The sequence below is a fragment of the Kribbella sp. NPDC054772 genome (assembly GCF_053611945.1).
This window is the reverse complement of record NZ_JBSHBJ010000032.1, coordinates 1-55,809: the sequence shown is the minus strand read 5'-3', so window position 1 is coordinate 55,809 and position 55,809 is coordinate 1. Positions and strand designations below refer to the sequence as shown.

57 protein-coding genes and 1 pseudogene (1 of these 58 only partly in view) are annotated in these 55,809 nt (G+C 69.4%); 31 read left to right on the top strand and 27 right to left on the bottom strand.

Annotated features, from left to right (window positions below; translation table 11 throughout):
• The 5 genes from ACWGID_RS33720 to ACWGID_RS33700 form a co-directional block, all read right to left on the bottom strand.
• Positions 1-516: the 5' portion of a response regulator gene (locus ACWGID_RS33720; protein ID WP_452203378.1), read on the bottom strand. It extends 132 nt beyond the left edge of the window; 516 of the gene's 648 nt are visible here — the first part of the coding sequence; it begins with the start codon at positions 514-516; its stop codon lies beyond the left edge, outside the window.
• Between the two features lie 7 nt (positions 517-523).
• A complete protein-coding gene (locus tag ACWGID_RS33715) occupies positions 524-1,756 on the bottom strand; it encodes a sensor histidine kinase (protein ID WP_452203377.1) in 1,233 nt (410 codons plus the stop codon).
• Between the two features lie 19 nt (positions 1,757-1,775).
• Positions 1,776-2,543 carry an ABC transporter permease gene (locus ACWGID_RS33710; RefSeq protein ID WP_452203376.1) on the bottom strand — a complete coding sequence of 256 codons (768 nt, stop codon included), beginning with the start codon at positions 2,541-2,543 and terminating at the stop codon, positions 1,776-1,778.
• Complete coding sequence (locus ACWGID_RS33705) at positions 2,540-3,454, bottom strand: ABC transporter ATP-binding protein (RefSeq protein ID WP_452203375.1); 915 nt, start codon at positions 3,452-3,454, stop codon at positions 2,540-2,542. Before ACWGID_RS33705 ends, ACWGID_RS33710 begins: the two co-directional genes overlap by 4 nt.
• A gap of 99 nt (positions 3,455-3,553) precedes the next feature.
• Entirely contained in the window at positions 3,554-5,341 is a 1,788-nt protein-coding gene (locus ACWGID_RS33700; RefSeq protein ID WP_452203374.1) for an AMP-dependent synthetase/ligase, read from the bottom strand.
• Between the two features lie 105 nt (positions 5,342-5,446).
• Here ACWGID_RS33700 and ACWGID_RS33695 point away from each other — a divergent pair, with 105 nt between their 5' ends.
• The 7 genes from ACWGID_RS33695 to ACWGID_RS33665 are packed head-to-tail and all read left to right on the top strand — an operon-like array spanning position 5,447 to position 10,984.
• On the top strand, positions 5,447-5,914 hold the full coding sequence (locus ACWGID_RS33695) for a hypothetical protein (protein ID WP_452203373.1): 468 nt from the start codon (positions 5,447-5,449) through the stop codon (positions 5,912-5,914).
• A gap of 4 nt (positions 5,915-5,918) precedes the next feature.
• Entirely contained in the window at positions 5,919-6,359 is a 441-nt protein-coding gene (locus ACWGID_RS33690) for an SRPBCC family protein (protein ID WP_452203372.1), read from the top strand.
• 4 nt (positions 6,360-6,363) lie between these two features.
• On the top strand, positions 6,364-7,716 hold the full coding sequence (locus tag ACWGID_RS33685; protein ID WP_452203371.1) for an ArsA family ATPase: 1,353 nt from the start codon (positions 6,364-6,366) through the stop codon (positions 7,714-7,716).
• Positions 7,713-8,141 (top strand): hypothetical protein, encoded by a 429-nt coding sequence (locus ACWGID_RS33680; RefSeq protein WP_452203370.1) that lies wholly within the window; start codon positions 7,713-7,715, stop codon positions 8,139-8,141. Before ACWGID_RS33685 ends, ACWGID_RS33680 begins: the two co-directional genes overlap by 4 nt.
• On the top strand, positions 8,132-9,103 hold the full coding sequence (locus tag ACWGID_RS33675; protein ID WP_452203369.1) for an ROK family glucokinase: 972 nt from the start codon (positions 8,132-8,134) through the stop codon (positions 9,101-9,103). Before ACWGID_RS33680 ends, ACWGID_RS33675 begins: the two co-directional genes overlap by 10 nt.
• A 58-nt stretch (positions 9,104-9,161) precedes the next feature.
• On the top strand, positions 9,162-10,304 hold the full coding sequence (locus ACWGID_RS33670; protein ID WP_452203368.1) for an ROK family glucokinase: 1,143 nt from the start codon (positions 9,162-9,164) through the stop codon (positions 10,302-10,304).
• A complete protein-coding gene (locus tag ACWGID_RS33665) occupies positions 10,301-10,984 on the top strand; it encodes an endonuclease/exonuclease/phosphatase family protein (RefSeq protein ID WP_452203367.1) in 684 nt (227 codons plus the stop codon). Before ACWGID_RS33670 ends, ACWGID_RS33665 begins: the two co-directional genes overlap by 4 nt.
• Here ACWGID_RS33665 and ACWGID_RS33660 read toward each other — a convergent pair.
• Positions 10,974-11,711, bottom strand: a complete 738-nt coding sequence (locus ACWGID_RS33660; RefSeq protein ID WP_452203366.1) for a phytanoyl-CoA dioxygenase family protein — start codon at positions 11,709-11,711, stop codon at positions 10,974-10,976. The genes ACWGID_RS33665 and ACWGID_RS33660 overlap by 11 nt on opposite strands.
• A gap of 40 nt (positions 11,712-11,751) precedes the next feature.
• Positions 11,752-12,501: an enoyl-CoA hydratase-related protein gene (locus tag ACWGID_RS33655; protein ID WP_452203365.1), complete on the bottom strand. Its 750-nt coding sequence runs from the start codon at positions 12,499-12,501 to the stop codon at positions 11,752-11,754.
• Positions 12,502-12,605: 104 nt separating this feature from the next.
• On the opposite strand from ACWGID_RS33655, the gene ACWGID_RS33650 reads away from it, so the two are divergent.
• Positions 12,606-13,595, top strand: a complete 990-nt coding sequence (locus ACWGID_RS33650) for a hypothetical protein (RefSeq protein WP_452203364.1) — start codon at positions 12,606-12,608, stop codon at positions 13,593-13,595.
• 41 nt (positions 13,596-13,636) lie between these two features.
• On the top strand, positions 13,637-14,185 hold the full coding sequence (locus tag ACWGID_RS33645) for a hypothetical protein (protein WP_452203363.1): 549 nt from the start codon (positions 13,637-13,639) through the stop codon (positions 14,183-14,185).
• Between the two features lie 37 nt (positions 14,186-14,222).
• Here ACWGID_RS33645 and ACWGID_RS33640 read toward each other — a convergent pair whose 3' ends face one another.
• Genes ACWGID_RS33640 through ACWGID_RS33625 form a run of 4 tightly spaced genes read right to left on the bottom strand, consistent with a single transcriptional unit; the run spans position 14,223 to position 17,468 of the window.
• On the bottom strand, positions 14,223-14,648 hold the full coding sequence (locus tag ACWGID_RS33640; protein ID WP_452203362.1) for a YybH family protein: 426 nt from the start codon (positions 14,646-14,648) through the stop codon (positions 14,223-14,225).
• 25 nt (positions 14,649-14,673) lie between these two features.
• Positions 14,674-15,903, bottom strand: a complete 1,230-nt coding sequence (locus tag ACWGID_RS33635) for an ornithine cyclodeaminase (RefSeq protein ID WP_452203361.1) — start codon at positions 15,901-15,903, stop codon at positions 14,674-14,676.
• A gap of 58 nt (positions 15,904-15,961) precedes the next feature.
• The gene (locus ACWGID_RS33630; protein ID WP_452203360.1) at positions 15,962-16,663 is read right to left on the bottom strand and encodes a hypothetical protein; all 702 of its coding nucleotides are present in this window, start codon (positions 16,661-16,663) and stop codon (positions 15,962-15,964) included.
• Positions 16,656-17,468: an alpha/beta hydrolase gene (locus ACWGID_RS33625; RefSeq protein ID WP_452203359.1), complete on the bottom strand. Its 813-nt coding sequence runs from the start codon at positions 17,466-17,468 to the stop codon at positions 16,656-16,658. Before ACWGID_RS33625 ends, ACWGID_RS33630 begins: the two co-directional genes overlap by 8 nt.
• 333 nt (positions 17,469-17,801) lie before the next feature.
• Here ACWGID_RS33625 and ACWGID_RS33620 point away from each other — a divergent pair, with 333 nt between their 5' ends.
• Positions 17,802-18,557, top strand: a complete 756-nt coding sequence (locus tag ACWGID_RS33620) for a lysophospholipid acyltransferase family protein (protein WP_452203358.1) — start codon at positions 17,802-17,804, stop codon at positions 18,555-18,557.
• Between the two features lie 36 nt (positions 18,558-18,593).
• Positions 18,594-18,986 (top strand): DUF2237 family protein, encoded by a 393-nt coding sequence (locus ACWGID_RS33615; RefSeq protein WP_452203357.1) that lies wholly within the window; start codon positions 18,594-18,596, stop codon positions 18,984-18,986.
• A 54-nt stretch (positions 18,987-19,040) separates the two neighbouring features.
• On the opposite strand, the gene ACWGID_RS33610 is transcribed toward ACWGID_RS33615, so the two are convergent.
• Positions 19,041-19,994: a type IV toxin-antitoxin system AbiEi family antitoxin domain-containing protein gene (locus tag ACWGID_RS33610; RefSeq protein ID WP_452203356.1), complete on the bottom strand. Its 954-nt coding sequence runs from the start codon at positions 19,992-19,994 to the stop codon at positions 19,041-19,043.
• 167 nt (positions 19,995-20,161) lie between these two features.
• Here ACWGID_RS33610 and ACWGID_RS33605 point away from each other — a divergent pair, with 167 nt between their 5' ends.
• Genes ACWGID_RS33605 through ACWGID_RS33595 form a run of 3 tightly spaced genes read left to right on the top strand, consistent with a single transcriptional unit; the run spans position 20,162 to position 23,581 of the window.
• A complete protein-coding gene (locus tag ACWGID_RS33605) occupies positions 20,162-21,535 on the top strand; it encodes a class II 3-deoxy-7-phosphoheptulonate synthase (RefSeq protein WP_452203355.1) in 1,374 nt (457 codons plus the stop codon).
• Complete coding sequence (locus tag ACWGID_RS33600; RefSeq protein ID WP_452203354.1) at positions 21,532-22,566, top strand: threonine aldolase family protein; 1,035 nt, start codon at positions 21,532-21,534, stop codon at positions 22,564-22,566. The genes ACWGID_RS33605 and ACWGID_RS33600 overlap by 4 nt, the downstream gene beginning before the upstream one ends.
• Positions 22,567-22,603: 37 nt before the next feature.
• Complete coding sequence (locus ACWGID_RS33595) at positions 22,604-23,581, top strand: ribose-phosphate diphosphokinase (protein WP_452203353.1); 978 nt, start codon at positions 22,604-22,606, stop codon at positions 23,579-23,581.
• Between the two features lie 57 nt (positions 23,582-23,638).
• Here ACWGID_RS33595 and ACWGID_RS33590 read toward each other — a convergent pair whose 3' ends face one another.
• On the bottom strand, positions 23,639-24,553 hold the full coding sequence (locus ACWGID_RS33590) for a TIGR03619 family F420-dependent LLM class oxidoreductase (protein ID WP_452203352.1): 915 nt from the start codon (positions 24,551-24,553) through the stop codon (positions 23,639-23,641).
• On the opposite strand from ACWGID_RS33590, the gene ACWGID_RS33585 reads away from it, so the two are divergent.
• The 3 genes from ACWGID_RS33585 to ACWGID_RS33575 all read left to right on the top strand — a co-directional run bounded on the left by ACWGID_RS33585 (position 24,476) and on the right by ACWGID_RS33575 (position 27,073).
• Positions 24,476-25,063: an HD domain-containing protein gene (locus ACWGID_RS33585; RefSeq protein ID WP_452203351.1), complete on the top strand. Its 588-nt coding sequence runs from the start codon at positions 24,476-24,478 to the stop codon at positions 25,061-25,063. The two genes, ACWGID_RS33590 and ACWGID_RS33585, sit on opposite strands and share 78 nt — an antisense overlap.
• A gap of 170 nt (positions 25,064-25,233) precedes the next feature.
• On the top strand, positions 25,234-25,893 hold the full coding sequence (locus ACWGID_RS33580) for an alpha/beta fold hydrolase (RefSeq protein ID WP_452203419.1): 660 nt from the start codon (positions 25,234-25,236) through the stop codon (positions 25,891-25,893).
• Between the two features lie 58 nt (positions 25,894-25,951).
• Entirely contained in the window at positions 25,952-27,073 is a 1,122-nt protein-coding gene (locus ACWGID_RS33575; protein ID WP_452203350.1) for a Gfo/Idh/MocA family protein, read from the top strand.
• Positions 27,074-27,185: 112 nt separating this feature from the next.
• Here ACWGID_RS33575 and ACWGID_RS33570 read toward each other — a convergent pair whose 3' ends face one another.
• Positions 27,186-30,311 (bottom strand): amidohydrolase family protein, encoded by a 3,126-nt coding sequence (locus ACWGID_RS33570; RefSeq protein ID WP_452203349.1) that lies wholly within the window; start codon positions 30,309-30,311, stop codon positions 27,186-27,188.
• A 174-nt stretch (positions 30,312-30,485) separates the two neighbouring features.
• Here ACWGID_RS33570 and ACWGID_RS33565 point away from each other — a divergent pair, with 174 nt between their 5' ends.
• The 5 genes from ACWGID_RS33565 to ACWGID_RS33545 all read left to right on the top strand — a co-directional run bounded on the left by ACWGID_RS33565 (position 30,486) and on the right by ACWGID_RS33545 (position 34,538).
• Complete coding sequence (locus ACWGID_RS33565; RefSeq protein ID WP_452203348.1) at positions 30,486-31,253, top strand: ABC transporter ATP-binding protein; 768 nt, start codon at positions 30,486-30,488, stop codon at positions 31,251-31,253.
• Complete coding sequence (locus ACWGID_RS33560) at positions 31,250-32,017, top strand: ABC transporter permease (protein WP_452203347.1); 768 nt, start codon at positions 31,250-31,252, stop codon at positions 32,015-32,017. The genes ACWGID_RS33565 and ACWGID_RS33560 overlap by 4 nt, the downstream gene beginning before the upstream one ends.
• Before the next feature lie 15 nt (positions 32,018-32,032).
• Positions 32,033-32,827 carry a MerR family transcriptional regulator gene (locus tag ACWGID_RS33555; protein ID WP_452203346.1) on the top strand — a complete coding sequence of 265 codons (795 nt, stop codon included), beginning with the start codon at positions 32,033-32,035 and terminating at the stop codon, positions 32,825-32,827.
• Positions 32,828-32,852: 25 nt separating this feature from the next.
• Positions 32,853-33,377, top strand: coding sequence for a hypothetical protein (locus tag ACWGID_RS33550; protein WP_452203345.1), 525 nt, complete (start codon positions 32,853-32,855; stop codon positions 33,375-33,377).
• A gap of 90 nt (positions 33,378-33,467) precedes the next feature.
• Positions 33,468-34,538 carry a glycoside hydrolase family 172 protein gene (locus ACWGID_RS33545; protein WP_452203344.1) on the top strand — a complete coding sequence of 357 codons (1,071 nt, stop codon included), beginning with the start codon at positions 33,468-33,470 and terminating at the stop codon, positions 34,536-34,538.
• 16 nt (positions 34,539-34,554) lie between these two features.
• On the opposite strand, the gene ACWGID_RS33540 is transcribed toward ACWGID_RS33545, so the two are convergent.
• From ACWGID_RS33540 to thiO, 6 genes and pseudogenes are all read right to left on the bottom strand, one after another.
• Complete coding sequence (locus tag ACWGID_RS33540) at positions 34,555-35,763, bottom strand: glucoamylase (protein WP_452203343.1); 1,209 nt, start codon at positions 35,761-35,763, stop codon at positions 34,555-34,557.
• Between the two features lie 8 nt (positions 35,764-35,771).
• Positions 35,772-36,653: a DMT family transporter gene (locus tag ACWGID_RS33535; RefSeq protein WP_452203342.1), complete on the bottom strand. Its 882-nt coding sequence runs from the start codon at positions 36,651-36,653 to the stop codon at positions 35,772-35,774.
• A 46-nt stretch (positions 36,654-36,699) separates the two neighbouring features.
• Positions 36,700-36,906: a PASTA domain-containing protein gene (locus ACWGID_RS33530; protein ID WP_452203418.1), complete on the bottom strand. Its 207-nt coding sequence runs from the start codon at positions 36,904-36,906 to the stop codon at positions 36,700-36,702.
• Positions 36,907-36,912: 6 nt separating this feature from the next.
• Positions 36,913-38,661: pseudogene (gene pknB / locus ACWGID_RS33525) on the bottom strand (Stk1 family PASTA domain-containing Ser/Thr kinase); the annotation flags it as partial.
• 93 nt (positions 38,662-38,754) lie between these two features.
• Positions 38,755-39,702, bottom strand: a complete 948-nt coding sequence (locus ACWGID_RS33520; protein ID WP_452203341.1) for a lytic transglycosylase — start codon at positions 39,700-39,702, stop codon at positions 38,755-38,757.
• A gap of 168 nt (positions 39,703-39,870) precedes the next feature.
• Complete coding sequence (gene thiO / locus ACWGID_RS33515; protein ID WP_452203340.1) at positions 39,871-41,010, bottom strand: glycine oxidase ThiO; 1,140 nt, start codon at positions 41,008-41,010, stop codon at positions 39,871-39,873.
• A 42-nt stretch (positions 41,011-41,052) separates the two neighbouring features.
• Between thiO and thiE the strand changes: the two genes are divergently transcribed.
• The 3 genes from thiE to ACWGID_RS33500 are packed head-to-tail and all read left to right on the top strand — an operon-like array spanning position 41,053 to position 42,547.
• A complete protein-coding gene (gene thiE / locus ACWGID_RS33510; protein ID WP_452203339.1) occupies positions 41,053-41,700 on the top strand; it encodes a thiamine phosphate synthase in 648 nt (215 codons plus the stop codon).
• The gene (locus tag ACWGID_RS33505; RefSeq protein WP_452203338.1) at positions 41,697-42,125 is read left to right on the top strand and encodes a ribonuclease domain-containing protein; all 429 of its coding nucleotides are present in this window, start codon (positions 41,697-41,699) and stop codon (positions 42,123-42,125) included. Before thiE ends, ACWGID_RS33505 begins: the two co-directional genes overlap by 4 nt.
• Positions 42,122-42,547, top strand: a complete 426-nt coding sequence (locus ACWGID_RS33500) for a barstar family protein (protein ID WP_452203337.1) — start codon at positions 42,122-42,124, stop codon at positions 42,545-42,547. Before ACWGID_RS33505 ends, ACWGID_RS33500 begins: the two co-directional genes overlap by 4 nt.
• On the opposite strand, the gene ACWGID_RS33495 is transcribed toward ACWGID_RS33500, so the two are convergent.
• Positions 42,530-42,883 (bottom strand): DUF4180 domain-containing protein, encoded by a 354-nt coding sequence (locus ACWGID_RS33495; protein ID WP_452203336.1) that lies wholly within the window; start codon positions 42,881-42,883, stop codon positions 42,530-42,532. The two genes, ACWGID_RS33500 and ACWGID_RS33495, sit on opposite strands and share 18 nt — an antisense overlap.
• Before the next feature lie 75 nt (positions 42,884-42,958).
• Between ACWGID_RS33495 and ACWGID_RS33490 the strand changes: the two genes are divergently transcribed.
• Positions 42,959-43,378, top strand: coding sequence for a helix-turn-helix domain-containing protein (locus tag ACWGID_RS33490; protein ID WP_452203335.1), 420 nt, complete (start codon positions 42,959-42,961; stop codon positions 43,376-43,378).
• Between the two features lie 3 nt (positions 43,379-43,381).
• On the opposite strand, the gene ACWGID_RS33485 is transcribed toward ACWGID_RS33490, so the two are convergent.
• Positions 43,382-44,452 (bottom strand): polyprenyl synthetase family protein, encoded by a 1,071-nt coding sequence (locus ACWGID_RS33485; RefSeq protein ID WP_452203334.1) that lies wholly within the window; start codon positions 44,450-44,452, stop codon positions 43,382-43,384.
• A gap of 57 nt (positions 44,453-44,509) precedes the next feature.
• Between ACWGID_RS33485 and metF the strand changes: the two genes are divergently transcribed.
• Positions 44,510-45,427: a methylenetetrahydrofolate reductase [NAD(P)H] gene (gene metF, locus ACWGID_RS33480; protein ID WP_452203333.1), complete on the top strand. Its 918-nt coding sequence runs from the start codon at positions 44,510-44,512 to the stop codon at positions 45,425-45,427.
• A gap of 4 nt (positions 45,428-45,431) precedes the next feature.
• Positions 45,432-45,962, top strand: coding sequence for a SixA phosphatase family protein (locus ACWGID_RS33475; RefSeq protein WP_452203332.1), 531 nt, complete (start codon positions 45,432-45,434; stop codon positions 45,960-45,962).
• Between the two features lie 19 nt (positions 45,963-45,981).
• Here ACWGID_RS33475 and ACWGID_RS33470 read toward each other — a convergent pair whose 3' ends face one another.
• The 4 genes from ACWGID_RS33470 to ACWGID_RS33455 form a co-directional block, all read right to left on the bottom strand.
• Positions 45,982-47,418, bottom strand: a complete 1,437-nt coding sequence (locus ACWGID_RS33470; RefSeq protein WP_452203331.1) for an alpha/beta hydrolase — start codon at positions 47,416-47,418, stop codon at positions 45,982-45,984.
• Between the two features lie 15 nt (positions 47,419-47,433).
• Complete coding sequence (locus ACWGID_RS33465) at positions 47,434-49,695, bottom strand: HelD family protein (protein ID WP_452203330.1); 2,262 nt, start codon at positions 49,693-49,695, stop codon at positions 47,434-47,436.
• A 90-nt stretch (positions 49,696-49,785) separates the two neighbouring features.
• Positions 49,786-51,093: a phytoene desaturase family protein gene (locus ACWGID_RS33460; protein WP_452203329.1), complete on the bottom strand. Its 1,308-nt coding sequence runs from the start codon at positions 51,091-51,093 to the stop codon at positions 49,786-49,788.
• The gene (locus tag ACWGID_RS33455; RefSeq protein ID WP_452203328.1) at positions 51,093-51,704 is read right to left on the bottom strand and encodes a DUF4126 domain-containing protein; all 612 of its coding nucleotides are present in this window, start codon (positions 51,702-51,704) and stop codon (positions 51,093-51,095) included. The genes ACWGID_RS33460 and ACWGID_RS33455 overlap by 1 nt, the downstream gene beginning before the upstream one ends.
• Before the next feature lie 172 nt (positions 51,705-51,876).
• Between ACWGID_RS33455 and ACWGID_RS33450 the strand changes: the two genes are divergently transcribed.
• A complete protein-coding gene (locus ACWGID_RS33450) occupies positions 51,877-53,796 on the top strand; it encodes an N-acetylmuramoyl-L-alanine amidase (RefSeq protein WP_452203327.1) in 1,920 nt (639 codons plus the stop codon).
• A 10-nt stretch (positions 53,797-53,806) separates the two neighbouring features.
• On the top strand, positions 53,807-54,541 hold the full coding sequence (locus ACWGID_RS33445) for a nucleotidyltransferase domain-containing protein (protein ID WP_452203326.1): 735 nt from the start codon (positions 53,807-53,809) through the stop codon (positions 54,539-54,541).
• A 36-nt stretch (positions 54,542-54,577) separates the two neighbouring features.
• Here the strand turns inward: ACWGID_RS33445 and ACWGID_RS33440 are convergent, their stop codons facing one another.
• Positions 54,578-55,048: a YbaK/EbsC family protein gene (locus tag ACWGID_RS33440; protein ID WP_452203325.1), complete on the bottom strand. Its 471-nt coding sequence runs from the start codon at positions 55,046-55,048 to the stop codon at positions 54,578-54,580.
• 390 nt (positions 55,049-55,438) lie between these two features.
• Here ACWGID_RS33440 and ACWGID_RS33435 point away from each other — a divergent pair.
• On the top strand, positions 55,439-55,809 hold a 371-nt coding region (locus ACWGID_RS33435; protein WP_452203324.1), incomplete at its 3' end, for a DUF6504 family protein.

The following is a 55,809-nucleotide window of genomic DNA, read 5'->3' as shown; positions in this document are numbered from 1 at the left end:
GATGTCGCGGTTCGACGTGCCTTTCGCGACCAGTTCGAGGACCTGGCGTTCGCGGGCGGCGAGCGGGGCCGGGGCCGGGAAACGGACCGCGGACACGAGCCGGGACGCGACGGCGGGGGAGAGGACGGTCCGGCCGGCGGCGGCCTGGCGGACCGCGTTGAACAGCTCGTCCTGCGGGGCGTCCTTCAACAGGTACCCGGTGGCGCCGGCCTCGATCGCGGGCAACGTGTCGGTGTCGGTGTCCCAGGTCGTGAGGACCAGCACCTTCGAGCGGATACCGCGGCGGGTCAGCTCGGTGATCGCGTCCAGCCCGCCGCCGCCCGGCATCCGCAGGTCCATCAGGATCACGTCGGGCTCGAGTTCGGCCGCGAGTTCGACCGCTCGGACGCCGTCCGGCGCCTCGGCGAGCACGGTGAACCCGTCGGCGGCCTCGAACATCCCGCGCAGGCCGTTGCGGACGACCGGGTGGTCGTCGACGAGCAGCAGGGTGATGTCAGGCATGGATGTGTCAGGCATGGATGTATCAGGCATGGATCACCAACGGTACGTGCGCCGAGATCGCCGTACCGAAACCCGGCTCGGACTCGATCGTGAGCGAGCCGGCGATCCGTTCGGCGCGGGCGCGCATGCCGTCCAACCCGAACCCGCCGGTGCCCGAACGGGCCGGCAGCGCCAGCGGGTCGAAGCCCTTGCCGTTGTCGCGGATGTCCACCGTCACCTCGTCATCCATGAAGCTGAGGGTCACGCCGACGCGGGTCGCGGCGGCGTGCTTCGACACGTTCGCGAGCGCCTCCTGCGTGATGCGCAGCAGGGTCGCGGAGAACTCGCCGTGCAGGTGCTGCGCCGCACCGGTCAGGGTGAACTCGGCGGGTACGCCGGTCCGCTCCGACCACTGGTCGACGGTCTTGCGCATCGCCTCGGGCAGACCGTCGTACGAGAGGCCGGCCGGCGCCAGGTTCTGCACCGAACGGCGGGCCTCGCCGAGGCTGTGCCGGGCCAGCTCGCTCGCACGGCCGACTCGGTCCTGGACCACGTCCGGGTCGGAGGTGTTCGCCGCCGCCTGGAGCTGGGCGATGATGCCGGTCAGGCCCTGCGCGATCGTGTCGTGGATCTCCGCGGCCAGCCGGCGGCGCTCGTCCGCGACCCCTGCTTCGCGCGCCTGGACGAGCAACTGCGCCTGCAGCGCGGCGTTCTCCTCGTGGGCGCGCTCGAGCTCCGCAATGGTGTCCGCCCGGGCCTGCGACCGGGCCTCCTGCTGCTCGGCGAAGTGCTTCACCACCGTGAGCAGCACGTTGTTCGCGATCACGAGCCCGAAGAACGCCAGCCACATCGGGCCGTGCGGCGGCCAGTGGCCGGTCTGGGCGCCGGCGATCGGGAGCGTGCACGCGAACAGCGCGAGCCGCTGCCGCTTCCGGCCCGGGATCATCGCGTCGGCGTCGTAGTACCCCGCCACGACGTAGAACGAGAAGAAGCCGTTCAGCGACGTCAGCAGGCAGGCGATCACCCAGCGGATCACGAAGAACGTCACCGAGACCGCGTTCGGCCCGCGGTGGCGGCGGCCGCTCCAGCTCCACCAGACCTCCATGACCAAGGCGGCCCCGAGCAGGGCGAGCCCGAACTCGAGCTCGCGGGTGACCGGAGTCAGACTGCCCGAGGTCGTGAGCGCCAGCAGGGTGCCGAGGCCGAGCAGGAAGTACGGCGCCCAGCGCTGGGCCGCCGCCTGGCGCCGATCGAGCGCGCTGTCGGCTGTCGTCACCAGCCCAGTCTGCACGAACCTACTCCCAGCGGAACCAGCGCGCCGCCGCCACCGACACCACGACCGTCCAGCCGGCCAGCACCCCGAGGTGCGACCACGCCGGCCAGTGTCCGGCCGCGGCCTGGTCGAGCGCCCGCGACGCGGCACCGAACGGCAGCAGTACGACGATCTGCCGCAGCGTGTGCGGCATCGACTGGACGGGGAGCCACAGCCCGGCCGAGAAGAGGCTCGGGAAAAACACCGCCATACCGAACGCCGTCGCGAGGCGCGCTGTCTTGGCCCGTGCCGACACGAGCGCGCCGAGCGCCAGCGCGGCGGCGGCCGTCAGCAGCAGGGCCAGCAGGTAGCCGGCGAGCTGACGCGGCAGCTGGACGTCGAACGCGAGCCGGCCGATCGTCAGGCAGATCAGCGCCGACACCAACCCGGTCGCGCCGTGCAGCGTCATCTGCGCGGCCAGCAACGCGGACGGCCGGACCGGCGTCGCCGACATCCGGCGCAGGATCCCGCGCTCGCGGTAGCCGGTGATGATCGGCGGCATCGCCTGCAGACCGACGACGATCTGCCCGACCATCACCAGCACCGGGACGTAGAGGTCGATCAGCCGGACGCCGAGCCCGTCGTCGACTCGCCGGAAGCTCGGGATCGACCCGAGGATCACCAGCAGCAACGGCGGGAACCCCAACACCCAGAACAAGGTGCCGAACTCCCGGAGATACAGCCGCGTCTCGGCCCGGAGTACGGCGATCCGCGGCGAAGGCCGCCGTACGGCGTCGATGGTGGTGGTCATCGGGTCGCTCCTGTCAGGTCGAGGAAGGCGTCGTCGAGGGTGGCGTCGGTGATGCGCAGCTGGTGGGCGGTGATCCGCTTGCGGGCGAGCAGCGACAGCAGCGCGGTCACGGTCTCGTCGGATCCGCCGAGGGTGAGCCGGCCGTCCTTGTTCTCGATCGAGGCGAGCGCCGGCAGCGCGGCCAGCTCCTCGTCGTCGAGTGGATCGGACGGCGTGAACGAGACGACCGTGGCGCCGGCCGTTCGGCTGATCAGGCCCCGCGGGGTGTCGAGCGCGGTGATCCGGCCCTTGTCGATCAGCGCGATCCGGTCGCAGAGCCGCTGCGCCTCCTCCATGAAATGCGTGACCAGCAGCACCGTGACACCGCGGGCGCGAATGTCCTCGACGACCTCCCAGGTGTCCCGCCGGGCCCGCGGGTCGAGACCGGTGGTCAGTTCGTCGAGTACGACGACCCGCGGGTTCCCGATCAACGCGAGCGCGATGAACAACCGCTGCTTCTGTCCACCACTGAGGACACCGAACCGCGTGTTCAACTGTCCGCTCAGCCCGAGCCGCTCCGCCAACGGCCGCCAGTCGGCCGGCTTTGGATACAAGGCGCCGTACAACTCGAGCGCCTCTCGCACCGTGAGCTTCGCCTGCAGCTCACTCTCCTGCAGTTGCGCGCCGAGCACCTCCGTCAGGGCCGCGTGGTCCCGCACCGGATCGAGCCCGGCGACCCGGACCTGTCCGCTGTCGGGAACCCGCAGCCCCTCGACACACTCGACGGTGGTGGTCTTGCCGGCACCGTTCGGTCCGAGGATGCCGAAGATCTCGCCCTCGTCGACACTGAACGACACCCGGTCGACAACGGTCCGCGCGCCGTACGCCTTACGCAGGTCGGAGACTTCGACAATCGAAGAAGCTTTGGTCATGCCCCGAGCCTGACGGACGGGGCGCACCGCTCACATCGCCCAACTGGCTCGTCCCGGGATCAGCCGATCGGCTGACGCCGGGACTACTACCTACTGCGCCTACTTGGCGTAGAGCGCCTCGACGTCGGTGCCGTGGTTCTTCATCACGATGTGCCGGCGGAGCGAGAGCTTCAGCGAGAGCTCGCCGGTCTCCTGGGTCCAGTCGATCGGGAGGATGGAGAACTTCTTGATCGCCTCGGCGTGCGACACCGAGGTGTTCGCGTCGTCGATCGCCTTCTGGACCTCGGCGATCAGGTCGGCGTCCTGGGTCAGCGCCGCGACGTCGGTGGGCTTGCCGCGCTCGGTGGCCCACGGCACGATCGTCTCCGGGTCGATGGTGATCAGCGCGGCGATGAACGGCTTGCCGTCGCCGACGACCATGCACTGGCTGACCAGCGGGTGCAGCCGGATCTGGTCCTCGAGCAGCGTCGGCGCGACGTTCTTGCCGCCGGCCGTCACCAGGATCTCCTTCTTCCGGCCGGTGATCTTGATGAACCCGTCGACGTCGAACTCGCCCAGGTCGCCGGTGTGGAACCAGCCGTCGGCGTCGATCGCGTTCGCGGTCGCCTCGTCGTTCTTCCAGTAGCCCTGCATCACCTGGCCGCCCTTGAACAGCAGCTCACCGTCGTCCGCGACGGCGACCGTGACACCGGGCAGCGGCCGGCCGACGGTCCCGATCCGGATGTCGTCGGGCAGGTTCACCGACACCGCCGCGGTGGTTTCGGTCAGGCCGTAACCCTCCAGGACCGGTACGCCGATGCCGCGGAAGAAGTGCCCGAGCCGGTCCCCGAGCGGTGCGCCACCGGAGACGGCGTACTGCACCTGGCCGCCGAGCACCGCGCGGAGCTTGCTGAACACGAGCCGGTCGAAGAGCAGGTGCTTGGCCTTCAGGCCGAACGACGCGCCGCCCTTGTCCTGCGCCTGCGAGTACGCGATCGCGGTCTCGGCGGCGGCGTCGAAGATCTTGCCCTTGCCGTCCGCGTGCGCCTTCTGCGCGGCCGAGTTGAACACCTTCTCGAACACCCGCGGCACGCTCAGGATGAACGTCGGCTTGAACGCGCCGAGGTCCTCGACGAGGTTCTTCACGTCGGCGCTGTGCCCGACCTTGACCCGCTTCATCACGCAGCCGACCTGGATGATCCGGGCGAACACGTGCGCCAGCGGGAGGAACAGCAACGTGCTCGCGCCGGTGGTGTCGAAGAGGTTGTCGAGGATCTTCACGGCCGGGCCGAGCTCGTCGAGGAAGTTCGAGTGGCTGATCTTGCAGCCCTTCGGGCGTCCCGTCGTACCGGAGGTGTAGATCAGCGTGGCCAGGTCGTCGGGGGTGACCGCGGAGCGGCGCTTGTCGAACTCGGCGTCGCTCACCTCCTGGCCCAGTGCGGTCAACTCGTCGACCGCGCCGGCCTCGATCTGCCAGACCTCCTGCAGGGCCGGCGCTTCGGCGCGGGCGTTCTCGACGACCGCGCCGTGGGTGGCGTTCTCGACGACCGCGACGACAGCTTCGGAGTCGGTCAGGATCCATTGGATCTGGGAGGTCGAGGAGGTCTCGTAGATCGGCACGGTGACCGCGCCGATGCTCCAGATCGCGTAGTCGACCAGGGTCCACTCGTACCGCGTCGGGCTGAGCAGGGCGACCCGCTCGCCGTGCTTCACGCCGGCCGCGATCAGGCCCTTGGCGACCGCGGCCACCTGCTGCGCGAACTCCGCCGCGGTGACGTCGGTCCAGGTCGACCCGCTCCGGCGGCTGAACACCGCGGTGTCAGGATGGGAGGACGCGTTCGCCCACACCGGGTCGCTCAGGCTCCCGGTGGGTGGCTCGGTCACAGCAGGAACGGTGTACTCACGCATCCGCGTCTCCTCAGTCGGTCACGAATTGTCGACTTCCGGCGCACGCTACAGTCACCTACCCACAAGTAGCCACCTTTATGTGACCCACGGAACTAGGTTCTAGCCATGCCACAGCTCGACATCAGTTGCGACGACCTGGTCGTTGCTGATCCAGCCTACGTCGCCGAGCGGCTCGGTTCGGACACCCTCTGGCGCGAGTGGTGGCCGGACCTCACGCTGACCGCTTCGGAGCGGCGCGGCCTGGAGGGGGTCCGCTGGACCGTCACCGGCGCCGCCATCGGTACGGCGGAGTGGTGGCTGGAAGCCGTTCGGGACGGGGTCGTCGTGCACTGGTACCTCCGCGTCGACCCGGCCCGTCCGGTCCGCGGCCGGGCCCTGCTCCGACTGAAGGAGCGGTACGTCGCGGCGTACCGGGAGCGGGTGTGGCGGTTCAAGGACGAAGTCGAGGCGGGCCGCGCGGCGGGCGAACGCCGTACCCTGGACGATCCCGCGATAGTCTCCGGGGAGGACACCGGCGCCGCGACCGCGCAGCCCGCCGGCCAGACGCACCAGAACCGACCGGCGAAGAGGTGAATCGATGGCGGATCAGACCACCTCGACCATCCAGATGAACGCGACCCCCAAAGAGATCATGGCGGTGATCGCGGACTTCGCGGCGTACCCGGAGTGGGCCGATTCGATGCGGGAGACCGAGGTGCTGTCCACCGACGAGGCCGGCCGGCCGAACAAGGTGCGCTTCAAGGTCGACGCCGGCGCGATCTCGGACGAGTACACGCTGGCCTACGTCTGGTCCCGCAACGAGGTGACCTGGTCGCTGGTCGAGGCGAAGATGGTGAAGGGGATGGACGGTGCCTATGTCCTGCGGGACCTGGGGCCACAGGGGGGAGTGGGGACCGAAGTGACGTACCGGCTGGCCGTCGACGTACCGATTCCGATGATCGGCATGCTCAAGCGCAAAGCGGAGAAGGTCATCATCGACACGGCCCTGAAGGGCTTGAAGAAGCGCGTCGAGTCGTAGGCCAGTGACTCGGGTTCTGCTCTACACAGGTAAGGGCGGCGTAGGCAAGACGACCTCCGCTGCCGGTACGGCGACGCTCGCCGCGCTCCGTGGACTACGCACGCTGGTGCTCTCGACGGACGCCGCGCACTCGCTGTCGGACGCCTTCGACTCCGAGGTCGGTCCGGAACCGACCGAGATCGACGACCTGCTGTTCGTCCAGCAGATCGATGCGCAGCGCAAGTTCGAGCGCTCCTGGGGCGACATCCAGGCCTATCTGCGCTCGGTGCTGCACATGGTCGGCGTCGACCCGATCGAGGCCGAGGAGCTGACCGTGCTGCCCGGCGCCGCCGAGGTACTGGCGCTGCTCGAGGTCCGCGATCACGTCCGGTCCGGCCGGTGGGACGTGATCGTCGTCGACTGCGCGCCGACCGCGGAGACGCTGCGGCTGCTGGCGTTGCCCGAGGCGCTGAACTGGTACCTGGACCGGATCTTCAACGCCGAGCGGAAGATGATGCGTACCTTCCGCCCGTTCCTCAATCGCGGCGCGAGCATCCCGATGCCGGACGACACCGTGTTCGACGCGCTCCGCCGGCTGCAGAACGACCTGGCGGACATCCGCACGCTGCTGGCCGGCCCGGACGCCTCGGTGCGGCTGGTGCTGACGCCGGAGGCGGTCGTGGTTGCCGAGGCCCGGCGCTCGCTGACCAGGCTGTCCCTGTACGGGTACCGCGTCGACGGCGTGGTCGCGAACCGGGTCTTCCCGGCGGCCGGCGCCGACACCTGGCGGCGGCAGTGGGTCGCCGCGCAGCGCGGCATCCTCGAGGAGGTCGCCGACTCTTTCCGGCCGTTGCCGATCTGGGAGTCGCCGTACCGGGTCTGTGAGCCGGTGGGCGTCGAGGAGTTGGCCGCGTTCGCGGTCGAGATGTACGGCGGGGACGACCCGTTCGCCCGCGCCACCGACGAGACGTCCCTGTGGGTCGACCGGCACATCGACACCGACGGCCGGACGTACACGCTGACGATGCCGTTGCCGTTGGCATCCGCCAACGAGCTGGAGCTCGCGCGGCACGGCGACGAGCTGATCATCACGGTCGGGTCGTACCGCCGGGTGCTGCCGTTGCCGGCGGCGCTGGCCCGTGGCGTCGTCGCGGGCGCGCGGCTGGACGACGGGCGGCTGCAGGTGCGGTTCGCGCCGCGCGAGGCGGCCCGGGAGACAGCGCGCGACGCCGGGCGGGAGCCGGGGCGTGCGGCCGGGGCAGAGGTGCCGAGCGGGTCGGGGCCGTTGGAGTCCGCGCAGGAGCTCGCGCAAGGGCTGACGGCGGAGTACCACGAGCAGCTGGCCCGGCGGGAAGCGGCGATCGGTGACCGGCCATGACCAAGGAGCCGATCGGATCGGTCGCCGAGGAGGCCGCGAAGCTGTTCGCCGTACTGCAGCACGCCGCGGCGACTCAGCCACCGCCTGCTCAGGACGCCGCTGACGACACCGCTGAGGATGTGGCTGCCGACGCAGCTGACGAGACCGCGGGCGAGAAGCACAAGCTCGGCCCGGACTGTGTGTGGTGCCCGGTGTGCCAGCTCATCCACCGGGTGCGGAACACCAGCCCGGAGACGATCGAGCAGCTGTCGACGGCGGCCGCGCACGTGCTGGGCTCGGTGAGATCTCTGCTGGAGGCCGCGGCGGACGCGGGCCGGCAGTCGCGGGAGGACGCAGCGTCGCGGGCCTCAGCACCCGAGGAGGAGACGACCCGGTCCCGGGTGGACCGGATCGACGTGAGTGAGGACCCCGAACCATGGGACTGACGATCGGTATCGATGTCGGCGGCACCAAGATCGCGGCCGGAGTGGTCGACGAACATGGCGCCATCGTGGCGCGGACGACGCGCGACACCCCGGCGGACTCGGTCGACGCGACCGCTGCGGCGATCTGTGACGCGGCCGCCGAGTTGATCGCCGGCAACGACGTGGAGGCAGTCGGCATCGGCGCTGCCGGATTCGTCTCGTCGGACCGTACGACGGTGCTCTTCGCGCCGAACCTGGCCTGGCGGGACGAGCCGCTCGGCGCGCGGGTCGCGAAGCAGTTGGACGTCCCGGTCGTGGTGGAGAACGACGCCAACGCGGCCGCCTGGGGCGAGTTCGCGGTCGGCGCCGCCAAGGACGTCGAGCACATGGTCTGCATCACGGTCGGCACCGGGATCGGTGGTGGTGTGGTGATCGGTGGCGAACTGGTCCGCGGTGCCCATGGTGTGGCGGCCGAGCTCGGCCACATGCGCGTCGTACCCGGTGGGCATCGGTGTGGTTGTGGAGCGCGCGGGTGCCTGGAGCAGTACGCGTCCGGACGGGCGCTGGTGCGCGAGGGCAAGGCGCGGGCCGAGTCGGGGTCGCTGGCCGCGGCGCAGATGCTGAGCCTGTGCGGGATCACCGACCCGGCGGAGCTGACCGGCCCGATGATCACCGAGGCGGCCATGCAGGGTGATCCGTGCGCCGTCGAGCTGCTGGAGGACCTCGGCCGCTGGCTCGGCGAGGGGCTGGCCAGCCTGGCGACCATGTTCGACCCGACACAGATCGTGATCGGCGGCGGCGTGAGCGCCGCGAAGGACCTGCTGATGCGGTCCGCGCAGCTGGCCTTCGAGAAGAACCTGCCGGCCCGGTCCAACCGGCCGCACGCGTCCTTCAGCCTCGCCGAACTGGGCAACGACGCCGGCCTGATCGGCGCCGCCGACCTGGCCCGCCGCCCCGCTCCGGCACCCGAGAAGTCCCGGTGATTGTCCTGACCTGGGATACTGGAGAGGTTGCGGCGGGGGCCACGAGGAAGGTCGAACCTTGGCTCTGACACAGGCTCTGACGATCGGGATCGACATCGGCGGCACCAAGGTGGCCGCCGGCGTGGTCGACCCCGAGGCCAACATCTTGGACCGGGTCCGCCGGGACACGCCGACGACCGATCCGAAGGAGACCGAGGACGCGATCGCGGAGATCGTCCACGACCTGGAGTCGCGGCACGACGTGATCGCGGTCGGAATCGGCGCCGCCGGGTTCGTCGACGGGACCCGCTCGTCGGTGCTGTTCGCGCCGCACCTCGCCTGGCGGCACGAGCCGCTGCGGGACGCGGTCGAGCGCCGGCTCGGCCTGCCGGTCGTGGTCGAGAACGACGCGAACGCGGCCGCCTGGTCGGAGTGGCGGTTCGGCGGCGGGCAGGGCGAGAGCCACCTGGTCTGCGTCACGCTCGGCACCGGCATCGGCGGCGCGATCCTGAACGACGGCTCGTTGCAGCGCGGGAAGTTCGGTATCGCCGGCGAGTTCGGCCACATGCAGGTGGTGCCGGGCGGTCATCGCTGCGAGTGCGGCAACCGTGGCTGCTGGGAGCAGTACGCCTCCGGTAACGCGCTGACCCGGGAGGCACGCGAGTTGGCGCTGTCCGGGTCGCCCGTCGCGCACAACCTGCTCCGCGCGGCCGGTGGCGATCCGCGCAAGATCAACGGCCCGATGGTGACCGAGCTGGCGAAGGATGGCGACCCGGTCGCGGTCGAGCTTCTCGAGGACGTCGGCCGCTGGCTCGGTATCGGGCTGGCGAATCTGGCCGCCGCGCTGGACCCGGGCACGTTCGTGATCGGTGGTGGCGTGTCGGATGCCGGCGAGCTGCTGCTGTCGCCGGCGCGGGAGGCGTTCAAACGGACGTTGACCGGGCGTGGGTTCCGGCCCGAGGCGCGGATCGTGCGCGCGGTGCTCGGCCCGGAGGCCGGCCTGGTCGGTGCCGCCGACCTGGCCCGCGAAGAGGCGACGTGGCTGCGTCGGGTCCGGGTGAAGACCACGGCGGTGACCGCGAAGACGGCCGCGGCGCGAGGCCGGTCGACCCGTTTGGATCGAGCGGCCCGCAAGTCCGCGGGACGCCGTACCGGAATGCGGGCGGCCGCGTCGGACGATGACTTCCAGCATGCCGACGTGAACGGCGACACCGACGCATGACCGCCGGCTCCCTGCGGGTGCTGTCCTACAACGTGCACCGCTGGGGAGACGACCGTACGGCGCTGGCTCGGGTGGTGCAGGCCTGCGCGCCGGATGTGCTGCTGGTGCAGGAGGCGCCGACCTGGTTCGGGACCCGTCGTAAGCGCCGGGCGATGGCCGCGACCTTCGGGATGCGGTACGTCGCGGCGTCCGCGCGGAACGCGATCCTGGTTGCCGACGGCATCGAACTCACCGGGATCCGGAGCCGCCGGATCTGGCGCCCGTTCTTCCGCCGCCGGTTGAACTTCATCGCCACCCAGCTGCCGGGCGGTGCGGTCGGCGGGCTTGTCGGAGGCGTGGCGGTGGTGGTGTGCCACCTGGGTTTGCATCCGCGCGGCCGGATTCACGAGCTGGCGCAGGTACTCGCACTGTGCCGCTCGTTCAACGCGCCGTACCTGCTTGCCGGCGACCTGAACGAGGAACCCGACGGCCCGATCTGGAAACGTCTCTCCGAGGAGGGCCTCGTCGACCTCGGCGCCGACGCGGGCCCGACCTTCAACTCGGCAAACCCCTACAAGCGCATCGACGGGGCCGAGCTGTCCGCCACCCTGAACGGCCGCGTCCGCCACCTGCCCGCCACCCGCGAGGACCTGGCCGCCGCGTCCGACCACCTCCCGCTCCTGATCGAGATCACGCTCTGAACTCGAGCAGGGGAGTCGTGACGATCTCCCGCCAGTTCGCCCGATGCGTCTCGGTGCGCAGCCGGAAGTAGAGCGTTTCCCGCCGTAGGTCGTCCGCGCTGCCGAAGTGACCGCCGATGTTATGCGCGAGCAGATAGTGCGCGAACAGCACGCTGCCCGCCGGGCCGGTCGCCTGGATCGGATCGCCGAGCGGGATGTCCGGATACGGGCCCGGGTTCAGCTCGTCGACCTTGGCGAGCGCGTCGGCGCCATGCTCTGCGAGGTACGCGCCGAAGCGGCGGTGCGTGCCCGGCCAGATGTAGAGGTTGCCGCGGTCGACCTCGTCGTGCGGCGTCAGCCAGAGACCGGCGAGCAGGGTGAAGGTGCCCGGCGTACCGTCCGGCAGGCAGGGCGTGATCCCGTCCACGTGCGGCCCGCCCGGCACGTGCGGCCACGGCGGGATCGTCGTCGCCACCTGCGCCTGATCCGGCTCCTGCAGTTGCAGGTCGTCGCGGATCAGCTCGCAGGCCAAGGCGTCGATCCCGGCCGTCCGGTAGATGGTGAGCAAGGGGTGGTCGGCAGTCAGTTGCGGCCAGAGGAAGTGTGCTCCGACTCCCTCCGGCGGCTTCCGCTCGAGCATTCGCGCGACGATCCGCCGGCCGGTGGCGATCTGTTCGTCGGACAGTACGCCGGGCACCACGACGTACCCCTGGTCCCGGAACTGCGTCCGCTGGGCGTCGGTGATCATGCGGCCAGTCCAGCAGCGGCGTGCGGGACCGGCAAACGAATTAGCTCTTCTTGCGGCTCAGGAACGCGAGCATGGCTTCCTGGGCGGCGGGGGAGTCGAAGAGGGACGCGGACAGCTCGGCGAGATCCTTGCCGCGGGCATCGATATCGGCGAGCAGCTCGCGGTTGAGGAGCTTCTTGGTTTCGCGGAGGCCTTGCGGGACGCCCTTCAGGAGCGAGATGAGCAGCGCCCCGATCGAGGCGTCCAGGTCGTCGTCGGGGACCGTCAGCGTGAGCAGGCCGAGGCGTGCGGCTTCCAGCGCGTCGAACGGGTTGCCGGACAGGAACGTGTACGCCGCGGCGCGGTCGGTCAGCCGGGGGAGCACAGTCAGCGAGATCGTCGCCGCCGCCAGCCCGAGCCGTACCTCGGTCAACGCGAACGACGCGCTCTCGCCGCCGATGCTGATGTCGGCCGCCGCGACGATCCCGATCCCGCCGGCGCGCACCGGTCCCGAAACCCGCGCCACCACCGGCTTCGGGTTCGCGACGATCGCTCGCTGCACATCGACCATCCGCTGCGCGCCGACCCCCATCCCGACCGTCGTCGCCTCGGACATGTCGGCACCGGAGCAGAACACGTCGAGCGCGGACCGAACCACGATCACCCGCACGGAGTCATCGGCCCCCGCCGACTGCAGGTGCTCGAGCAACTCACCCGTGAGCTGCTGCGACAACGCGTTCTTGTTGTGCGGCGAGTCAAGCGTGATCGTCGCCACGCCACCGTCCACTGTCAGATGCACGAGTTCGGTCATGCAGCCCATCCAACACCCATCGCCGCCCGCGCAGCAGTTCCGGCGGGTCCAGGACCCCCTCCGTCACTAGGATCAACGCCCGACGACGAGCTGCGAGGAGACGGATGATCGACCTCAGTCAGACCAGGGCCTGCCACGACGTGCGCTTCGACCCGGCGCGGACCGGCGCGGAGATCGTGGCCGCGGCCAAGGTCATCACCGAGCGGTCCGGCGACGTTCACCACGAGGACATGTACTACCGCAATGGCTACCTCGTGGAGGCCGGCCGCGCCTCGGAACACCTGGAGCGGGGCCTCGTCATCGCGCAGAACCTCGACCTGGCGTATCTGGATCCGACGGCGAAGTACAGCTCCGTGACGCTCGCGCACCACGACCTGCCGGATGCCGGAGCGGTGATCCGTCCACAGAATGCGACCCTCGAGAACACGGTGGGGTCCCTCAAGGAGTTCGGCGCGGATCTCCAGCGGGAGCTGGACGCTGTGCCGGCGCAGGCCGCGCACAGAGAGCGCGCACTCGCGGAGCACCGGTCTCCACGGGGCGCGGACGGTTCGGTGAAGCCGATCCAGCTGGACGTGACGGACACCCGGCAAGCGATCAAGTTCGATCGGCCCATCACCGGCAGGGAACTGATGGCCTCGGTCAAGGCGTGCAGCGTGCCGGACAGGCTGAACCACTCGCAGTACTACGAGGCGGCCGGACCGGACGGTTCGGGGTTCGTCGTCGGGCAGAGTTCCGGTCACCCGGACCACACCCTGGTGGTGGTCCCCACCAGCGGGGAGGGGTACATCGACCCGGAGCGGACCTACGCCGGGGTGCTCGTCGCGAACCATCATCTGGTGGTTCCGGGGCAGCATCGGCTTGCGGTGCCGGCCAGCGTCGACGGACAGTCCCGAGCGGTCGGCGAGTTCGCCGATCGCCTGGACCGGAGCGTCCGGACGCAGATCATGGCCAGCCGCGCCCTGGACCGCGGCAGCAACCTCGCGCGCGGCTCGGACACGGGCCGCCCAGGCGCGGGCGACGGCTCGATAACCCAGACGTACGACTACGCCCAACGCCCCTCCGGCACCCGCCTCGGCGACAACGGCCGCAGCTGACATGCACGCCGACCTGCAGCCAGTGACAGAAGGAGATTGCCTTGGTTGACCTCAGCGGCTCGCCTGCGATGAAGACCGTCGAGTTCGGTCGCCCGATCACCGGTCAGCAACTGATCGAGGCGGTGGAAAAGGCCTGCGAGCAGGCTGGTGGCCGACCGTACAAGGAGAAGGTCCTCAACGAGCAGGTCATGTACCTCGTGGGGCGCAGTGGCTGGAGCGACGGCGACAACTTGCTGGTGACCCCGGACAAGACGACCGCCGCTATCGCCCCGGACAGGAGCTACACCTTGGCAGTGGTCGTTCGGCACGACAAGCCGGTGGAAGGGCGGATGTACGACGACAGCGGGCCCTACACCCGCGACCAGGAGATCCAGTCCGTCATGACGTTCAGCGAGCACCTCGCGCAAGCTGTCGCGCAGCAACAAGAACCCGCACTGCAGAAGGGCCTCGACCCGAACGCCCTCACCGGCGTCGCGGGGCCGATCCAGGACCCCGTCGCAGGTTCGAGGTTGGAGACGTCGGCCTGGCCGCCGCAGCGCGACGGCAACCCGACTCGTCTCGGCCGCGGCGACGGCCCACAGGCACGCTGAGGTCAAGCACGGAGGACGCTGAACCTCCCCGGCCGGCTCACGGGCCGGACGGGGTGGACTTCGGGTTGAGGGGGTCGGCGTGGCGGTGGGTGATTTTCCACCTGCCGTCTTCGGTGCGGAAGACCATGGTGGTGCGGAGGAGGTGCGGGACCGGGTCCGGCTGGGTGACGTGGTGGACGGTGCCGCGTTCGATCGCCACCGTGTATGCCGTGTCCGCGCCGACGTGCTTGTCCAGGTACTCGAACCGGATCTCCGCGCCGCTGTCGCGGAACTGCTCCGACGCCCACTCGTAGCGGGGGCCGATCTCTGACCAGCCGACCTCCTGGCCGCCGAAGCCGCCGAAGATCGAGGTCTGTTCGCTGCGTGACACCAGCGGCAGCCACAACGACGGGTCCCCGTTGACGAACGCGGTGTTGGCCTCCTCGAACCTGCGCAGGAACGTCTCGAAGTCCTCAGTCACCATGACACCAGCCTGAACCGCGGCGGGGTCACTTGCTGTCGGCGTACGTGGGAGACAGCTCACGCGCGAGGTGCTCGACGAACAGCCCGACGTCGGTGACGATCCCGCGGGCGTGCGACGAACCCCGGTCGGCGAGTTTGGTCACGGTGGCCGGGTTGATGTCGACGCAGGTCAAGGGGATCGACGCCGGGAGAATGTTGCCCGTAGCAACGGAGTGCAGCATGGTCGCCGCCATCAGGCAGAACCCGACGCCGGGGAGTTCGGCGCGCATCGCGCGCTGCCCCTCGAGGACGTCGGTGTAGACGTCCGGCAGCGGCCCGTCGTCGCGGACCGACCCGACCAGGACGAACCGCTTCCCGTTCTTCACCAGCGCGTGCATCACACCGGAGGTGAGCACGCCCTGCTCCACCGCCGCCGCGATCGACCCGGCTTTCCGGATCGTGTTGATCGCGCGGATGTGGTGCTCGTGGCCGTGCTCGACGCCGCGGCCCCGGTCCAGGTCGACGCCGAGCGACGTCCCGTACAGCGACGACTCGATGTCGTGGGTGGCCAGCGCGTTGCCGGCGAACAGGACGTCGACGAAACCCGCGTTGACGAGCGCGACCATGGCCGGTGCGGCGCCGGTGTGCACGATGCCCGGTCCACCGACCCAGAGCACCTTCTGGCCGTTCGCCTTCGCCTCGCGCATCCCCTCGGCGACCTGGCGGACGAGCACCCGCTGCGGCTTCTCGCTGGACACGTCCGACTCCATGAAGCCGAACCCGCCTTCGGTCGCCTCGGTGATCGGCGGGATCACCCGGACACCCTGCGCGCTGGTGATGATCCGCATGCCGGCGCGCACGTCGGACATCGGGATGGTGCGCACCGTGCCACCCTCGACCAGTAGTCCGCAGTCCATCTCCGGGTTGTGGACCTCGACCCAATGGCCGCCGAGCCGCACATTGGTCGGCAGGTTGGTGGTCGAGTAGAAACCGTCGGGGAAGACGCCGTCCTGGACGACCTCGGAGATCTCCGGTTCACCGGGATTCACCAGGTTCGCGCCCTTGGTCTGGATCCGCATCAGCAGCCGCTGCAGCGACTCCTCGTCCTCGGCGCCGACCGTCATCCGGACCGTCGACGGGTCGTCCTTGTCGTACCCGAGGTCGAACTTGTCCAGCGTGTACTCACCGCCGTACCCGCGGATGTCGTCGAGGACCCGGGACAGCAGCCCGGAGTCCATCAGGTGGCCGGTGATCTCGACGGTCTCGGTGACCTGCACGGGTACCTCCCACAGAAGTGCACGGTATGTCGGATTGTCCGACGATCCGCATGCTAACTCAGACGACCGCCCCGTCGTCGCCGCCGTCACCGGGCGGCAGTCGGTCCTTCATCCGCAGCACCAGCGTGAGGAACCCGCCGATGAACCCCGCCACCGCGATCGTGGTGATCCGCCCGGTCCCGAAGTCGAGCACCGCGGCCGCGATCAGCAGCAGCGGCCCGCCGATCAGCCCGAGCCAGGCGGCCCGGCTGATCCAGTCCAGCCGGGGTCCGCGCGGCGGCTCCGGCGGCACGAAGTGGTCGTGCGGGTCGTCGGCCTTCTTGGCCGGCTTCTCGTCGTCCTCGTCCGGTGTCTCTTCCTTGATGGTCAGCCCGGTCGGTACGTCGATCAGTGGCTCGTACTTCTCGTCGACGTCCTCGCTCACCGGCCACCGCGGCGCCGGGTCGTCGCCGCCGTCGTGACCCGGCGCGGACGGTTTGCCGAACTGCTCGACGAGGGACTGCCACTCGGCGTCCTCGGTACTGCGGTCGATCACCGGGCGGGCCCGCTCGACCGCGTCGGCGTCGACGAAGATCTCGTCGTACCCGACCGGGATCCGGACCGGTTCCTCGGTCTCCTCCGGGGTGCGGGCCTCGTTCTGGTTCTCGCAGTACGCCGCGATGCCGGCCGTCTTGAGCGCGTCCAGGACCGGCTCGGCGACCAACGGATCGATGCCCCCGAGCGACGTGTACGACGCCGCCGTCAGTCCGTTGTCACGCATCGTCGTGCCCGCCCGCGGGCTCACTCAGCCGGGACTCGTCCAGGCTGGATGTACTCAGCCGACGGATGAAGGCCGCGGAGTCGGCGAAGATCCGCGGTGCGTCGTTGTCCAGGGTTGCCACGTGATAGCTGTCCTCGAGCAGGGTCTCGGTCACATCGCGGGACGAGATCGAGGACAGTACGGCGCGCCCCGAGCTCGGCTCCACCACATGATCGACAGTACTGCGGAACAACAGCACCGGCTGCGTGACCTTGGCCAGGTCCGCCCGGGTGAGCTTCCACAACTGCGACAGCGAGAGCAGCGCGCGCAGCGGCATCCGGTCGTACGCGCCCTCCTGGACACCACCCTTCTTGATGTCGTTGGAGATGCCCGGGAACGACGGCACAAGCCGCGCCAGCACCGGCAACAGCGCGAGCCGCTTGTCGTCGGTCCGCACCGACGGGTTGATCAGGACCAGACCAGAAATGTCGACACCGTGCTGCTCGGCCAGGCGCAGCACGAGGCAGCCGCCCATCGAGAGCCCGACGACGAACACCTGGTCGTGTTCCTTGCGTAACCGGGTGAGCTCGTTGTCCAGGACGGCGTACCAGTCCGGCCAGCCGGTCTTGTTCATCTCCTGCCAGCTGGTCCCGTGACCGGGCAGCCGCGGCACCGCCACGCCGTACCCCTCGGCGGCCAGGTGCTCCGCGAACGGCCGCATCGAGTGCGGCGAGCCGGTGAAACCGTGGCTCAGCAGGACTCCGACGGCGGCGTTCTCCCCGGACCCGGGGCTGCGAAACTCCTCCGCGTGGGCTTGCACTGGCACGCTCGACTCCTCGCCGGTCGGTCCTCACGGGCGCCCGGACCGGTCCCGGCAAGGGCGCGTGTCAATCGTCGCATCTGGGCCTCGTCCAGTCTGCATCCAGGTGACAACACGGTGAGCAACACTCGCATTCCTGGCGGTGACATTGCCTGAGAGGGAAGCTGGAACGTAGTGTCCGCACCGGAACGGTCCGCGCACCGGGGTTGTTGCGCGACCGCCACCGGCGGGCACTGGTGCCGGACGTGGGTACGAACGACGATGGCCTGGACGGTGTCGTCGGGTGTGTGTCGGGTGAGCGTGTCGGGCGAGTGACGGAGGTCGAGACGGATGCTGTACATGTTCCTCAGACGGTTCGTGGTCGCACCCTTGGTCAAACTGCTCTTCCGGCCGAAGGTGACCGGCCTGGAGCACGTGCCGACCGACGGTCCGGCGCTGCTGGTCAGCAACCACCTGGCGTTCTGCGACTCGATCTTCCTGCCGGTCTCGGTGCCGCGGCAGATCGTCTTCCCGGCGAAGTCGGAGTACTTCACCGGCCCCGGCGTGAAGGGCAAGCTGGTCGCCACCTTCTTCCGGTCGGTCGGCCAGATCCCGATCGACCGCTCCGGCGGCCGCGCCTCGCTGGCCGCGCTGAACACCGGCCTCGGCATCCTGGACAAGGGTGGCCTGTTCGGGATCTACCCCGAGGGCACCCGCTCGCCCGACGGCCGGCTGTACAAGGGCAAGACCGGCGTCGCCCGGATGGCGATCGTGGCCGGCGTCCCGGTGATCCCGGTCGCGATGATCGACACCGAGAAGCTGCAGCCGCCGGGCCGGATCTGGCCGCAGTGGTTCTACCGCGAGAAGGGCCGGCTGCTGCCGCGCCTGGTGCGTCCGGGTGTGGCGTTCGGCACGCCGCTGGACTTCTCCCGCTACGAGGGCATGGAGCGGGACCGCTTCGTGCTGCGCTCGGTCACCGACGAGATCATGTACGCGCTGATGGACCTGTCCGGCCAGGAGTACGTCGACATGTACGCCGACAAGGCCAAGGAACTGATCAAGGCCGGTGAATCCGTCGACGAGCACATCCGGCTCGGCGACACGAAGGCCAGCTGACCCCGTTCCGGCCGGCGTCCGGCGAGGATTGTCGCCATGGACAGCGACTTGAACGTCCTCGGCGAGCCGCTGGAGGAGTGTGGGACCGACCCGGTCACCGGGTTCTACCGGGACGGGTGCTGCACGACCGGCCCCGAGGATCTCGGCAGCCACACGATCTGCGCGGTGATGACAGCGGAGTTCCTGGCCCACCAGGCGTCGATCGGGAACGACCTGATCACACCCCGCCCCGAGTACGACTTCCGCGGCCTCGAACCGGGTGACCGCTGGTGCGTCGTCGCGGCCCGCTGGCTGCAGGCGTACCACGACGGCACCGCAGCCCCCGTCGTCCTCGCCTCCACCCACGCCCGCGCCCTCGAAACAGTCCCCCTCACCGTCCTCCGAGCCCACGCCGTCGACGTACCCCCAGACCTCAGCTCCCTGACCTGACCCGGGGAGGATTGTGTGCCCGATCCGGGTACACGATCCTCCCCAGGGTCTCGGTCAGAGCCGACAAGCGGGGGAGCAGCGGCGAGGACGGCCGGGCCAACCGCGGAGGTGGAGGGCGGCGACGACCTGGGCCGCGACTGCGCACGGTTCGCTGACCAGTTGGTACCCGAACCGCAGTGTGAGTTTGCTGCTCGTCGCCGCCGCGTTGTCGCGGGTCATGTCCCGCCAGCGGCTGATGGAGTCGGCGTGACCCGCTTGACCGTCCAGTTCGACGATCACGCCGTACGGCTCGTACTCCGTGTCTCGGTAGACGACACCCTGCTCGGTCGTCGCGCGGACCTGCCGCCGAGGGCGCGGTAGGCCGTGCGCTCGCTCGACGCGTCGCAGGTACGCGTGCTCGAGGAAGGACTGCACCCCGTCCGACGCATCGGCCAGGATCCGCCGGAGGGTGCTGCGTCCGGCGAGACTTGGCAGTGCGGGCAGCTCGGCGAGGATCCGGTCCGGCGTGGTGCGACGCTGTCGACAGGCATCCAGCAGTACGGCGGCCCGCCGCGAAACATCCTGCTGCGCGCTTGCCGTGAGGAGCAATGCCACCTCGAGTCGGACCGTCCGCGGGCGCCGTGAGGAGTGCAGGATCGCTGAGAGGTCACGGTGCCGGCTGAGGACGACACCTGGCTTCGGATCGACCCGTCGCGCGTGCGGCACCGCGACATGGATCCGGTCGTCGCGCTGATGCCCGTCGACACCGTGGGCGCGCAACGCGGTCTGGCCGGTGAGGGCTGCCCCCGGTCCACACGTGAGGAGTGCGGCCCACACCCTGGTCTCCCACGGCAGCGGTCCGGTGAAATCGACGTACACGCCCGGATGGAATCGCTGCAGTTGTCGCGCCCGTACGCCGCGCCTCAGCACCTTGTCGGTGACCCCGTGCCGCGCCGCCTGCGCCCGCGTGAACGCACCCGCCTGCCAACGCCGCAGCTCCACGAACGACCGCGCATCATCAACCTCCACGCCCCAGAACATGCACCGGGCACCCCATCCAGCCGCTCGCCACTTGCTCTCCTGTGGATAAGTGGGTTGGGGAGGATCGTGTGCCCGGATCGGGTACGGGATCCTCCCCAGCCTGATGTGGTGAGACGGAGAGGCGGGGGTGGTGGGGGCTCTACTAGGCTGAGGGCATGCAATTCGCGACGTTGACGACGGGGGAAGTGCCCGGGGTTCCGACCCTGGACGAGCTGCGGGCCTTGAAGCCGTTGCAGCAGCCGGAGTGGCCGGAGTCGGCCCCGCTGGACCAGGTGATCGCCGAGCTCCGGACGCTGCCGCCGCTGGTGTTCGCCGGTGAGTGCGACGACCTGACCACCAAGATCGGCGCTGTCGCCCGCGGCGAGGCGTTCATCCTGCAGGGTGGCGACTGCGCCGAGACGTTCGCCGGCGTCACCGCCGAGAACATCCGGGCCAAGCTCCGGGTGCTCCTGCAGATGTCCGTCGTGCTGCAGTACGCCGCGAGCGTGCCGGTCGTGAAGATCGGCCGGATCGCCGGTCAGTACGCCAAGCCGCGCTCGTCCGGCGAGGAGACGCGGGACGGCGTGACGCTCCCGTCGTACCGTGGCGACGCCGTGAATGGTTTCGACTTCACCCCCGAGTCCCGGATCCCGGACCCGCAGCGCCTCCGCGGCGTCTACAACGCGGCCGCCGCCACGCTGAACCTGACCCGCGCGTTCACCACCGGCGGGTACGCCGACCTGCACCAGGTGCACGCCTGGAACACGGACTTCGTGAAGTCGTCCCCGGTCGGCCGGCGCTACGAGCAGCTGGCGTCCGAGATCGAGCGCGCGCTCGCGTTCATGCGGGCCTGTGGCGCCACCTCGGACGAGTTCAAGACCGTCGACTTCTATGCGTCCCACGAGGCGCTGATCCTCGAGTACGAGCACGCCCTGACCCGCATCGACTCGCGGACCGAGCAGCCGTACGACGTGTCCGGCCACCTGCTGTGGGTGGGGGAGCGGACCCGGCAGCTGGACGGCGCGCACGTCGAGTTCCTCGCCTCGTTGTCGAACCCGCTGGGCGTCAAGATCGGCCCGACCACGACCCCGGAGTACATCCGGGAGCTGATCGACAAGCTGAACCCGAAGGGCGTCGAGGGGCGGCTCACGTTCATCACGCGGATGGGCGCCGGGAAGATCCGCGAGGCGCTGCCGCCGCTGCTGGAGGCGGTCCGCGACCACGGCTCGCCGATCGCGTGGGTGTGCGACCCGATGCACGGCAACACCTACGAGACGCCGAACGGGTACAAGACCCGCAACTTCGACGACGTGATGGACGAGGTCCAGGGCTTCTTCGACGCGCACGAGCAGGTCGGCACGTGGCCGGGCGGCGTCCACATGGAGCTCACCGGCGACGACGTCACCGAGTGCCTCGGTGGTGGTGAGGAGCTGGTCGCGGAGGACCTCGTGAACCGCTACGAGACCGCCTGCGACCCGCGGCTGAACCGGCACCAGTCGCTGGAGATCGCGTTCCTGGTCGCCGAGCGGCTGCGGGGAGCCCAGGCGTGACCTCGGGCGTCGTCGACCTCCGCTCCGACACCGTCACCCGGCCATCGGCGGAGATGCTCGCAGCGATGACGGCGGCGCCGGTCGGCGACGACGTGTACGGCGAGGATCCGACCGTCAACGCGTTGGAGGGGCGGGTCGCCGGCCTGCTCGGGCACGAGGCCGGGCTCTTCACCGTGACGGGCTCGCTCGCGAATGTCCTCGGCGTCCGCGGGCTCGTGCCGCGCGGCGGCGAGGTGCTGTGCGAGGCGAGCGCCCACATCGTCCGCGCCGAGCTCGGCTCGCACGCGGCCGTCAGCGGCGTCACCACCCGGACCTGGAGCGCCCCGTCCGGGCAGATCGACCTGGAGCAGATCCGCGCCCTGATCGCGCCCGACCTCGGCCCGTACTTCGTCACCACGTCGGCCGTCTCGGTCGAGAACACCCACAACTTCGGCGGCGGCGCGATCCAGCACGGGTACGACGCCCTCGCGGACGAGCTCGAAGCGCGCGGCCTGCCCCTGCACCTCGACGGCGCCCGGTTGTGGAACGCGGCCGTCGCGAGCGGGCGCACGGTGGCGTCGTACGCGTCCCGCGCCGCGGCCGCCAGCGTCTGCCTCTCGAAGGGCCTGGGCGCGCCGGTCGGCTCGGTCCTCGTCGGCTCCACGGAGCTGATCCGCGAGGCGCGGGTGTGGCGGAAGCGTCTCGGTGCCGGCTGGCGCCAAGCCGGCGTACTGGCTGCTGCTGGGCTCTACGCGCTCGACCACAACATCGAGCGTCTCGCCGACGACCACGCCAACGCTCGCCTGATCGCCGAGGTGCTCGCCGACGCGGCGCCCGGCTCGGTGAAACCCGACCAGGTCGACACGAACATCGTCGTCGCGGACCTGTCGGCCACGGGCAAGTCCGTCGCCGAAGTCGTCGCGGCCGCGAAGGACCAGGGCGTTTTGGTCGGTGGGGTCGGGGCCACGCAACTGCGGGTCGTCACGCATCTGGACGCTTCGACGGCCGACTGCCGGAGTGCTGCGGAAACCCTGGCGCGCCTGATCGGTTAGGGTGCAGCTGTCGGGTTTGCAGCGTTCGGGGAGAGCCGTGCGAGAGATCGTCGTGTTCAGCGGAAATGCCCACACCGAGTTGGCGGAGCAGATCTGTAGAGATCTCGGCGTACCGCTTTCTCCTGTCGAGATCCATCGTTTCAGCAACGACTGCCTACAGGTCCAACTCCAGGCGAACTGTCGGCAACGCGATGTGTACATCGTGCAACCGCTGGTGCCGCCGACGCAGGAGCACCTGATGGAGCTGCTGCTGATGATCGACGCCGCCCGGGGCGCTTCGGCGCAGCAGATCACCGCGGTCATCCCGCACTACGCGTACGCGCGGTCCGACAAGAAGGACTCGTCGCGGATCTCGATCGGCGGCCGGCTGGTCGCCGACATGCTGACCACCGCCGGGGTGAACCGGGTGCTCACGATGGCGCTGCACGCGCCGCAGGTGCACGGCTTCTTCTCGGTCCCGGTCGACCACCTGACCGGGATCGGCGTCCTCGCGGACCACTTCCGCGGTCGCGACCTGTCGGACACGGTCGTCGTCAGTCCGGATCTCGGCAACGCCAAGACCGCGACCCAGTTCGCCCGCCTGCTCGGCACCCCGGTCGCGGCCGGCAGTAAGCGCCGCCTCGCCGACGACCGCGTCGTGATCGACACCATCGTCGGCGACGTGGCCGGCAAACGCGCGATCGTCCTCGACGACGAGATCGCCACCGGCGGCTCGATCATCGAACTCCTCGACCGCCTGAAGGACCGCGGCTGCACGCAGGCCGCTGTCGCCTGCACCCACGGCCTGTTCGCCGGGCCTGCCGTCGACCGCCTCCGCGCCCACCCGTCGATCACCGAGGTCATCAGCACCGACACGGTTCCCCGCCCCGACGGCTTCCCCGAACTCGAGGTCACGTCGGTCTCGGGCCTGTTCGCCGAAGCCATCAAACGCATCCACGACGGCGAGTCGGTCAGCAGCCTCTTCGACGGCGTAGACCCCACCCACGCCCCACCCCAACCCAAACTCCCGTTCTAGAAGCGGGCGCAGCACGGCAACCGATGAGGCTTTGAGATCCCGCAGACCGCCGGATCTTCATGGTGCGAGGACGCCGAGCTGGTTGGCTGCTTGGACGACCTCGGCGAGCAGGTCGAGGAACTGGTTCAGGTCGGTCGCTTGCAGGCCTTCGGCGAGGCCGAGGCCTTGGGCGGCGGCCAGGTAGACCTGGGTTGCGCCGGTCTCGCGGGCTGCGGCCAGGTCTTCGGCGATCTGTTTGGGCGACCCGCCCAGGAACGGCCGGTTGTCGCCGAGCGGTTCGCTGGTGATCGGGGTCGGCCACGGCGCCTGGTTGACCACCACGAGGTCCTCGGGGTCGCGATCGGCTTCCCGGGCGGCGGTGTGGAAGGCACGTACGACGGCACGCAGGTCCTGCGCCGACGAGCTGATCGGGATCAGGCCGTCCGCGATCCGGCCGGCACGCCGGACGGCGGCCGGTGAGTTCGCAGCGAGCAGCACCGGAATCCGTTCCTGGACCGGTTTAGGACTCACGTCCGACGGCGCGATCCGATAGAACTCGCCCTCGTGCCGCACCGGGTCCGATCCCCAGACCGCGCGCAGCGCGGCGATGAACTCCTCGGTACGGGCGCCTGTGCGACTGCTCGACACGTTCGCCGTCTCGAACTCGTTGTGCTGCCAGCCCTGCCCCAGACCCGCGACGACGCGGCCGCCGCTGAACCGGTCCAGCGTCGCGAGCCGGCGCGCGAGCATCACCGGTACATGCAGCGGTGCCACGAGAATCGCCGTACCCAGCTTGATCCGCTTGGTCACAGCGGCGACGTAGCTCAACGTCTCCAGCGACTCGTTGTGGTGGCCCATGTGCTGGTCGTCGGATTGGACCAGCGGTGTGGGCGTGCAGCGCCGTACGGTCGAAGCATGATTCCTGATACGGCTGCTTCGTCGGCGGCGGTGGATGTCGCGTCGGCGTACCTGTCGCCGGCCTTGCTGAGCCACTCGCACCGCGTGTACGTGTGGGCGGCGGGGTACGGCGATCAGCACGGCATCCGCTACGACGCCGAGTTGCTGTTCGTGGCCGCGATGTTCCATGACATCAGCCTGGCGCCGGAGTTCGACAGCCACACCGTGGCCTTCGAGGAGGCGAGTGGTCATGTCGCGCGGGTGTTCACCTCCGGTGCGGGGTGGCCGAGTGAGCGCCGCGAACGCCTCGGCGAGGTCATCGTCAGGCATATGTGGCCCGACGTCGACGTGTCCGACGACGCTGAGGGCCACCTGCTGTCGCGAGCGGCCGCGTTGGACATCGTGGGCAAGAACGTCGAGGACTTCACGCCGGCCTTCCGCGCCGAAGTACTCCGGCAGTACCCCCGCCTCGGCCTCACCACCGAGTTCCTCGCCTGCTTCGAGGCCCAGTCCGCCCGCAAGCCCACCAGCTCAGCCGCCCGCGCGATCACCTCCGGCCTCGCCACCAGAATCACCACCAACCCCCTGGACACCACGCCACCCTGACCACCCAAGCCCCGCCGCCCGATCACGCCGCGCCGCCCCGTGTCCGCCCGTCCTGCCAAGAGGGGTTAACCCCTCGAAGTGGGGGTTCTTCGCTCCCACACCAGCAGACAACCCCCAACACCAACGGTTATCCCTCCGCCTGCACCTAGGATGGCGCGGTGAAATTTGTGATGGTGCCTGGGGGTTGGCAGGGCGGGTGGGTGTTTGACGGGGTGGCGTCGGAGTTGGCGCGGCTCGGGCACGAGGTGGAGGCGGTGACGCCGGCCGGGTTGGAGTTGGACGGCCCGGCCGATCTCGACGGCCCGGCGAATCTCGATACGCACATCGACCAGGTCGCCGACGTCATCGAGCGCAGCGACGGGACGCCGGTCGCGCTGTGCGGGCACAGTTACGGCGGGATGGTGATCGCCGGTGTCGCGGATCGGCTGGGCGATCGGCTCGAGCACGTTGTCTTTATCGACGCGTACGTTCCGGGCGATGGCGATTCGTGCTGGACGTTGACCAGTGAGATGTTTCGTGAGCAGTTCATCGCGGGCGCCGGCGCGGACGGGCGGTGGGTCGCCGTACCGGACGGTCTCGATCCTCGTGCGCGACCGCACCCGCTGCCGAGCTTTGTCCAGTCGATCAGGCTGAAGGACAACGCATGGCCCGCACTACGTCGTAGTTTCATCAGCGGTGGCTCGTGGCCGGGCACCCCGTTCGAAGCCTTGACCGAGCGACTGCGCAACGACCCCGCCTGGCAGGTTCACGACATTCCCGTCGGCCACAACATCGCCCGCCGTGACCCGCAGACTCTCGCCGCTGTCCTCGACGGTCTCCCGCCCAGATAGGCGACATCGGACGCGCGTGGGGGCGCGTGGGGTCGGTGGGGACAATACGATCGCTGGTATGGCGGATTCGGTGCGGATCGGGGTTGTCGGGGCAGGGAGTATCTCGGTGCGTGGGCTCCTTCCGCATCTGGGGCAAGCGGATCTCGCGGGGCGGGTGACGCTGGCCGCGGTGTGTGATCCGGTGCCGGGGCGGGCGGAGGCAGCGGCCGGGAAATTCGGCGTGGAGCGCGCGTTCACGGAGTACGAGGAACTGTTGGCGCGCGGCGACGTCGACGCGGTCACGATCGCCTCGCCGATCGGCCTGCACTACGAGCAGGGGAAGCTCGCGTTGCAGGCCGGGAAGCATGTGCACTTCAACAAGACGATGACGGTGACTGTGGCGGAGGCGACGGAGCTGATCGAACTCGCGGCCGCCAACGATCTGCGGATCGTTGCCTCGCCGGGGGAGATGCTGCGACCGCATCACGTGCGGACCCGCGAACTGATCGCCGAGGGCGCCATCGGGACGTTGTCCTGGGTGAGTTGTGGAGCAGCCTTCGGGACGTATCACGAGGACGAGTCGGTGCGCGGCGGGAACGACGTACTGACGAACATCGATCCGTCGTGGTACTTCCGCAAGCCCGGTGGCGGGCCGATGTACGACATGACCGTGTACGCGCTGCATTCGGTGACCGGGATTCTCGGGCCGGCCCGGCGGGTGACGGCGATGTCCGGTGTGCGGATTCCGGTGCGCCGAAGCGCCGGCGCGGACGTGGCGACGGAGGCCGACGACAACACGATCGTGCTGATCGACTTCGGCGACAACCTGTTCTGCGTCGCGACCGGAACCGCGGCCGGCTCGATGCGCGGTGGCTTCGGCGGTGCCTACTTCGGTACGGCGGGAACGATCGACGGACTGCTGCTGAACGACGTACCGTTCGACTTCCCGAACCGCGACGCCTCCGAGCTCTCGCCGCGCGGCCCCGGCAACCAGGCGCTGCTCCCGCACGTGACCGGCGTACACCGGGAGATCGAGGAGCAGCACGTGTTCGAGGACGTCATGCAACTCGTCGACTGGGTCCGCGACGGCACCCCGTCGATCGTCACCGCCGAACACGCCCGCCACGTGATCGACATCATCGAGTCCGCGTACCGAGCCTCCGAAACCGGCCAGACCCAGGAACTCACCACCACGTTCTGACCGGCCATCGGGGGGTTGGAGAGATAACCGGGACCTTGAACAGGTTATTACCTGTTCAAGGTCTCCGGAGGGTGTTCAAGCTCCCCACCGAGGGCTCGCCAAACGCGGGGGGTCAGCTTTCGCAGCAGGCTCGGTGGAGCCATTCGGGTTCGTGCCACCAGTAGGTGGAGTCCGTGGCGTGGGCTTGGGGTCGGGTGAGGGGTTGCGGGGCGTTGGCTGTGCGGACGGCTGGAGTGACCTGCGCCCCGGCGGCGTACGGCGCCAGCAGGTTGTCGACCGTGTAGAGATTCCCGGCGGTCATGACGCGGTCGACGGCGGCGGCTGCGCGGATGTCTGCCAGCGGATCGCCGGTGACGAAGGACAGGTCCGCCTGGGCGCCGGCCTGGACGACGCCGAGTTTGCCGTCCAGACCGAGCCACTTGGCCGGGTTCCGCGTCGCGGTGGTGAGGGCCTCGTAGGGGGTGAAGCCGCCGGCGACCATCGAGCGGAGGTTGGCGTGCAGCGAGACGGCCATGTTGTCGAGGGGCGTGTCGGTGCCCGAGATGACCAGGCCGCCGCCGCGGTGGATGCGGAGGACCATGTCGACGTTGCCCCGCAGGAGTTCGCGGGTGGTGACGCCGGCCGGTCCCTTCGCGGTGTTGACCTCGGCGATCAGCGCGTCGTACTCCCAGGACGGATAGAGCGTCGTCGTACGCCGGTCGGTCAGCAGCGAGGGATCGTCGACGTGCGCCATCGTCGAGTTGAACAGCGTCGGGGTCACGGACAACCCGGCGCGGGTGAAGAGCGTGACCACATCGGCGTACGCGCGGCCCAGCCGGCTGACCGTATGCGAGTAGCCGAGCCGGTTCGTCGCGCCGGTGTGTTCCATTCCGTCCATGCCGAGATGCTCGGCGGGATAGAGGTAATGCGACGACAGTTGCAGCCCGAGTTGGTGTACGAACGCGATCGCCCGCCGCTGGTACTCGATCGGCAGCCGCACGTACGTCTTCACCAGGTCGTAGGCCAGCCCCTCGACGCGATCGAGCTCCAGACCGAGCTGCTGGATCGAGAGCGTCGGCCGCATGAAGTTGTAGTAGACCCGCGACCCGTCGATCGCCTCGCCGGTTGCGAAGTACCGCGGTCCGCGCAGCGCCCCGCTGGCCAGGGCCTCGCGGGTCTCCTGCATCTGGTAGACCGGGTCGCCGGGGGAGCGGGTGCTGGTGATGCCGTACGCGAGCCACAGGTTGCCCTGCCGCGCACCCCACGCCCGTCCGCGCAGGTGCCAGTGGTTGTGCGCGTCGATCAGCCCCGGCATCACGGTCAGGTGCGACGCGTCGACGTCCGCGCGACCCGCATGCGGCCGTACGGCGGCGATTCGCGCACCGTCGATCACGATGTCGACGTCCTGGCGGAGGGTCGTCGAACGACCGTCCCACAACGCGCCCGCGTGGATGGTGACGTGTTGATCGACGATCGCCCGCCGGTACTGGAGGTCGAGCTTGACGGTCTCCGGACGGCCGCCGGCGATCGTTGTCCGGCGCAACTTTCCGTTGTTCAGGTAGAGCAGCGTGCGGTCGTCCTGCCAGACCGGTGAGTCGGTCACCTCGGCGGTGATCGCGCGGGGCTCGCCGGCGGACCGGCCACGGGCGTCGACCCGTACGACGTACAGCAGGCTCTCGACGACGAACGCGAGGTGGCTGCCGTCGGGGGAGAACACCGGCCCGTCGTCCCCGCGGGTGGCGAGCGAGCGGAACGGCATCGGCTCGGCGTACTCGAGGGTGGCGGTCGCGACGTCGACGTACAGGAGTTGGCTGGTGCCCTCGCGGAAGCGCTTGGAGAACGGCTTGACCGCGGCCAGGACGAGCGTTTTCCCATCGCGCGACCAGCTGACCCGGCCGGGCTGGAACAGCGTCGGGGTGAGCTGGCGGACCTGCCCGGAGGTGACGTCGAGGACCCACGCGATCCCGTCTTGGTCCTGGTACGCGATCCGCCGGCCGTCCGGTGCGTACCGCGGTGCGGTCTGTGCGCCGGGCAGGCCTGACAACTTGGTGTCCTTGCCCGTCGCGAGATCGTGCAGCCAGAGGTCCGCCGTACCGTCCCGATCGCTTGCGTAGAGCAACGTCTTGCCGTCGGGCGAGAAGTCCGGGTCGGAGTTGAAGTAGCCGTCGGCCACCAGTTGCCGCGGCCGGCTCTTGCCGTCGGTGGGCGCCAGCCAGAGCGCGTTGAGTGCCCGGAACGCGAGCCACTTCCCGTCCGGCGACACAGTCGGACTCGCGATCCCGCGCACCGGCCGCTTCGCCGGCGACTCGAGGTCCGGCGCCTTCGGCCGTGGCCGCTTCGACGTCACCGGAACGGTCGCCGAGAACGGTACGACGGTGTGCCCGCCGCCGGCGTGATACCGGTGCACCGAACCGTCGGCGCTGTAGAACAGGTCGGTCGCGGACGCCCACGACGGCGGGAGCGCGAACACGTCCTTGCCGGTCGTCACCTGCTGACCGTCCACCACGAGATCGCACGTCGGCCCGGTCAGCCGTACGTAGGCCAGCTTCCCCGCGGGGGAGTACGACGGCCCGAACACCGTGATCCCGGTCTTTGCCGCGACCAGCGTCGTACGCGCACCCGTGGTGAGGTCGAGCTCGACGATCGAACTGGTGTCGACGGTGAACGCGATCTTCGTACCGTCCGGCGACACGGTCGGCTCGGCCTCCTCGCTCAGGTCGTCGGTCAGCGCCACGATCGCGCCGCTCGCGAGATCGAGCCGGTGTACGCCGTAGCTGCCGTTGCCACCGCGGTCGGACGAGAAGACGATCGAGCGGCCGTCGGGGGCGACCTGCGGTTCGCGGTGGTCGTCGCGCCCGGAGGTCAGTTGCCGGAGGCCACTACCGTCCGGTGCGATCGACCAGAGATGGAAGTTCCCGTCCCGGTACGACTGGAACACGATCGACCGGCCGTCCGGCGCCCAGCGCGGGCGGGTCGCGTCCTGCAGGTCGTCGGTGAGGCGCCGCGCCGTACCGCCCGCGGCCGGTGTCACCCAGATCGCTGTCACCAGGTCGAACGCCAGCCACTTCCCGTCCGGCGACACCGACACCATGAAGTTGGTGCCTTCGGTGAGCACGGCCTGATTCCCGCTGGGCGCCGCTTCGGTCCGCAGCGCCGGCAGTTGGACGGCGCCGACGGCGGCCGCACCTCCACCGAGCTGCAGTGCTCGACGCCGCGAAATGCTCCAGGAGCCCGGGTTCTCGGTCACGTCATCAGCCACGATCCGGATCCATTCCCTAGGGGGCGGTGGGACTCCGAATCTGCCAGGACCGTCCGCGTCACACGATCCTGACCGGCGCGCCCCGCGACCAACGGCCACAACCCTGCGCCGAACGGCTTGACCTTGACGCTGCGTCAACCCGGCAAGCTACCCGGAAACGAGAGGCGGACAGACATGAGCGGTACGGCGATCAGCGTGCGGGGACTCGCCAAGTCCTACGGGGAGGTCGAGGTACTGCGGGGCGTGGACTTCGACGCGCCGCGCGGCAGCATCTTCGCGTTGCTCGGCTCCAACGGGTCGGGCAAGACGACGACGGTACGGATTCTCGCCACGCTGCTGAAGGCCGACGCGGGGACCGCGCACATCAACGGTTTCGACGTCGGCACCCAACCGGCGAACGTCCGGGAGTCGATCAGTCTCACCGGTCAGTTCGCCGCCGTCGACGACATCCTCACCGGCCGGGAGAATCTCGTCCTCGTCGCCAAGTTGCGGCACCTGGAGAACCCGGCCCGGGTCGCGGACGACCTGCTCGCCCGGTTCGCGCTCACCGAGGCGGGCGCTCGCCGGGCGTCGACGTACTCGGGTGGCATGCGTCGTCGCCTCGACATCGCGATGAGCCTGATCGGCGACGCACCGGTGCTCTTCCTGGACGAGCCGACTGCCGGACTGGACCCCGAGGCCCGCCTCGAGGTGTGGGGCCTGGTCAAGGAACTCGCCGGCCAGGGAACGACGGTGCTGCTCACCACGCAGTACCTGGACGAGGCCGAACAGCTGGCCGATCGGATCGCGATCCTGCACCACGGCCGGATCATCGCCAACGGCACCCTCGCCGAGCTCAAGCAGCTCTTCCCGCCCGCGCAGGTCGAGTACGTCGAGAAGCAGCCCACGCTCGAAGAGATCTTCCTCGCCATCATCGGCGCGACCAACGAGGAACAACGATGACTTCCACCAAGCAGTTCTTCACGGACACCGGCGTAATCACGACCCGGACCCTGCGCCACGTCACCCGCAGCGTCGACACCATCATCACCACCGTGATCACGCCGGTCGCGATGATGCTGATGTTCGTGTACGTCTTCGGCGGCGCGATCGACACCGGCACGGACTCGTACGTGAACTACCTGCTGCCCGGGATCCTGCTGATCACCGTCGCCTCGGGCATCTCGTACACCGCCTTCCGGCTCTTCACCGATCTGCAGTCCGGGATCTTCGAACGCTTCCAGTCGATGCCGATCGCGCGGTCGGGCGTGCTCTGGGCCCATGCGCTGACCTCGCTGGTCGCCAACCTGATCTCGCTGGTGATCATCGTCGGCGTCGCGGTGATCATGGGTTTCCGCTCGAGTGCCGGCGTCCGGGCGTGGCTCGCGGTGGCCGGCATCCTGGTCCTGTTCACGCTGGCCCTGACCTGGATCGCCGTGATCCCCGGACTCTCCGCGGCGTCCGTCGAGGGCGCGGGCGCGTTCGCGTACCCGCTGATCTTCCTGCCGTTCGTCAGCTCGGCCTTCGTGCCCACGCAGACCATGCCGGGTCCGGTGCGCTGGTTCGCCGAGCATCAGCCGGTGACGTCGATCGTCGACTCGATCCGCAACCTGCTCGCCGGGCAGCCGGTCGGCGGCGACATCTGGGTCGCCCTCGCGTGGTGCGTCGGCATCCTGGTCGTGGCGTACGTCGTCGCGCTCGCCGCCTACCGCCGGAAGATCGCCTGAGGCAGGCTGAGTCGCATGCTCACCATCAGCGAGCTGGCCGCGTACGCCGGGGCGACTGTGCGCGCCGTACGCCACTATCACCAGATCGGGCTGCTGCCGGAGCCTGCCCGCGACCACTCCGGGTACCGCACGTACGACGCGGCCGCGGTGGTGCGACTGATCCGGATCCGCACCCTCGCGGATGCCGGCGTACCGCTGGCGCGGGTGCAGGAGCTTCTCGATGCCGGACCGGACGAGTTCGCCGACGGCGTTCGCGGGATCGACGAGCAGTTGCGCGCCGAGGTACGCCGCCTGCAGGACACTCGCACGAGGCTCGCCCGGTTGTCAGCCGGCGAGCACCTGGCGCTGCCGCAGAGCGTCGTGGGGTATCTCGACCGACTGCGCGGGCTTGGTGTCGAGGAGCGCTACCTCGAGATGGAACGGGATGCCTGGATCGTGGTCGCCGCGCGAGCGCCGGAGTCGATCGGGGCCGTGATCGCCAGCAAGCACCAGCAGTTGGACGATCCCGACATGGTCGAGCTCTACAGCCTGATCAGCAGTGCACTCGACTGGCCGGTCGGTGATCCGCGAATCGTCGAGCTCGCCGACATCCTCGAACGCCTGCTGTTGCGCGCTGTCGAAGCCGATGAACTGGATGGGGACAGCCTCGACGATCAGTTCGTCGATCTGCTCGACGCGGTCATGGTCGAATCGTCGCCGCACAGCGTGCACCTGCTGGCGATCCTGGAGGAGCGCGGCTGGAAGGGCTGGACGCGGGTCGAGCACACCGGACCTCGTTCGGTCGCGCGGCAGGTGGCTGCGGGTTCTTGAAGGCGTGCCGTCTATCGTCTGCGGCATGCAATCTCTGTCTCCACGGGTGCGGGCGCTGGGTGCGGCCGTGCTCTGCCTGGTGATCGCTCTCGCGGCCGGACTCGCGGTGGACGGGCGACTGGACCGGCACTGGATCATGCGCGGGCTGACGGTCTTCCTGGCGATCTGCTGCGCCGGGCTGCTGCTGACCGATCAGACCCGGCGGATCCGGCAGATCATCACCGCGATCGGGCTGGTGATGTTCGGGCTGATCATCCCGGTGTCACAGACGACCTGGTCGAAGCCGCCCGAGATCAAGTTCGCCCTCGAGGTCGCGACGGATGCCCAGAAGGCGGCGCAGAAGGCGTCGGAGAGCGTAGCCACCGTCGCAGAGGTCCGGGCCGCGGCCGAGGCGCGCGGCGGCGCGGTGGGGTCACTCCCGACCGAGAAGAACCCGCAGGTCCGCGGCGCCGACGCCTACCCGCTCATCGTCCGCGCCAAGCGCGACCAGGGCCGCCCCTGGGCCTGCGTCTCCTTCACCGGCCTGACGGCAAAGGTCAGCGCCTGCTGACCGCTCCTCGCGCCCGGACAGTTCCGCCGCGCGTCCACTTGGCGGGCAATCGATTTCTCGGCGGACCTGGTCGCGCCTAAGGTCGCGGGTATGACTCTTGGGAATCTCACCGGCATCAGCGCGCTCGCCGACGTCGAGACGCGCTCCATCAGTGCGGAGAACCCGACCGGCGAGCCCGGTCAGGGTGGGCGGCGGACCGAGGGGACCGGTGCGCGCGCGGCCCGGGACCTCGGCCAGGGCTGGAAGGTCTCGCCGTCGATCGAGATCGGGCCGGGGGAGACCGCGACGCTGGCCGACATCGCCGGCTCCGGCTGCATCACGCACATCTGGCTCACCACGCACGTCGACCACTGGCGCCGGCTGGTCCTGCGCGGGCACTGGGACGGTGACGAGGCGCCCGCGATCGAGGCGCCGGTCGGGGACTTCTTCTGCTCCGGCTGGGGCAAGTTCGCGCAGGTGAACTCGCTCCCGGTCGCCGTGAACCCGAACGGTGGTTTCAACTGCTACTGGGAGATGCCGTTCCAGCAGCAGGCCACGCTGACGCTGGAGAACACGCACGACGAGGCCGTGGTCGTGTACTTCCAGGTGGACTACTGGCTCGGCGCGGTGCCCGACAAGTCGGCGTACCTGCACACCCAGTGGCGACGGAGCAACCTGCTGCCGTCCGCGACGGTCCACACGCTGCTCGACGGTGTGGAGGGTCCTGGTCACTACGTCGGCACCTACCTGGCCTGGGGCGTCAACAGCACCGGCTGGTGGGGTGAGGGCGAGGTGAAGTTCTATCTGGACGGCGACGACGAGTTCCCGACCATCTGCGGCACCGGTACCGAGGACTACTTCGGTGGCGCGTGGAACTTCGACGTACCGGACCTGGGCGGGTACACCGAGTTCAGTACGCCGTACCTCGGGATGCCGCAGGTGATCCGGCCGGACGGGCAGTACCAGAGCCAGCAGCGGTTCGGCATGTACCGCTTCCACCTCCCAGACCCGATCCGCTTCAAGGAGAAGCTCCGCGTCGACGTCCAGGCCCTCGGCTGGCGGTCCGGCGGCCGCTACCTCCCGCTGCAGGACGACATCGCCTCGACGGCGTTCTTCTACAGCGGCAAGACGAGTACTACCCGCCCGGATGCTCCGACGCACGACGTCATGGAGATCTGCTGACCTACGTCGTGTCTGACTAGGGGATAGGCAGAGGGTTCTGCAGAGCAGAGTCGGCGAGGACGACCAGTGCGGCGGTCCAGCCGAGTGGTGCCTCGCCGGCCGGCTGCAGATCCCTATTGACCTTCTCCGGCAATGCACCGGTGCTCGTCCGGTGCTGATCGAGCCACGAGAGCAGACTGTTCGCCGTGGCCTTGTCACCGCGCGCTGCCGCACTCAGCGCGAACAACGCGGTCTGCGGCGTCCACGACACCCCGTCAGCTCGCCAGTCTTCTCCTGGCGTCACTCCACCGTTCGGCTGGGTCAGTACGGCGTGAGTTCGGTTGATGGCCGTGGTGACGACGGGCCGGGCCGGAGCGAAGGGTGGACCGAGCACAGTGACGATCGCATCCGCACCGCCGTCCAGGCTGATCGGTGCGACACCTGGCTCGACGAAGCTGGTCGCCTGCGCCGGGGTCCGCGGGTAGTCCGGTCCGAATGTCTTGTCGGTTGCTTTCGACAACGTGTCGAGTGCACTCCGCCAGCGAGCGGCCTCAGCTGGGTGCTGCTGGTCGGTGGCGATCCGGACCGCCGACCGCAGCCCGGTCAGCAGCGGTGCGACCGTGCCGAGTGTCAGCTCGCTCTCGGGGCGCTCCCAGTAGTCCGACGACGGCGCAGGCAGTCCGTCGGACCCGAGCTCCTTGATGATCTGGTCGGCGGACTGCCGCACCAGATCCCAGTACTTACCGCCGGCGTGACAGAACCACGTCGCCCACAGCACCCACCCCGACCCGTCCAGCTGCTGCGAGCGACCGTCGCCGACCAGACCGCCGCTGTCGGTGTACCGCGCTTCCCATCGCCCCGCCGACGGCCGCACCCGGTCCAGGAACGACAGTACGTCGAGCGCCTGGTCGTACTGTCCGATCGCGCAGCGCGCGACCGCGACGAACGACGCGTCCCGCGGCCAGACGTACCGCCATGGGCCGTCCCAGCCGGCCAGTGCGGCGCCGTTGGGCAGGGTGAGCCCGTCGAGGTCGGCCAGTGCGTGCCGGACCAGGTCGTCGTACTTGTCGCTACTGCGTGACGACGCCGGAAGCGCGGACGGGCGACCCGGGATGCCCTCCGCGACCAGACGAGGCTGTGGATGCCGCACGAGGTTGCTGATCGCGCCGGCGGCCAGGACTGAGAGCAGGACCGCGATGACGACGACCGGGTACCACCGGCCGCGCCTCCCGCTGTCGTCCCGCATCCGCACTCCTATTGCGCCAGGTGCTGCACTTGCGCCTCGAACTTACGCCGTGGTGCCAGCTCGACCAGATACATCGCCGACACCACCAGTGCGCCGCCGACCAGCATCCGCCAGGTCAGACTGTCCGAACCGAACAGCACCGCGAACGCCGACGCGAACACCGGCTCCATTGTCATGGCGATCGCCGCTCGAGTGGGAGTCAGGTGTGCCTGGGCCCAGGTCTGGACGATCAGCGCGAGCGCTCCGGCGACCAGCGCCATGTACACCACGGCCACCCAGTCGCCGCCGGTGCTCGGGACGGAGAACCCGCCCGGCACGGCACCGATCGCACAGACACAGGTGATCACGACCATCTGCAGTGACGACAGACCGAAGGCGTTCCTCGACGTCGACCAGGCCCCGAGACCGATGATGTGCAGCGCATAGAGCCCGGCGGAGGCCAGCGTGAGCAGCTCGCCCTTGCCCAGGCTGAGACCGCGCAGCGACAGGATGCCGAGGCCGACCGTGGCGAGGATCACCGCGACCCAGGCCCAGCGACCGATCCGGTGCCGCAGGATCACCGCGCCGAGCAGCGGCGTGAACACGACGTACATGCCGGTGACGAAGCCGGAGACGCTCGCCGACGTGTGCCGCAGGCCTTCGGTCTGCACCAGTTGGGCGATGCCGTAGGTGACGCCGAGGGCCACCGCGCGGCCGCGGTCGAGGCGGCTCAACCGCCCGATCGCGGGTGGGTGGACCAGGATCAGCGCGACCGACGCGATCAGGAACCGCAACGCCAGGTAGTCGGCGACGTCCATCCTGGTGAGCAGGTCCTTGGTCAGGAAGAACGTCGAGCCCCAGGCTGCCGCGACCGCGAGCAGGGCCAGGACGGCGATGCGGGGGTGGTTCACGCCCGATATCTCACCAGAACCCTTACAGGTAAGGCAAAACGGTGATCTACAGCACAGTGATCACGATGGTGCTTCCGGGCTTGACCTTCTTGCCGGCGCCCGGGTTCTGCGCGGCGACGATGTTCAGGCCGAGGTTGAACGGCGCCTTCTCCACCCGGACCACGAACCCCGCGTCACCGAGGATCTTCTGCGCGTCCGCGGTGGTCTTCCGCTTGACGTCTGGTACGTCGACCAGCGGCGGTCCGAGGGACACCACCAGCGAGACCTTGTCCTTGGCGAACAACGTCCCGCTGTTCGGGCTCTGACTGATCACGTTGCCCTCGGCGACCTTCTCGTCGTACTGCGTGCTGCGGCCGACGACGAAGCCGAGTTTGCGCAGCGTCCTGTTTGCGTCACGGTACGACTTGCCGGTCAGGTCCGGCACGGTGATCGGCCGTTTGCCCTTGCTGACCGCGAAGTTGACCGCCGTCCCCGGCTTGACGATCGTGTTGAACTTCGGGCTGATCGCGATCACCCGGCCCTGCGGCACGGACTCGTTGTACTGCTCGCTGATCTGCCCGGTGATCAGCTTGATCGGGGACAGCGCCTGCTGCGCGGCGTCCAGTTGCAGGCCGACGAGCTGCGGCACGCGGTAGCGCTCCGGGCCCTTGGAAACGGTGAGACCGATGTCACCGTCCTTCCGGATCCGGTCGCCCGGGGCCGGGTCGGTCCGCATGACCTCGCCCTGCTTGATGTCCTCGGAGTAGTCCTGGTTGTCGAGACTGGTCTGCAGACCGGACTCAGCCGCTCTGGAGGCCGCCGCCGCCGGCGGCAGGTTCATCAGGTCGGGTGTCGTCGTGTAGCGGTGAATGCCGTAGTACCAGGCCGCTGTGCCGATGGCGATCGCCGCCGCCAGGATCACGATCAGCGCGATCGGTCCGCGGGACCTACGTCGCTGCTGTTGTGGCTGTGCGGGCGGCGGGGTCCGCGGCGGCGGTGCTGTCTTCGCCGGGCCGCCGGTCGGGCGTCCCTGCTCCACCGGTACGACGATGGTGTCGTGGCGGAGCTCACCTTGCTCAGCGGCCTCTCCGCGGGTGTAGCCGTCGTCGTACCCACTGTCCTGGCGGATCTGCTGGATCGGCACGGTCAGGTCGCCGGTCAGCTCGGGGTCGTCCGGCAGCCCTTCATCGAGTGCACTGCGCACCCGGTGCACCTGCCGGCTGAACACCCGGGCGTCGGTCGGCCGCAGGTCCCGGTCACGCGCCGTCGCGCGCTGCACGAGCGCATCGACGTACGGCGGGATGTTCGGCTGCTCGAGCGACGGAGGGGGTACGTCGGCGTGGACGTGGGCGTAGGCGACCTGGATCGGGGTGTCGCCGGAGTGGGGCTTGTTGCCGGTGAGCATCTCGTACAGGAGGATGCCGGCCGAGTACACGTCCGAGCGGGCGTCCGCGCTGCCGTCGGTGACCAGCTCCGGCGCCAGATAGGACACCGTGCCCATCAGCAGGCCCTGGGTGGCGGTGTTGCCGCTGGCACTGACCGCACGGGCCAGACCGAAGTCCGCCACCTTCACAGCGCCCTTGTCGGAGATCAGGACGTTCTCGGGCTTGATGTCGCGGTGCACGATGCCGGCGTCGTGTGCGGCCGACAGCGCGGAGAGGATCGGCGTGAGCAGGTCCAGCGCACGCGCGGGGGAGAGCGGTGCCTCCGCGCGGATCACGTCACGCAGCGTGCGGCCGGGGACGTACTCCATCGCCAGGAACAGCGTGCCGTCGTCGTCACCCTGGTCGAAGACGGCCACCACGTTCGGGTTCGACAGGCGGGCCGCGGCGCGGGCCTCGGCGACGAAGCGGCGGGTGAACTGGGCGTCGTCACCGAGCCCGTCGTGCATCACCTTGAGCGCGACGGTCCGGTCCAGGCGCATGTCGAGTGCCTGGTACACGGTGGCCATGCCACCCTTCGCGATGCGCGCGCCGACGCGGTAGCGACCGTCGAGCACTCGCCCGACGAGGCGGTCGCTGACCTGCATGTCCACGTCGTCCGTCACTTGCGGTGAGCCGCCTCTCCCCAAACAGTCCTGCTCAGAGAGTGTAGATAACGCCAAAGCGTCACAGCGCCAGGCTCACCGCAGCGGGTCCCACCCGCGTTCCAGTTGGGCCTTGATGCGGAGGACGTTCTGGACGTAGAGCTTGGTGTCGGGGTAGACGCCGTTCTTCTTCACGCCGCCGAGGCCCTGGTAGTAGCCCGCGACCGCAAGGTCGAGGCGGGCGGCGCCGGTCAGGCGGCTCAGCAGGACGACTCCGGCGGTGACGTTGTCCTCCGGGTCGAGCAGGTCGAGCTTCCGGCCGACGATGCCCGAGGTGTACTTGCCGGTCGACGGAACCACCTGCATCGCCCCGACTGCGTTGGCGGGGGAGACGACCCGCTGCTTCCAGCCGGACTCCTGCCAGCTCACCGCGAGGGCGAGCTCCGGGTCGACGCCGTACCGCTTCGAGGTGGATACGATCAGTGAGCGCATGTGGGACCGGGTCGGCAGCTTGCGCTTCTTCAGGATCGCCCGGTTGCGGTTCGCCTGCGCGACGACGTGGTCCGCGTACGTGCGGCCCGCGAACGTGTTGTCGGTCCGCGGCTTCGCCTTCGGGCGGATCTTCACCGGGACCTGCAGCGGCTTGCCCGCGTAGATGTGGTCGCCCGGCTTCAGGCCGTTCGCGGCCAGCAGGTTGGCCTGTGAGCACTTGAAGCGCTTCGCGATCCCGGAGACCGTGTCGCCGGACTTCACGACGTACGTCACCCGGCCGAGCTGCGAGCGCTGCGCCGGCGTGCTGGCGGTCGCCGATCCCTTGGTGGGGACCTTGAGCAGCTCGCCGGCGTAGATCGCGTTGCCGTTGCCGGGCAGGTTGTTCAGCGCGACCAGCCGCGAGACGGACGTGCCGTAGCGGTTCGCGATGTGGCTCAGGGTGTCGCCCTGCTTGACCTTGTAGGCGCCGAAGCCGGGTGAGCCGGCGGTGATCACGGCCGCGGTCAGCACCGGTACGGCGATCCCGGTCAGAACTCGTACGACGTTGCGCATCCCATTCAACTCCCCGTGTGAACGTCAACCGACCGTATTCGCTGGTACGGATGTGACAACAGGGGCGACTGGGGTTGGTGTTACGCCTGTAATCCAATGGTTACAATTCAAGGCTGAACTACATTGTTGTCGTTCACAAGCGTTCCGGTTGCTGACGGCAACGGTGAACTAGTGCACGAACCTGCTGACGAGGAAAGGTTTCGCGAGGTCCGGCAGGGTGCCGGTGCGCACCGTGTCGGCGATCACCTGCGCGGTGACCGGGGTCAGCAGCACACCGTTCCGGTAATGCCCGGTTGCCCACAGCAATCGATCCACACCGGACGGGCCGAGGATTGGCGCGTTGTCCGGCGTCGCGGGCCGCAGACCGGCGATCGCCTCGACGAACTCGAGCTCGTCGGAGATCGGCAACACCGTCCGGGCGTCACGCAGCAGTGCGAACACGCCGCCCGCCAGCACTCGGGTGTCGTAGCCGAGCTCACTCGTGGTCGCACCCACGACCAGCTCGCCACCCGGTCGCGGCACCAGGTAGACCGAGAAACCACGCGCGGTGGCTCGCACTGTGTGCCGGAGCGCGGGCCGGTACGCCTCCGGGACCCGCAGGCGCAGTACTTCGCCCTTCACTGGACGGACTGGCGGGCGGAGCTCATCCGGTACACCTTCCAACTGCGACGACCACGGTCCGGTGGCGGCAACGACGTACCCCGCGTGCACCGTGTCGCCGTTGTCGAGCAGTACGCCGGTTGCCGTCGTACCGGAGGTGATGACGCGAGTGACGCGCTGACGGATGAGTTGGACGCCGGACAGGTCTACGGCGCGGAGGAGCGTGGCTACCGCCTGCCTGTTGTCGACGGAGTGGTCGCCGGGCACCCAGACGGCTCCGGAAACGCCTGTAGCGAGTAGTGGCTCGCGACGTCGGGCGTCGCGACCGGACAGCTCCTCTACCTCCAGGCCGAGTCGACGCTGGTAGTCGGCGAGCCTGCGGAGCGCGGCGGCGTCGTCGACGTCGTACGCGACGGCGAGGGTGCCGGTCTGGTGCAGTCCTGCGGGCAGTCCGGTGAGTTGCTCGAGCTCGGCGGCGAAGGCCGGCCACGCGGTGACCGAGGCCAGGTTGAGCGCCAGCAGGTCGTCCTCGCCGAACTCCACCTCGGTGACCGGGGCAAGCATGCCGGCGGCCACGTTGGAGGTCTGGGTGCCCGGCGTCGGGTCACACACCGTCACCTGGATACCGTCTGCGGCCAGCCGCCACGCCGTCGCCAGACCGATCAGCCCGCTGCCGATCACGACTACATCAGACGTCAGCTCAGGCATGCCGTAAGCCTACGTCTGGGCGGTCATGGCAGGCTGTGCGGTGTGACTGAGCACACCGACCGGCTGAACGACGCACGGCTCTACCTGTGTACCGATGCGCGGGAGAAACAGGGCGACCTCGAACAGTTCCTGGACGCCGCGCTGGCCGGTGGCGTGGACATCGTGCAGCTTCGGCAGAAGGAGATGGAGGCTGCCGACGAGCTGGCTGCGCTGGAGGTGTTCGCCGACGCCTGCAAGCGGCACGGCAAGCTGCTGGCGGTGAACGACCGTGCGGACATCGCGTTCACGGCGGGAGCCGACGTGCTGCACCTCGGGCAGCGTGACCTGCCGGTGCACGCCGCGCGCGCGATCACCGGGCCGGCACCGATCATCGGGCGCTCGACGCACTCCTTCAGCCAGGTGAACGCGGCGGTCGGCGAGGTCGGCTCGGACTACTTCTGCGTCGGTCCCACCTGGGAGACGCCCACCAAGCCGGGCCGGCAGGCAGCCGGTCTGGACCTGGTGTCGTACGCCGCCGGTCGCCGCCAATCGAAGCCGTGGTTCGCGATCGGTGGGATCGACCTGGAGCGGCTGGACGAGGTACTGGAGGCGGGCGCGACGCGAGTGGTCGTCGTCCGGGCGATCACCGCGGCCGACGACCCGGGAGCGGCGGCTGCCGAGTTCACCCGGCGGCTGCGGGAGGCCGGGTGATCAACAACCCGAAGGCCGCGCGGATCGTCGCGGCCGTCGTGATCGCGATGCTGGTGATCACGCTCGCGGCGTCGTTGTTCGGGTGCTCGGTGGACACGAAGGCCGGCTCGAGTTCTGTCGATCCGGAGAGCGGCCTCAAGTACGTCGCGGTCGCGGACCTCCCGAAGGAGGCCCAGAACACGCTGAAACTGATCGACCAGGGCGGACCGTACCCGTACAGCCGCGACGGCGTGGTGTTCGGCAACCTCGAGAAGATCCTGCCCAAGCACGACCGCGGCTACTACCACGAGTACACCGTGAAGACGCCGGGGGAGAAGGACCGCGGTGCCCGCCGGATCGTGACCGGGAACGCCGGGGAGCGGTTCTACACCGATGACCACTACAAGTCGTTCCGCCGGGTCGCGGAGGACGGGGGAACGTCATGAGGTCGTTGCGTGAGCTGCTGGCCGAGGGCCTGCGCCCGGGTGTCTACCGCTGGCCGTCCGCTGCCGCCCCGGACGACGTACGCCGGGATGCCGCCGCCGAAGGCTTCGGGTTCGTGTTGCTGGACACGAGCGAGATCCACGACAAGGCCGGCTTCCTCGACCTGTGCGCGACCGCGTTCGACCTGCCGCGCTGGTTCGGCCGGAATTGGGACGCTCTGGCCGACTCGCTCAGCGACCGGTCGACCGGCTCGCCCGAGGTCGTGCTCTGGACCGGCCTGCGGAACCTGCTCGAGCACGACCACGACACCGTCGATGTCGCACTCCAGATCTTCGCCGAGGACACCACGAACTCCGGTCAGCTCCGCGTTCTCATCGAGGAAGCGTCAACGCCGGACCTGCTGCGCTCACTGCCTGTCCTTTAGGCGCTCGGCGAGCTCGTCGAGGTCCGCGGCGAACAACAGGTTCCGGCCGCGGTTGCTCTCCCGCACCCAGTCGGCCAGCGGCTTGCTCCGCGCGATCCGCGCCGAGATGTGGCCGACCACCGCGAGACCCATCTGGTAGGACACGAACTTCTGCGTGATCCCGCCGGCCCGCCCGGTCCGCAGCTCGAAGAACTCGTCACCCAGCTGCTCCGGCGTGAAAGCGATCCACTCGGCCTGGTGGGCGTAGTACGCGTCGACGATCAGCTGGACGGCGTCGCGCTCGTCGGTGAGCGGCGTGTCGCTCACATGGACCTGGGCCCCACCCACCATCACCATGTGCCTCAAAGTACCTCAAGTGACCCTATCTGGCTATTTGTAGGGAATTCTAAGGAAAGGCCTTAGGCTGATGAAATGGCTCAGGAGCTGTACTCGGTCGAGCAGGTGGCGAACCGCCTGGGCCTGCACGTTCGCACCATCCGGAACTACGTCCGGGACGGCCGGCTCAAGGCCGTGCGGATCGGGAAGCAGTACCGGATCACCCGGGAGGATCTCGAGGCGTTCACCGGCGCGCCCACGGCCGTCATCGAGGTCGATCGCGCCGCGCGGCACGTGGAAGCGTCCAGCATCGTGCACATCGACGCTGTGGACCGCGCGACGGCCGACCGGCTGACGACGCACATCCACGGCGCCCTCAACCAGCCCGAGGCGGTGCACCTCAAGGCCGAGACCATCTACGACGAGGAACGTGCCGTCCTCAAGGTGATCGTGCTCGGCAGCCTTCCGGCCACGGCCGACCTGCTCCGGCTGATCAACCTGCTGGCCGATCAGTAGCGGTCACACGACGCGGGACGTCGCGGCGATCGCCAGGTCGGTCAGCGCCTTGCGGGCGGTCTCGTCGGCCAGCGGCGCCCGGTCGAGCGCGTCCAGCGCGTCCGCGGTCCGCTCGGTGATCAGGTCCTCGCAGGCCTGGACCGCGCGGGAGTCCTGGAGGATCTCGCGCAGCAGCTGGATCTCGTCGTCGTCCAGGTCCGGCCGGCCGAACAGGCGGTCGAACTCGGACAGCTGCGCCTCCGAGGCGTGATCCACGGCGTACGCGATCAGCACCGTCCGTTTGCCTTCCCGCAGGTCGTCTCCAGCCGGCTTGCCGGTAAGCGCCGGGTCGCCGAACACGCCGAGCAGGTCGTCCCGCAGCTGGAACGCCTCACCGAGCGGCAGCCCGTACCCGGACAAGGCCGAGACCAGCGCGGAGTCCCCGCCGGCGAGTGCGGCGCCGACGTGCAACGGCCGCTCGATCGTGTACGTCGCCGACTTGTACCGCAGGACGCGCAGCGCCAGGTCCATGTCCGAGGTGCCGCTCGCCTGCGCCATCAGATCGAGATACTGCCCGGCCGTCACCTCGACCCGTACGGCGTCGAAGTACTGCTCCGCTCGCGCCAGCGCCGCCGCGTCGAACCCGGAGGTGTGCAGCAGCTCGTCGGCCCAGATCAGGCAGAGGTCGCCGAGCAGGATCGCGGCGCCGACGCCGAACCCGACCGGATCACCACCGTGACCGGACTTTTCCGCCCGCGCCCGCTGCAGGGCCTCGAACCGGCGATGCGCGGCCGGCGCGCCCCGGCGGACGTCGGAGGAGTCCATCACGTCGTCGTGCACCAGCGCGCTGACGTGCAGCATCTCGAGGCTCGCCGCGGCGGTCAGGATCGGCAGGTCCGGATCGCCACCCGCGGCCCGGAAACCCCAGTAACAGAACGACGGCCGCAGCCGCTTGCCGCCACTGGTCGCGTCCCGCGCGGCCTGTACGACCTCGGCCAGCTCCGGCCCGAGCGCCACCAGCCGCGCCTCCTGCCGATCGAGGAACCCACTCAGCGCCCGCTGAATCTCGGCCGGGATGTCCACATCGCCATACACATCTCGGAGCGTAGTCGGTGGGCAGACGCCGACCGCCACCGCGGGTAACCTGACGCCATGGCGAACGGACTTCCCTCGACGCTGCCCGGCGGTGCGCCGACCATCCGTGAGCTGCTCGCGTCCGGGGGGCGGTCGTTCTCGTTCGAGTTCTTCCCGCCGAAGACCCCCGAGGCCGAGGACGTGCTGTGGCGCTCGATCCGCGAGATCGAGCAGCTGCGGCCGACCTTCGTCTCGATCACGTACGGCGCCGGCGGCACCACGCGTGACGGCACGATCCGGGTCACCGAACGGGTCGCGCAGGACACCTCACTGACCCCGCTCGGTCACCTGACCTGCGTCGCGCACTCCCGCGACGAGCTCCGTTCGGTGATCGGTGCGTACGCCGGGGCCGGCGTACGGAACATGCTCGCGCTCCGCGGCGACCCGCCCGGCGGGCCGAACCAGCCCTGGGTCGCGCACCCGGAGGGCCTGAACCACGCGGTCGAGCTGGTCGAGCTGATCCGTTCGCTCGGCGACTTCTGCGTCGGCGTCGCGGCCTTCCCGGACAAGCACCCGGAGGCGACCTCGCTGGAGGCCGACGCGCAGGTGCTCGCCGCGAAGGCACAGGCCGGTGCGGACTACGCCATCACGCAGATGTTCTTCGGCGCCGACGACTACTTCCGGCTGGTCGACCGCTCCGCGGCCCTCGGCTGCGACATGCCCGTGCTGCCGGGCATCATGCCGGTCACCAACATCAAGCAGATCCAGCGGATGGCCGAGCTGACCGGGATGGCACTGCCGGCCGCCGTCACCGACCGGCTGCTCGCCGTCGAGGACGAACCGGCCGCGGTCCGTGAGGTCGGGATCGAGATCGCCACCGAGCTGTGCGAACGTTTGCTTGCCGGCGGCGCACCGGGCATTCATTTCATTACCTTGAACAGATCCACGGCAACCCGGCAGGTGTTCCTCAACCTCCGGTCGTCGGTCGTATCCTGACCCAATGGCTGACCCGTCGGACCTGTTGATCGACCGAACTCTCGTTCTGCTCCGGCACGCGAAGTCGGTGCCGCCCGAGACGATGCCGGACTTCGAGCGCCCGCTCGCGGACCGCGGCCGCGCCGACGCGAGCGCCGCCGGCCGGTACCTCGTTGCCCAAGGCATCGAACCGGACCTGGTGCTGTGCTCGCCGTCGAAACGGACCCGGGAGACCTGGAAGTACGTCGCCGAGGCCGGCGTCACCGCCAAGGACGTCTGGTACGACAAGCGCATCTACAACGCCGACACCGAAGGCATTCTGGACGTCATCCACGAGGCCCCCGCCGAGGCCCGCACGGTGATCGTCGTCGGCCACGCCCCGGGCATCCCGTGGCTGGCCGACGAGCTGACCCTGGACGGCACCAGCCCGGAGCGCGTCGAGCTCACCCAGAAGTACCCGACCACCGGCCTCGCGGTCCTGCATCTGACCACCCACTGGTCGGACCTGGCCGCCGACGACGCCGACCTCGTCTCGTACGTCGTCCCTCGGGGTTGACCGCTTAAGTACTGGCCGTCTACGTACTGGCCGGGCAGCTGGCGTTCGCCGGTAGCTGTCCGGTCAGCAGGTACTTCTCGGCCCGGCTGTCGATGCACGGGTTCTGCTGGAACAGGTACGACGCGTGGTTGCCGCCGTTCTCCAGGAGCAGGCGGGAGCCACGCAGTACCGCCTGCATCCGTCGGGCACCGATGGGCGGGGTCGCCGGGTCGTAGCGGCCCTGGATGAGCAGGATCGGAATGTCGGAACTGATCTTGGGCTGCTTAACCGGTGCGACCGGCCAGAACGCGCAGGGCGCGCTGTACCAGGTGTTCATCCACGCGAACTGCGGTGCGCGGTGGTCGGCGACTGCGGTGTCCCAGTGCCAGGCGCTCCAGTGCCGGGGCCACCCAGGATCCATGCAGTTGTAGGCCAGCAGACCAGGATCGACCGACTGCAGTGCGAACTGATCGGTGATCGACAGCAGCCCGGACGGGTCGCCATGGCGGTACTGAACAAGCGCATCGGCCACTGACGACCACAGGTCGTCGGTGTACAGCGCGGACGCGAGCATGTCGTCGACCTCGGCCACACCGGCCCGTCCGCCGGCCGGCTTCTTGGTCAGATCGCTACGGACCTTCTGCCACACCGCACCGACCGCCGTCGCCGTCGTACCCAGGTGGTACGTCGTGTCCCGCGCAGCGATCCACCCGAACAGCTGCTGTGCACGCCCCTGGAACGCCGCATCCTGCTCGTAGGTCGTCCGGTACGTCGACACCAGCGGGTCGACCACACTGTTCAGGATCATCCGGCCGGTGTGCTGCGAGAACAACGTCGCGTACGTCGCTCCGAGCTTGGTGCCGTACGAGTAGCCGAGGAAGTCGATCTTGTCGCGGCCGAGCGCGATCCGTATCCGGTCCATGTCGCGGGCCGCGTTCTCGGTGGTGATGTACGGCAGCAGCTCCTTGGCGTTGCGGCCGCACTGCGTGGCGACCTGCTTGGCCTGCTGCACACGCTGCTGCTCCTGCTGCGCGTTCGGCGGCCGGTAGGGGAGTGCAGGGTGTTTGACGAGCTTGCTGGTGTCGCCGCAGCTGACCGGCGTACTGTCTCCGACTCCACGCGGGTCGAAGCTGAAGACGGCGTACTGCTCGGCGACCTTCTCCGGCAGGGCGACGTTCACCATCTGCTCGACACCGATGCCAGGAGCACCCGGACCACCCGGATTGACCAGCAGAGCGTGTGGCGCGGACAGACTGCCGACGCCGGAGATCGTCAGGGTGATCTGCCGGCCGTTCGGCTTGGCGTAGTCCAAGGGGACCTTCAGCGTCGCGCACGACGTCTGCCGGTAGGCGCCAGAGTCGGGTGGACACTCACCCCACTTCAGCTTCGGTGCTGCGACAGCCGGTGCAGTGAGTTGCGCGGCCAGCGATACGACGGCGACGCCGATCGCGGCCGCGCACAGGACCTTCTTGGTCAATGCGCTACTTCCTGGTCAGGAGGCGCGGGCGGGCAGCCAATCGGTTGTGCTGTTCACAGTAATCATCCGTTGGGTCGCCCGGGTCAGAACGACGTACAGGGCCCGTACGCCGCCCAGCGTGTCGCTGACGATCCGGTCCGGCTCGACGACGACCACCGCGTCGTACTCGAGCCCCTTGGACTCCAGCGGACTGACCGCGATGGCCCGTGGGTCGTCGAGCTCGGCGAGGACCGGGTCGATGACCGGACGCAGCGCCGGCGGCACGATGACGCCGACGGTGCCTTCGACCAGCTGCAGCAGCTCGGCGGCCGCGTCGCCGGCGGCCTGGGCGACCTTGCCGCCGTCGAAGACCCGGTGCTCCGGTTGCACGCCGGTACTGCGGACCGCGTTCGGCAGGTCCGCATCCGGGATGGACTGCCGGATCACCTCACCGGCGAACGAGTAGATCTCGGCCGAGTTCCGGTAGTTGGTGGACAGTCGGAACGAGTGCCGCTGCAGGTGCGACAGCATCGAGTCCATTGCGGCGCGCGCCTCGTCCGGGTCCGGCCAGGAGCTCTGCGCCGGGTCGCCGACGATCGTCCAGCTGGCCTGCGGCCCGCGCCGGGTGACCATCCGCCACTGCATGGGGGACAGGTCTTGTGCCTCGTCCACCAGCACGTGCGCGTACTCCTCCGGCTCCTCGGCCTCCCGCGCGGCCTGCGCACGCGCCCGGCGCTCGGAGCTGGTCAGTACTTCGTTGACGCCGTCCGACAGCCCTTCGAGCCAGTCGAACTCCTCGTCGGTGTTCTCGTTCAGCGGCGGGCGACCGAGGAACGCGGTCAGCTCGTCCAGCAACGCGACGTCCGCGATCGTGAACTCGTCCGTGGTCCGGACCGCCTTGGCGAGCGCGTCGACCTCGGCCGGCGTCAGATCGTGCCGGGCCCAGCGCTGGAGCCGGCGTGGGTCCCCGAGCCAGCGCAGTACCGACTCCGGGGTCACGATCGGCCACCACTGGCTGAAGAACGTGCGGAACGCCGGAGTGTCGGTGACGCGGTCGCCGAAGGCCTCACGGTCGCCGAGCGGCCCGTTGCGCAGGTCCTCGGGGAACCGCTGCCACAGCGCGGCGATCAGGCCCTTGCGCGCCTCGGCTGTTGCCCGGTTGCGTGCCGTCCGACGCAGTGCGTTCCGGCGGACGTTGTCCAGTTGGTTGGCGTCCAGTTGGACCGTGGCGCCACCGAGGAACACGCGCAGCGTGGTCGGCGCGTTCGGCACGCGGTCGCGAGCGGCCCGCGCCAGAATGCCGCGCATCCGCAGCGAACCCTTGATCGCCGCCACGTCGGCCTGGTCGACCGCAGTGGCCCGCACGCCGTCGACCAGCTCACCGACGGCGCGCAGCGAGACCGTGTTCTCACCGAGGCTCGGCAGTACCCGTTCGATGTAGGCCATGAACGCCGCGGACGGCCCGACGACCAGTACGCCGCCACGCTCGAAGCGCCGGCGGTCGCTGTACAGCAGGTACGCCGCCCGGTGCAGAGCGACGACCGTCTTACCGGTGCCCGGGCCACCACCGATGACGGTGACTCCGCGAGCTGGTGCCCGGATCGCCTTGTCCTGCTCGGCCTGGATGGTGGCGACGATGTCGCGCATCGTGTGCCCACGAGCCCGGGACAGCGACGCCATCAGGGCGCCCTCGCCGATCACCGGCAAGTCCTCAGGCGCGCGCTCCGGCGCCAGCAGGTCGTCCTCGAGGCCGACGATCCGCGACCCCTTGTTCCGCAGGACGCGGCGCCGGACGACCTTCTGCCGGTCGGTCGCGGTCGCGCGGTAGAACGGCTCGGCCGCCGGCGCGCGCCAGTCGATCACCAGCGGTTCGTACTCGACGTCGCGGACGCCGATCCGGCCGACGTACAGCTTCTCGAGCCCGGCCGCCGTGTCGGCGCCCGGCTCGTCGTCACCGCGGTCGGAGTCCAGCCGGCCGAAGACCAGGCCTTCGTGCTCGGCGTCGAGTTCGGCGATCCGGCGGGCGGCGGCGAACACCAGCACGTCCCGCTCGTACAGACCGGTCTGCTCTTCGTCGCGCACCCGGCCGACGTTCTGGGCCTGGCCGCGCTGGTGACCTTCGACCGCGATCCGGGACGCCGACCGAGCGGCCTCCTCGACCCGGCCGTACACCCGGTCGACGTGTTGTTGCTCAGCCGCCAGCTCAGCCCGCTCCACGCTGTCAGTGCTGTCAGTGACATCACCGATGTCACCGTCGGCGTGGTTGTCGTGATCGGCCGATGTGGGGGTTTGATCCACCGAGGTCCTCTCTACGGCCGGGCCTGCCCCGACTCAGAACACAGGAACAAGCAATCTTAGTTCGCTCCTGTGTCCAACCCCACCGGGGCCTCAGGACTTCCCGATGGCGTCCGCCACGATCGCCGCGCCGAGCGTCGTGGAGGGGACCCCGGAACCGGGATGCGCGCCCGCGCCGACGCAGTACAGGCCCTTGACGGGGGAGACGTTCGAGGCGCGGCGGCGGGCGGTCCGGAAGCCCTCCCAGGCCACGCCGGCCCACCACGACGGCGACGTCTGCCGTGACACCACCTGGTCCCGGACCGGCAGGCCGCGCGCGACCAAGAGGTCCAGTACGTCGTCAGTCGGGTAGCCGTGGACCAGCACGGACCACGCCTGGTGACCTGCCGGTGCGGTACCACCTGTCCGGACGACAACGGTCGGCGTCCCGTGCAGAACGGTCTCGAACGGCAGCTCCGGTACCGGGTCCTTCAGACCGAGATGGACGACGTACGCCGCCTGCGCCTGGTGCGTCGACAGGATCCGTTTGCGCACCTTCTTCGCGGCCGGGTCGTCGACGAAGGACTCGTACAGCACCCGCGGGTCGACGTCACTCACGACGATGTCCGCGGGCAGCTCCTCACCGTCAACGAGCCGTACGCCGGTGACTGCGCCGTCAGACGTGTTGACGGCGACGACCTCCGCGTGGGTGCGCACGGTGATCTTCCGTTCGCTCGCCCGCTGCACCAGAGCGTCCGCGAGCGCACCGAAACCACCTGCGATCGTCCAGCGGCCGAACGTGCGCTCCAGGTACGACCAGACACCGACGTACCCCGGGGTGAGGCCGGCGTCCGAACCACCTTGCGCTGCGAAGTGCCGCAGTACCGCACGGGCGCGGTCGTCGCTCAGCTCGCGTTGCGCGACCTTTTCCAGCGACTGCCAGGGCTTGAGGGTGCGGATCGTCTTGAGCGGCAGTTTGTCCTCGAGCGGTGGCTCCAGTGAGGTCTTCCGGAGGATCTGCCACGTGTCGCCGTACCCATCGACCAGCGCGGTCCACTGCTCGGCCACGGCGCCACCTGCGAGACCGGTCCAGGCCTCTTGCTGCGCACCGCGGTCGCTGACAGGCAGATCGAGTACGGAGCCGTCAGTGAACATGTGGCGGCGTGGCTCGGTCACCGGGTCGAGCTGGACCAGACTCTCGATCGGACGACCGCTCTTCCGGAACAGGTCGCGCAGCGCGGCGGGCAGCGTCGTACTGGCCGCGCCGGCGTCCCACGTGAAGCCATCCGCCTCGACACGACCCAGGACTCCACCTAGGTGCTCGTCTCGCTCGCAGATGGTGACCTGGTGTCCCAGCTTGGCCAGGCGCACCGCACTGGCCAGACCAGCCAGACCGGCTCCGACAACAACCACCTTGGCCATCAGGCAACGCTACTTCCGGTCGCAGGGGTACTACGTTTCTCACGCCAGGCCTTGAACCTGAGATACCCGCGCCGGATCAGCCGGAACGCGAAGTACACCCCGATCAGACCGAGGATCAGCAGGACGCCGGCGATGATCAGCGCGGCCTCCGGATGGAAGACGGCCAGCGACATCACACCGGCGACGGCCACGTCCTCACCGGACGACGCCGCGATGTTGGTGACGGGCTCGGGGGAGGTGTTGATCGCGAGCCGCAGACTCGACTTCACCGCATGCGAGAGCAGGGCCACCAGGCCGCCGGTCGCAGCGATCACCGCCTGCTGCAGTGTGCTTGCCTGACCCGACAGCAGGGCGGCCAGGATCACCGCGATGGTCGGCCGGATGACGGTCGAGATCGCGTCCCACGCGGAGTCGACGTACGGGATCTTGTCGGCGACGAACTCGAAGGCGAACAAGGCCGCGGCCGCGATCAGCACGGGGGTCGTGGTCAGTGCGTGCGGTACGTCGTCGGCACCGGCGAACCGGCCGAGCAGACCGAGGATCAGCACGCACGCGTAGGCGTTCACGCCGCTCGCCCAGCCCGTCGTCACCGCCAACGGCAGCGCTTCCATCTCCGGTCTCCGTAACCCTCAGTCGCCGTACCGCGCGAGCCATGTTTTCGTCAGTATCGAACCCGATGACGCGAGTTTTGGTTAACCGTTGACTTCCGCGTCGCCTCGACTCACAGTGACTAGGCTGCCAGTCTGTGTGACCGGCACCCGCCCAGGGGTTCAGGAGATCATCATGCTGCGTCGTCCGAAGATTCTTGCCGCACTCGCTGCGGTAGCACTGCCGGCCGCCCTGGTCGGCGTGTCGTTGGGAGGTCCACCCGCAGAGGCGTCACAACCAGGTGAGCCGTCCGCCTCGGCCGCGTCCGCGTACAGCGCGGCGGCTGCGAAGTACGGCGTACCGGAGTCTGTTCTGCTCGCGGTCTCGTACGCCGAGTCGCGCTGGGACGACCACGCCGGCGCCCCGAGTACGTCGGGTGGCTACGGCCCGATGCACCTCACCGGACTGGGGGCCTCCGAGGTCGCCGACCTGTCCGGCAAGCAGAAGGTCGCGTCCGCCGAGTCGCTGCAGACGCTGAAGAAGGCGTCCGAGCTGACCGGGCTGGACCAGGCCACGCTGCGCAAGGACGTGACCGCCAACATCGACGGCGGCGCCGCGGTGCTGGCGTCGTACCAGAAGTCGCTCGGCCTGCCGGTCGGCGCGAGCTCCTCCCCGGCTCAGTGGTACGGCGCGATCGCGTCGTACGCCGAGGCGAACGACAAGGTCGGCGCCGCCGGGTTCGCCGACGACGTCTACTCGATCATGGGCAAGGGCGCCGCCCGGACCACGAACACCGGTCAGCAGATCGTGATGCCGGCCCTCGCGGTGCAGCCCGACAAGGGCCAGATCGCCAAGCTGTCGCTGCCGAACGGTGTGCAGCCGTCGAACTCCGACGTCGAGTGCCCGCCGTCGCTCGGCTGCGAGTGGCTGCCGGCGCCGTACTCGCAGTTCGGTGACGGCGACTACGGCAACCACGACCTCGCCAACCGGCCGAAGACCGGCAAGATCGACTACATCGTCATCCACGACACCGAGGGCACCTGGCAGGGCGTGCTGAACCTGGTGCAGGACCCGACGTACGTGAGCTGGCAGTACACGATGCGGTCGTCCGACGGCCACATCTGGCAGCACGTGAAGGCCAAGGACGTCGCCTGGCACGCCGGCAACTGGTACGTGAACATGCACAGCATCGGTATCGAGCACGAGGGCTTCGCGCCGCAGGGCGCCACCTGGTTCACCGAGTCGCTGTACCGCAACTCGGCCAAGCTGGTGCGCTACCTGGCCGTGAAGAACAACATCCCGCTCGACCGGGCGCACATCATCGGCCACGACCAGGTGCCGGGCACGATCCCGTCCACGGTCCGCGGCATGCACTGGGACCCGGGACCGTACTGGGACTGGGAGCACTACATGGACCTGATGGGTGCGCCGATCTGGGGCAAGTCCGTGCTGCCGGTGAAGGCCGGCTCGGTTGTCACCATCAAGCCGGGCTTCCAGAACAACGTCCAGGTCGTCAACAGCTGCGACACCGCTGGTACTCAGTGCAAGCCGCAGGGCACGAACTTCGTCTACCTGCGCCAGGCGCCGGACGACAACGCACCGCTGGTCAAGGACCTCGGTCTGCACCCGGACGGGTCCAACGGCACCACTGAGGTCTCCGACATGGGCTCCCGGGCCGCAGCGGGTTCGCAGTACGTCGTGGCCGAGCGCCAGGGCGACTGGGTCGCGGTCTGGTACCTGGGCGCCAAGGGCTGGTTCAAGAGCCCGGCTTCGGCTCCTGACGCGTTCGCCAAGCCCGGTCTGGTCGTGAAGCCGAAGGCAGGGCTCACTTCGGTGCCGGTGTACGGGCGTGCGTACCCCGAGCAGTCGGCGTACCCGACGGGGATCCCGTACCAGGCGGTGACGCCGCTGCAGTACACGATCGGCGCGGGACAGGCCTACCCGGTCGGTGACCTGAACATCGAGACCGACTACTACCGGGCCGTGACGTTCGACGGTCAGGCGCCGGCGGACCACGTCCAGGTGCTCGGGAAGGACAAGTACTACCAGATCTGGTTCGGCCACCGGATGGCCTACGTACGGGCCGCTGACGTGGACGTTCGCCCAGCCGTCTAACCTGTCTGTCGTGATCGACGAAGCCGTCCAGCCTTTGCTGGACGGCTTTGTCACGTCAGTCCGTGAAATCGCCGACGTGAAGGCCGTCTGGCTGCACGGCTCGCTGGCCCTCGGGGACTACCAGGTCGGCCGGAGTGACCTCGACACGATCGTCGTGGTCTCGGCGCCACCACCGCCCGCGGTCGAGGACATGCACCGGCGACTGATCAGCGAGTACCCACTCGCCACCAAACTGCACTGCTCCTACATGGCAGTGGATGAGCTGGGCGATCTGACGGTCCGGCACCCGACGTTCGCGCAGGAGCGGTACTTCGACCGGCCGGTGACTCCGGTGACGCGGCGAGAGCTTGCCATCGGCAACCGTACGCTCTTCGGGCCGATGCCCGCCGAGCTGCTGCCGAAGGTGACCGACGAGGAACTGTTCGACTTCGTCCGCCGCGACCTGCGCGACTTCTGGCTGCCGGTCACCCAGAAGCGCGGCCACTGGTACAACGACATCTGGGTCGACCTCAGCCTGCTCACCATCGCCCGCGCGCACGTCACGCTGGCGACCGGTGACCTGATCACCAAGCGCGCCGCCTTCGACGTGCTGCCGTACCTCGGCGCTCCCGCCGACGTCGTCGAGGACATCCGGCGCCGCCGCTACGCGCCCGACGAGGTCCGCACCGGGATGTGGTGGCGGCACACGCGCGCCGGGCTGACCCGGCGCTTCGTGCGCTCCGCGATCCCCGCCGTCCTCAGCTGACGGCTCGGGCGCTCAGCTGACGGCTCGGTTGACGGCTCAGTTGACCGTGATCGTGGTGCCGTTGGTGAGCCTCAGGAGTTCGTCGTACGTCGTCGGGAAGACCGAGTGCGGGATCCCCGCCGCGGCCCAGATCACGGCGTACTGCTCCAGGGCGGCGTCGACGTACGTCGGCACCTGGCCCGGGTGCCCGACCGGAGCGACACCGCCGATCGACTGACCGGTGTGCTCCTTCACGAACTCGGGGGTGGCGCGCTTCAGCTTGCCGATCCCGAGCTCGGCCGCGACCTTCGCGGTGTCGACGCGGTGCGCGCCCGAGGTGAGGATCAGGACCGGGGCCCCGTCGCCGTCGAAGATCAGGCTGTTCGCGATCGCGCCGACCTCGCACCCGAGCTCCGCCGCCGCGGCCGCCGCGGTCGGCACCGCCTCGTCCAGGATCACGATCTCGCCGGTCGCACCCGCCGCCCGCAACGCGGCGGCGACCTTCTGCACATTGGGATGACTGCTCACCCTCCGCAGCCTATGCGGCCGGTCGATCCGGGTCACCTGGGTTCCACGCTCCGGAAATTGTCGGTGGCGTCCGGAACGATGAGTGACATGCAGAAGGACAGAGCGTCTCGGGAGCCCGCCACGCCGGGCCGTCCGGCCGTTGACGATTGTCGGCGGGCGACGCTACGCTTCCAGTGTTCGAACAGATGTTCGATTACCTCGGGTCCGGTTTCGTCGGGAGGCCAGGCCGAGGCGGGTCGGACAGCTGGACGGCTCCGATGCGGAGTTGCGGCCGCATCGGAATCCGGTGGTCCCGGCGGGCCGGGCACCGGGGTGGTCCTCGACCCCCACCCCGGGCTCACCCGCCGGGCTGCCGACCAGGGGAAGCTCGTTCACAGGAGGCGATGGAGCATGTGGGAGTTCGACGACGCCGTCGAGGTGCACTCGGTGTCCGTGGACGGTCTCGAGACCCCCGATCAGTTCCTCTGGCGCGGCCGCCTCTGGCGGGTCTGCGCCGTGCGGTCGCAGTGGACCGAGACCGCGGTCTGGTGGGAGCGCGGCATCATCGGCACCGGCCAGACGTACGACGCTCGCGCGCACTACCGCGGGCAGTCCGCGGAGACCCTGGCGCGGATCGACGCGGCGACGGTGGCCGAGGCCTGCTCGGCAGCGCGCGGCACGAACCGCCCGGTCCGGAACCACCCAGCCGGGGGGGGGGGGGGGGCGGGGGCACCCCGACGAGCACACAACCCCCCCCACCACCCACACACACACGAGCGCGA

Coding starts and splice junctions, on each gene's coding strand:
- ACWGID_RS33710 (WP_452203376.1), bottom strand. CDS start 2,543: ATGACCACCACCATCGACGCCGTACGGCGGCCTTCGCCGCGGATCGCC.
- ACWGID_RS33705 (WP_452203375.1), bottom strand. CDS start 3,454: ATGACCAAAGCTTCTTCGATTGTCGAAGTCTCCGACCTGCGTAAGGCG.
- ACWGID_RS33700 (WP_452203374.1), bottom strand. CDS start 5,341: ATGCGTGAGTACACCGTTCCTGCTGTGACCGAGCCACCCACCGGGAGC.
- ACWGID_RS33695 (WP_452203373.1), top strand. CDS start 5,447: ATGCCACAGCTCGACATCAGTTGCGACGACCTGGTCGTTGCTGATCCA.
- ACWGID_RS33690 (WP_452203372.1), top strand. CDS start 5,919: ATGGCGGATCAGACCACCTCGACCATCCAGATGAACGCGACCCCCAAA.
- ACWGID_RS33680 (WP_452203370.1), top strand. CDS start 7,713: ATGACCAAGGAGCCGATCGGATCGGTCGCCGAGGAGGCCGCGAAGCTG.
- ACWGID_RS33675 (WP_452203369.1), top strand. CDS start 8,132: ATGGGACTGACGATCGGTATCGATGTCGGCGGCACCAAGATCGCGGCC.
- ACWGID_RS33665 (WP_452203367.1), top strand. CDS start 10,301: ATGACCGCCGGCTCCCTGCGGGTGCTGTCCTACAACGTGCACCGCTGG.
- ACWGID_RS33660 (WP_452203366.1), bottom strand. CDS start 11,711: ATGATCACCGACGCCCAGCGGACGCAGTTCCGGGACCAGGGGTACGTC.
- ACWGID_RS33655 (WP_452203365.1), bottom strand. CDS start 12,501: ATGACCGAACTCGTGCATCTGACAGTGGACGGTGGCGTGGCGACGATC.
- ACWGID_RS33650 (WP_452203364.1), top strand. CDS start 12,606: ATGATCGACCTCAGTCAGACCAGGGCCTGCCACGACGTGCGCTTCGAC.
- ACWGID_RS33640 (WP_452203362.1), bottom strand. CDS start 14,648: ATGGTGACTGAGGACTTCGAGACGTTCCTGCGCAGGTTCGAGGAGGCC.
- ACWGID_RS33630 (WP_452203360.1), bottom strand. CDS start 16,663: ATGCGTGACAACGGACTGACGGCGGCGTCGTACACGTCGCTCGGGGGC.
- ACWGID_RS33620 (WP_452203358.1), top strand. CDS start 17,802: ATGTTCCTCAGACGGTTCGTGGTCGCACCCTTGGTCAAACTGCTCTTC.
- ACWGID_RS33615 (WP_452203357.1), top strand. CDS start 18,594: ATGGACAGCGACTTGAACGTCCTCGGCGAGCCGCTGGAGGAGTGTGGG.
- ACWGID_RS33605 (WP_452203355.1), top strand. CDS start 20,162: ATGCAATTCGCGACGTTGACGACGGGGGAAGTGCCCGGGGTTCCGACC.
- ACWGID_RS33585 (WP_452203351.1), top strand. CDS start 24,476: ATGATTCCTGATACGGCTGCTTCGTCGGCGGCGGTGGATGTCGCGTCG.
- ACWGID_RS33580 (WP_452203419.1), top strand. CDS start 25,234: ATGGTGCCTGGGGGTTGGCAGGGCGGGTGGGTGTTTGACGGGGTGGCG.
- ACWGID_RS33575 (WP_452203350.1), top strand. CDS start 25,952: ATGGCGGATTCGGTGCGGATCGGGGTTGTCGGGGCAGGGAGTATCTCG.
- ACWGID_RS33565 (WP_452203348.1), top strand. CDS start 30,486: ATGAGCGGTACGGCGATCAGCGTGCGGGGACTCGCCAAGTCCTACGGG.
- ACWGID_RS33560 (WP_452203347.1), top strand. CDS start 31,250: ATGACTTCCACCAAGCAGTTCTTCACGGACACCGGCGTAATCACGACC.
- ACWGID_RS33555 (WP_452203346.1), top strand. CDS start 32,033: ATGCTCACCATCAGCGAGCTGGCCGCGTACGCCGGGGCGACTGTGCGC.
- ACWGID_RS33550 (WP_452203345.1), top strand. CDS start 32,853: ATGCAATCTCTGTCTCCACGGGTGCGGGCGCTGGGTGCGGCCGTGCTC.
- ACWGID_RS33545 (WP_452203344.1), top strand. CDS start 33,468: ATGACTCTTGGGAATCTCACCGGCATCAGCGCGCTCGCCGACGTCGAG.
- ACWGID_RS33540 (WP_452203343.1), bottom strand. CDS start 35,763: ATGCGGGACGACAGCGGGAGGCGCGGCCGGTGGTACCCGGTCGTCGTC.
- ACWGID_RS33520 (WP_452203341.1), bottom strand. CDS start 39,702: ATGCGCAACGTCGTACGAGTTCTGACCGGGATCGCCGTACCGGTGCTG.
- thiO (WP_452203340.1), bottom strand. CDS start 41,010: ATGCCTGAGCTGACGTCTGATGTAGTCGTGATCGGCAGCGGGCTGATC.
- ACWGID_RS33500 (WP_452203337.1), top strand. CDS start 42,122: ATGAGGTCGTTGCGTGAGCTGCTGGCCGAGGGCCTGCGCCCGGGTGTC.
- ACWGID_RS33495 (WP_452203336.1), bottom strand. CDS start 42,883: ATGGTGATGGTGGGTGGGGCCCAGGTCCATGTGAGCGACACGCCGCTC.
- ACWGID_RS33490 (WP_452203335.1), top strand. CDS start 42,959: ATGGCTCAGGAGCTGTACTCGGTCGAGCAGGTGGCGAACCGCCTGGGC.
- metF (WP_452203333.1), top strand. CDS start 44,510: ATGGCGAACGGACTTCCCTCGACGCTGCCCGGCGGTGCGCCGACCATC.
- ACWGID_RS33475 (WP_452203332.1), top strand. CDS start 45,432: ATGGCTGACCCGTCGGACCTGTTGATCGACCGAACTCTCGTTCTGCTC.
- ACWGID_RS33460 (WP_452203329.1), bottom strand. CDS start 51,093: ATGGCCAAGGTGGTTGTTGTCGGAGCCGGTCTGGCTGGTCTGGCCAGT.
- ACWGID_RS33455 (WP_452203328.1), bottom strand. CDS start 51,704: ATGGAAGCGCTGCCGTTGGCGGTGACGACGGGCTGGGCGAGCGGCGTG.
- ACWGID_RS33450 (WP_452203327.1), top strand. CDS start 51,877: ATGCTGCGTCGTCCGAAGATTCTTGCCGCACTCGCTGCGGTAGCACTG.